Here is a 57,389-nt window from a genome sequence, read left to right on the forward strand (position 1 = left end):
AGGGCCGCGACGGCTCGCTGGGTGATTTCTTCAGGGGTGCCGGACACGTCGACCGCGACACCGGCCTCGTCCTCCCGCAGGGGCTGCAGGGTGGCGAACTGGGAGTCGAGCAGCGCGGTGGGCATGAAATGACCCGTGCGCCCCGCCATGCGCGCCTCGATCAGCGCCCGGTCGCCGGTCAGATGGAGGAAGAGGGCCCCGGGTGCCCCGGCGCGCAGCCGGTCGCGGTAGGACCGCTTCAGCGCCGAGCTGCTCACCACGCCGCCGAGCCCCGCCCGGCTGTGCGCCCAGCGGCCGATGGCGTCGAGCCAGGGCCACCGGTCCGCGTCGTCCAGCGGGATCCCGGCCGACATCTTGGCGATGTTGGCCGCCGGGTGGAAGTCGTCGCCCTCCGCGTACGGAACGCCGAGTCCGGCGGCGAGCAGGGGGCCGATCGTGGTCTTGCCGGTCCCTGCAACGCCCATCACCACGACGACGTGGGGAGTGCTCATGGGGGTGCCTCGCAGTCTTCCGCGATGTCTTCCTCGACATCGGTCCGTCGCGCTACTGAAACCCATACGTACGACTTATTCAAGATGGTGTGACGTAAACGTCGTACTTTTCGTTACCGGAGCGTGCCCCGTAGGCTTTGCCCATGACCACACAGGGCCCCGGGCTCCATACCCATGTGCTGGACACTCTGGGGCTGGAGATCGCCGCCGGTGCGCATCCGCCGGGGCAGGTCCTGCGCACCGACGAGCTGGCCCGGCGCTTCGGCGTCTCGCGCACGGTCGTGCGCGAGGTGATCCGGGTCCTGGAGTCCATGCACCTGGTCGAGTCCCGGCGCCGGGTCGGCGTGACCGTACGGCCGTCCGAGGCGTGGAACGTGTACGACCCGCAGGTCATCCGGTGGCGGCTGGCCGGGGCCGACCGCCCGCGCCAGTTGCGCTCGCTGACCGTGCTGCGTTCGGCGATCGAGCCCGTCGCGGCCGGTCTCGCCGCCCGTCATGCCACCCCGGAGCAGTGCGCGGCCCTCACCGAGCGTGCCCTCGGCATGGTCGCCACCTCGCGCGGCCAGCAGCTGGAGGGTTACCTGGAGCACGACATCGCGTTCCACCGGATCGTGCTCAACGCCTCCGGCAACGAGATGTTCGCGCGCCTCGGTGACGTGGTCGCCGAGGTGCTGGCGGGCCGCACCCACCACCAGGTCATGTTCGAGGACCCCGACCCGGCCGCCGTCACCCTCCACGTCCGGCTCGCCGAAGCGGTGCGCGAGGGCGACGCGGCGGCGGCGGAGCGGCTCACCAAGGAGATCGCCGTGGGAGCCCTGCACGAACTGGACGTCCTCGCCCCCTGAGGCCCCGAAAGACGCGACCACCCCGCTCCGGGGCCGGGGCGGGGTGGTCGCGGGGCGACGCCGGATCAGCCGCCGTGTCCCTCATGCCCGCCGCCGTGCCCGGCGCCGTGGTCGAACTTCATCGCCTCGGGCGGCATCACGACGAACGGCCGCATCATGCCCATGTCCTCGTGCTCCAGCAGATGGCAGTGGTACATGAACCTCCCGTACGCCCCGTCGAACGTCCCGAGCACCTTCACCATCTGCCCCGCGGGCACCCGGAAGACATCCTTCCAGCCCTGCTCGTTGGGGGCGGCCGGGATCTTGGTGCCGTGGTCGAACGCGACCGGGGAGCGGGTACCGCCGAGTGCCGGGTCGAAGCCGTCGAGCGTGTACGCCTCCCGGCCCATCACCTGGAAGTCGGTCAGGTGGATGTGCATCGGGTGCGTCGGGCCGCCCAGGTTGAGGAACGACCACTGCTCGAAGGTGCCCTCGCCGACCGTGAAGCCGAGACCGTCGTTGAAGGTCCGCGAGATCCTGCGGTACGTGCGCACCGCGCCGTCCTCGCCCTGGACCTGGATGATCCCGTCCGAGGGCACCGGCACCGTCGCCGGGTCCTCGACCTCCGCCATCTCCCAGATCTCCGGGTGCCCGCCGCCGCCGACCGTGCCCGGCACCGTCAGCACCACCAGCCGGTGCCCGTGCTCCACCAGGCCGTGCTCGTACCGCCGGAAGGAACCCGACAGCACCTCGGGCAGCTCGAAGGTGTCCCGCCGGCCGGTCTCCCGCACCCGGAACTCCATCACCTGCGGGAACGGCACGTTCGCCGCCGGGTCCGGGACACCGGGGGCGAGCTTGCCGCGGTTGACCAGACGGACCCGGCGCCCGGCCAGCGCCGAGAAGTCGACCAGCAGGTCCATCCGCTCGGCCGGGGCGACCGTCAGCTGCGGCAGCGACCCGTCGAAGTCGACCGGCACCGGGCGCGGCAGCAGCCCGCCGTCACTGCCGATCTGCCGGATCACCCCCGGCACCGGGTTGTTCTCGTCGTCCACCAGCACCAGGTCGTAGATCCGCGCGTTGGACGCGTTGACCAGCCGGAAGCGGTACCAGGCGTCGTCCACGTCCAGATGCGGCCAGATCCGCCCGTTGACCGTCGTGTACGGGCCGAAGAACGGGAGCGACACCGGCTTCCCGGTCTCCGGATGGGCCTTGGTGAGCACCGTCGTCTTGTGCAGCAGCCGCCCGTTGAGACGGCCGTCCTCATCGGTGTCGAGGTTGCGGTCGGCGAGGATCAGCGGCAGCTCCCGGTCGCCGGACGGCAGCCCGAGCGCGTCCTCCTCGTCGTCCCGGACCAGATACGTGCCGACCAGCCCGGCGTACACGTTCCACCGGGTGATGTTCATGGCGTGGTCGTGATACCACCACTGGGCGGCCTGGTGGTCGTTCGGGTACTCCGACAGCTGCGCGTCGCCGAAGCCGACCGCGTTGTCCGCCCAGCCGTCGTTGCCGCCGCCGGTCTGCGCGCCGTGCAGATGGGTCACCGTCCAGGCGGGCAGGGCGGCCACGTCCGGGTCCGGCTCGACGCCGTCACGGCCGGGGCTGTTGTGCGGGGCGGGCGCGCCCTGCGCGACCGGACCGACCTCCACCGCCGTGACCGGGTACTCGCTTCCCTTCGGGACGCGGTTGGTCCAGGCGATCCTGACCCGCTGCCCGCGCCGCACCTCGATGGTGGGCCCCGGCACCATGCCGTTGTACCCCCACATCAGGGTCGGCGGCAGCTGCGCGTGAAGCCGCACCCAGGCGGGTGACACGGCGATCTCGGTCTCCCGGAGCACATCGCCGCTCTGCGGGCGCAGCACCGGCGGGACGGGCAGCGCGTCGGTGTACGGCACGAGCCCGCCGACCGGCGCGCCCAGCGTGGTCACCCCGGGTGCCGGGGCGGACTCGCCGCCCGGTTGACTGATCTTCTCCGTGGCCTCGATGATCTCGGTCAAGGTACTTCCCCCATGATCAGTGATTCCCCTGTGACGGGTCGTCCGGCCCCTGCCCCCGCAGGTACCGGCCGGGCTCCCCCTGCGTATCAAAGGACCTCAGGGAGTCCGTCAAGGTTCTGCACCACGCACCATCTGACCGAAACCGGTACATCCCGCCGGGTGGGCGACGGTGGTTTCCCGCCAACGCGGCGCGCCGCCGTGACACCCTCACGGGGCGTACGGTTGTTCGCGTTCGATCTTCGTAAAAAGACGGAAACAGGAGACCACGGTATGTCGCAGCAGGTGCAAGGGGTCATCGCACCGGGGAAGAACGAGCCGGTACGGATCGAGACGATCGTGATCCCGGATCCGGGCCCCGGCGAGGCCGTGGTCAAGATCCAGGCATGCGGCGTCTGCCACACCGACCTCCACTACAAGCAGGGCGGCATCAACGACGACTTCCCCTTCCTGCTCGGCCACGAGGCCGCCGGAATCGTGGAGTCCGTCGGCGAGGGCGTCACGGACGTCGCCCCCGGTGACTTCGTCGTCCTCAACTGGCGTGCCGTGTGCGGGCAGTGCCGCGCCTGTCTGCGCGGCCGCCCCTGGTACTGCTTCGACACCCACAACGCGAAGCAGAAGATGACCCTCCTCGACGGCACCGAGCTGTCGCCCGCCCTCGGCATCGGCGCGTTCGCAGAGAAGACCCTGGTCGCCGCCGGCCAGTGCACCAAGGTCGACCCCGAGGTCTCCCCGGCCGTCGCCGGACTGCTCGGCTGCGGCGTCATGGCGGGCATCGGCGCCGCCATCAACACCGGCCAGGTCGGCCGCGGCGACTCGGTCGCGGTGATCGGCTGCGGCGGCGTCGGCGACGCGGCGATCGCCGGGGCGCGGCTGGCCGGTGCGGCGCGGATCATCGCGGTCGACATCGACGACCGGAAGCTGGAGACCGCGAAGACGATGGGCGCCACCCACACCGTCAACTCCCGCTCCACCGACCCGGTCGAGGCGATCCGTGCCCTGACCGGCGGCAACGGCGCCGACGTCGTCATCGAGGCGGTCGGCCGCCCCGAGACGTACCAGCAGGCGTTCTACGCCCGCGACCTCGCCGGCACCGTCGTCCTGGTCGGCGTCCCCACCCCGGAGATGAAGCTGGAGCTGCCGCTCATCGACGTCTTCGGACGCGGCGGCTCGCTCAAGTCCTCCTGGTACGGCGACTGCCTGCCCTCGCGCGACTTCCCGATGCTGATCGACCTGCACCAGCAGGGACGGCTCGACCTCGGCGCGTTCGTCACCGAGACGATCGGACTCGGCGACGTCGAGCAGGCCTTCGCCCGGATGCACGACGGCGATGTGCTGCGCTCGGTGGTGATCCTCTGATGACCGCCCGCATCGACCACCTGGTCACCTCCGGCACCTTCGCCCTCGACGGCGGCGAGTGGGAGGTCGACAACAACGTCTGGATCGTCGGCGACGACACCGAGGCGATCGTCATCGACGCCGCCCACGACGCCGCCGCCATCGAGGCCGCGCTCGGCGGCCGTGCGCTGCGCGCCATCGTCTGCACCCACGCGCACAACGACCACATCGACGCGGCCCCCGCCCTCGCCGACGCGACCGGCGCCCCCGTGCTGCTGCACCCCGACGACCTGCCGCTGTGGCGCCAGACCCACCCCGACCGCACGCCGGACGGCGAACTGGCCGACGGCGGGACGCTGGAGATCGCCGGAACGGCCCTCCAGGTCCTGCACACCCCCGGCCACGCCCCGGGCGCCGTCTGCCTCTACGCCCCCGGGCTGTCCACCGTCTTCACCGGGGACACGCTCTTCCGGGGCGGACCCGGCGCCACCGGACGGTCCTTCTCCCACTTCCCGACCATCGTCGACTCGATCAGGGACCGGCTCCTGACGCTCCCGCCGGACACCACCGTGCGCACCGGGCACGGCGACTCCACCACCATCGGCGCGGAAGCCCCGCACCTGGGCGAGTGGATCGCCCGCGGTCACTGAGACGCGTCGCAGTTCACCGGTCCGGCCAGGCGGAGAGCCGCAGCCCGCTCTCGAAGCGGCGCGGCTCGCCCGTGACCGGATCGGTGAACTCCAGCACCCGGGACAGCAGCTGGAGCGGGCGCGAGAAGTCGTCCGCCGCACCCTCCGCCTCGACCACCGGATAGACGGGGTCGTGGACGAGCGGAAGCCCCAGAGCGTTCATGTGGACGCGCAGCTGATGGGTCCGCCCGGTGGCGGGCAGCAGCCGGTAGCGGCCGAGCCCCGCCCGGTGCTCCAGCAGCTCGATCCGGCTCTCGCTGTTCGGCTCACCGGGCTCCTCGCGCGCGGCGATCACCCCGCGCTCCTTCACGATCCGGCTGCGCACGGTCCGCGGCAGCGCCAGCGCGGGATCGTACGCGGCCACCGCCTCGTACTCCTTGCGCACCCGGCGGTCCCGGAACATCGTCTGGTACGCGCCCCGCTCCCCGGGCCGCACCACGAACAGGACGAGCCCCGCCGTCAGCCGGTCCAGCCGGTGCGCGGGCTGGAGCTCCGGCATCCCCAGCTCGCGGCGCAGCCGGGCCACCGCCGTCTCGGTGATGTGCCGTCCGCGCGGGGTCGTCGCCAGGAAGTGCGGCTTGTCGGCGATGACGAGGTGCTCGTCGCGGTGCACCACCCCGACGGGGAACGGCACCGGCTCCTCCGGTGCGAAATCCCGGTGGAACCAGACGTACCGGCCCGCCTCGTACGGCTCGCCGGCCGCGACCGGGCCCCGCAGCGACACGAACCGGCCCTCGGCGACCATGGCGCCGACCCGCGCCGCCCCGATCGCGCCCGCGAACCGCGCCACCAGATGGTCCCGCACCGTCGGCCACGCCCCGTCCGGGTCGCCGGGCAGCCGCAGCCGGACCGGATCGATCCCGTCCCGCTGCGGCAGCGGAGCCGCCGGAGGCCTCCCGCGCCCCCTCACCGGGGCATACCGACCGCTGCCGTGCCATCCATGGTGTCCGCTCCTCGCTCCGCCGCCCGGGGTTCTTGCAGCGTAACGCCGGTCTGGCGGCCCTCAGTCCTCCGGCGCCGCCACCCGTTCCGGACCGCAGCCGATCCGCTCGGCCTCGGCGGCCACATAGCCGGGCAGCAGCGCGCCGGCGAGCCCCGAGGGAGCGCGCTCGATGCGGTCCAGCTGATCCACCACGAAGACCACCGGACCGCTCTGGCAGGCCGCCCGGTAGACGGCCCGGGAGCCGTCGATGCTGCCGGACCCCTTGGATCCCCTGACGGTCCGCCCGCTGCGCAGCGCGCGCGAGGCGAAGATCTCCGTCAGCACCGGGTCCGTCACCGTCGTCAGCCGCACCGCCGGATCGAAGGAGCCGCCGGCCTCGCAGACCCGGGCGGGCCCGCCGTCACCCCCGACCCGCGTCCGGGGCAGGTCCTTGCGGTACGCCGAGGGCACAGTGAACCCCTCGATGCCGCAGAAGGCGTCGGGCCGGGACTTCTGCCACTTCACCGGAGCAGGCATCGCACCGGGCATCCGGTACGTGCCGGAACAGCCGAAGTCGCGCATGACCCCGTTGGCGGCCTCCACCACGGTCCGGGTCAGCGCCGCGAGGTCCTCCCGGTCGTACGCGTCCGAACCGTCGAGTCCGGCCGCGCCCATCGCGGCATCCACCACCGTCGGCCCGGTGAACTCGTCCCGCCCGACACAGCTCTGCGGCAGCGCCAGCCAGGCCCGCGACGGCGAGACCAGACCGGGCAGCCCGCCACCGGGCGGCACCGCGCCCGCCGTGAGGAACTCCCCGGGCCATTCCCGCCCGTCCGTGCCCCGCAGCCCGTCCAGCCGGTGCACCCGCACCGTGAGCTGCCGACGGGCCCGGTCGTCCCGGTAGCTCGTGATCCGGCACTGCCCGTACATGTCGTCGTGGCCCCCGGGATCGGCCTGGAGCACCTGCTCCTCGGTCTCGGTCCTGCGCTCGCCGAAGAGATCCGACACCGTCGTGTCGCTCAGGGAGTCCCAGCACGGGGCGGGGCCGACCAGCGCGAGCGTGTCCGTGCGCCAGGCCACCGCGCCCGCCCCGAGGAGCGCCCCGGCCAGCCCGGCCGCGGTGACGGCTAGCCCGGTACGGCGCCGCAGCAGCCGCCGCAGCACCGTGGCCCGCGCGGGACCGCTCCCGCCGGAGACCCGCTCCGGCGCGTCCGCCGTGCCGCCGTCGTCCACCGCCGCCCCGTTCCCCTCCGGCCCGAGGTTCCCGCTCACGCGCCCTCACCGGCCCCGCACCCGATGCGCCTGCCCACCGACTCGGTGAACCGCGTGAAGACCGTCCGGTCGTCGGGCAGGCCCGCACCCTTCAGCGCCGTACCCAGATGCGCGTAGAACACCGTCCGCCGCCCCTTGCACTCGGTTCGCTTCAGCCCCTCACCGGCCCCTTCCGGTAGGCCGTCGAACAGCGCGGCCAGCCGGGGCTCGGACGTCATCACGTACTGCGCCGCGGGCTCGTCCGGCTCTCCCCGCGCACGCCACGCCACCGAACACGTCTGGAGCCGTCCGTCGACCACCCCCACCCGCTGCTGGTACCCGGAACCCCCGCCGAGCTTCACCGTCACCCCGGGTATCCGGCACAGCGGGCGCATGGCGCGATCGGCGTCCTCCGGGATCGTCACGATCGGCGACGTCGTGCGCAGTGGCTCGTCCGGGGCGCAACCGGCCTTCCGCATCCCGGTGTTGGCCAGGTCCACCAGCATCCGGGCCACCTCGGACCGGGTGCCGACCGAGAACGGCATGGTGAGCCTGCCCAGGTGGCCGTCGCCGGTACTCCCGCCGCGGATCGTCACCGCGGACGGCCTGCCGTCCACGTCGCAGGCCCTGGGCAGGACCAGCATCGCCCGGTCGGGGGAGACCAGCCCGTCGAGTCCGTCCGGCAGCCGGGTCGTCGAACCGTCGAAGTAGCGGGCGATCCAGGCGCGGCGGTCCCCGGCCGCGGACGGGACCGGGCCGTACTCGGCGGTGACCCGCTCCTCGAAGGCGAGCGGCTCACCGGAGTCGTCGTCCGGCACTGCCGAGGTCACCGTCACGGTGCAGCGGGCGAGGTGGCGTCCGGCCGAGGGCGGGGCGGATTCGGTGGTGCTCCGCCTGGAGCCGGACGTGGCGAGCCCCTCCTCCCCGAGGAAGTCCGGGCCGCTGTCCTGCTGCCACGCCCCCCAGCAGTAGCTGTCCCGGAACGGCGGACTGCCAGTGGCCCACAGCCCGGTCCCGGAGGCGATCACCGCCCCGACGGCCACTGCGGCCAGTACCGTTCTGCGCCGTCCGCGCCCGCTGCCCACCGCATGCCCCCGTCACGTACCAAGATCGCGTAAAGCGCCGATGCTACGTCGTCGCCCCCGAGCCCTCCCGGGCCGGGCGGCGGGCGGTGCTGGGCCATCTGGCCCGAAAAACAGAAAAACCCCAGATCAACTGGGGTTTCTGCTGGTGTCCGAGGGGGGACTTGAACCCCCACGCCCGATAAAGGGCACTAGCACCTCAAGCTAGCGCGTCTGCCATTCCGCCACCCGGACAAGGTGTCTGTCTCGCGGGCTCCTGCCCGCTCCGACGTGGAAAACAATAGCAAACATTCGGGGGTGCTCGATCACGTCCCGCGCTGCGGGAAAGGCGCATGGCGAGGGGTGGGTGCCCTTGGGCGTCCGGGACCGGCGCGGGAGGATGAGGGGGAGCACCACAGCGACGGTGGAAGGAAGCAGCGTGAGCGAGACCAGCAAGGTTCGGGGCGCCTCCGGCGAGGACGAGGTCGTCGACCTCTGTCGTGAGCTGATCCGGATCGACACCAGCAACTACGGGGACCACTCGGGACCGGGGGAGCGGCGCGCGGCCGAGTACGTCGCGGAGAAGCTCGCCGAGGTCGGCCTGGAGCCGCAGATCATCGAGTCCCACAAGGGCCGCGCCTCGACCGTGGCACGGATCGAGGGAGAGGACCCGTCGCGCCCCGCGCTGCTGATCCACGGCCACACCGACGTGGTCCCGGCCAACGCCCACGACTGGACGCACCACCCGTTCTCGGGTGAGGTCGCGGACGGCTGCGTGTGGGGCCGCGGCGCGGTCGACATGAAGGACATGGACGCGATGACCCTCGCGGTCGTCCGCGACCGGATGCGCAGCGGCCGCAAGCCCCCGCGCGACATCGTGCTGGCCTTCGTCGCGGACGAGGAGGCGGGCGGCACGTACGGCGCGCGGTACCTCGTCGACAAGCACCCCGGTCTCTTCGAGGGGGTCACCGAGGCGATCGGCGAGGTCGGGGGATTCTCCTTCACGGTCAACGAGAAGCTGCGGCTCTACCTCGTCGAGACGGCCCAGAAGGGCATGCACTGGATGCGGCTGACCGTGGACGGCACCGCCGGGCACGGCTCGATGACCAACGACGACAACGCCATCACCGAGCTCTGCGAGGCGGTCGGACGGCTCGGGCGGCACCAGTGGCCGGTCCGGGTGACCAAGACCGTACGGTCCTTCCTGGACGAGCTGTCCGACGCGCTCGGCACCCCGCTCGACCCGGAGGACATGGAGGCCACCCTCGCCAAGCTGGGCGGCATCGCCAAGATGGTCGGCGCCACGCTCCGCAACTCCGCCGCGCCCACCATGCTCGGCGCCGGTTACAAGGTGAACGTCATCCCCGGCCAGGCCATCGCCCATGTCGACGGCCGCTTCCTGCCCGGCTTCGAGGACGAGTTCCTGGCCGACCTGGACCGTATCCTCGGCCCGCGCGTGAAGCGTGAGGACGTGCACGGCGACAAGGCGCTGGAGACGAGCTTCGACGGGGCGCTCGTGGACGCGATGCAGATCGCCCTGAAGGCCGAGGACCCGATCGCCCGCGCGGTGCCGTACATGCTCTCCGGGGGCACCGACGCCAAGTCCTTCGACGACCTCGGAATCCGCTGCTTCGGGTTCGCCCCGCTGAAGCTGCCGCCGGAGCTGGACTTCGCGGGCATGTTCCACGGAGTGGACGAGCGCGTACCGGTGGACGGTCTGAAGTTCGGAGTGCGGGTGCTCGACCGTTTCATCGACAACTGCTGACGTCCTGCCGGATTCCGCCGACTTTGCCGTTCGGCAATCGTCAGCGTGTGCGTATCTGACCGGAACGAGTGAAAGGGGCGACGCGCTCGTAGCTCCCTTATCTCTTCCTCGTTACAGGTGATGCGGTCCGCGGCTGGGACCGCATTGCCAAACTAGGAGGAATCATGATCAAGAAGGTCGTCGCTGCTGCGGCTGTCACTGGTGGCCTGGTGCTCGCGGGCGCGGGCATGGCCGTCGCCGACTCCGGTGCCGAGGGGGGCGCTTTCGGCAGCCCCGGTGTCATCTCGGGCAACGTCATCCAGGTGCCCGTGCACGTCCCGCTGAACGTGTGCGGCAACACGATCAACGTGGTCGGGCTGCTGAACCCCACCTTCGGCAACACCTGCGTCAACGCCTGACGTTGTGCGTCAACCCGTAAGGGTCTGAGCCAGTTCGGCCCCGGAGTGCACGCCATGCGCTCCGGGGTCGCTGGTGCTCCGCCCCCGCACGATCGAGTCCGGGGGTATTCCGGAAGGCTTAGAAGGCAGGAAACACCTATGCGACAGGTCACGCGCAAGGGCCTGATCACCGTGGCGGCCGCAGGCGGCGTACTCGCGCTGAGCGGCGGCTACGCGCACGCCGACGCGGGAGCGTCCGGCGAAGCAACGAATTCCCCGGGGGTGCTGTCAGGGAATTCGGTACAGATCCCGGTTCACGTACCGGTCAACCTCTGCGGCAACTCCGTGGACGTCGTGGCGCTGCTCAACCCGGCGTTCGGCAACACCTGCGGAAACGGTTCGCAGGACTCCCCGGGCAAGCACGCCTCCGGCAGCCAGGTCTCCGGCGACCTGAGCCAGGCGAGCCGGCCGGGCAACGGCAAGCACCGCGCCCCGCTCAGCGGCGGGTCGGCGGCCCAGGCCGTCGCGGAGGGTTCGCCGGGCGTGCTGTCCGGCAACACCATCTCCGCGCCCATCGACGTACCCGTGAACGTCTGCGGGAACAGCGTCGATGTCGGTGGTCTGCTCAACCCCACCTTCGGCAACCACTGCGAGAACGGCCCGGACGTCGTCACGCCGCCGGTCAAGCCGCCGGTCACGCCGCCGGTCAAGCCTCCGGTCACCGAGCACAAGCCTCCGGCGCCGGGGAAGCCGGAAGTGCCCCAGGTGCCGGAGAAGCCGACCGTGCCGCAGCTCGCGCACACCGGGGCGGGCGGGCTCGACCTGCTGGTCCCGGTGAGCGCCGGACTGATGCTCGCGGGCGCGGGCGCGGTCCTCTACCGCCGCGGACGGCAGTCCGCCTAGCGGAGCCGGGCGGCGACGCCGGTACGACGGGAGGGGCGGGTTCCGCGGCTGCGGTGCCCGCCCCGACTCACCAGGTGGCCCGGATCTGGCGGATGATCCTCCGGCGCAGCCGCACCCTGCGGCTGCCGTCGCGACGCAGCGACAGCCGGTCCAACTCCCAGTGACCGTACTCGGCGTGGTCGGTCAGCAGGCGGGCCGTCTCCTTCCGGGAGACCCCGCGCGGCACGTACACATCGACAAATTCGTATTCCGGCATCGCATCTATTGTGCGGGCAGAGCCCGTGTACGGATAGCGTCTGCACTATGTCTGATGCTGCGCAGCCCACGGCTGCCGAGGTACGCGCCGCCGCCGAGGCGGTCAAAGCCGCGCTCGATCACCACCTCGCGGCCGTCGAACGCCGGACCGGGGACGACGACGCGGCCGTCTACGACGCGTTCAACGCACTGGCCGCTGCCGCCGAGTTCTACGACGAACTGCTCTACGACCGATATGACGAAGTCACTCCCTTCGAGATCCCGGGTGCGGACGATTCGCTGCCGCCGTACACCGGCCCCGAGGAGCCGAACGCGCTCAGTGTGATGATCCGGCGCGACTACGCGGTGGTGGAGCCGCAGCGGCTGCTCGCACAGGCGCAGCGGATCGCCGACGCGGACCGGGACGGCGGTGGAGGGACCGCCGCGGTGGTCGGCTCCAGCGTCCACGCGGCGCTCGGGGTGCTCTTCGGGGAGTACGAAGCGGACGAGATCGCCTCCCGGCACACGGAATTCGGCCTGGAGGAGGGCGATTCCACGCTCTGGGTCACGGCCGCGGAGGAACTGCCCGAGGCGGGGGAATGGCTCGGCGCGCCCTTCGACGACGCGGATCCGCAGCTGGTGGTCTGCCGCTTCGACGTCAGCGCCGTCTTCGACGAGGACGACGACGAACCGGAGGACGAACCGGCCCGCCTGGATCCCGTCTGACCCGCTCCACGACCGGGCCGGGCTCGGCGACGAGCCCGGCCCGGCGCGGGTGACATCCGTGCCCGGCCGCTCAGTGGGCCGGGGCCTCCAGCAGCGCGCGCAGCCTGGTCGTGCGGTCCAGCGCCGGTGGCTGGGCGACGGCGCGCGGGAGCGCCTGGTCCACCCCGTGCACCACCGAGAGATGCCGCTCGCCCCGGCCGAAGGCGGTGTACACCCACGAGCGGCTCAGCCCTTGCGCCGCATCGCCCGGCAGCACGACGACCACCGCGGGCCACCGCGTCCCGGCCGCCTGGTGCGCGCTGAGGGCCCAGCCGTGGCGGACGAAGGACGCCACGCGCTCCTGCGGGACGACGACAGTGGTGCCCGCGCAGTCCAGCCGCAGGCCCTCGGCGTCGGCTGAGACGACCACCGCAGGCACGATCCGGCCGGGCGCCGGGACGTGGACGACACGGTCGCCCGGGTCGAAGCCGCCGAACCGGCCGGGCCCGGGGTTGAGGCGCTGTTTCAGGGCCGCGTTCAGCGCCCGGGTGCCCGCCGCCCCGCCGTGGCCGACCGTGATCACCTGGGTGTCGGCCGACGGTACGCCGATGGCGCGGGGCACCGAGTCGGCGACCAGCTGCACGGTGCGGTGCACCGCCTCGCCCGCGTCGCGCACCGGGACGATCACCACCTCCTTGCCGGGCGCCTCGACCTGGTTCAGCTCGCCGATGCCGATGCCCGAGACCAGCTCACCGATCGGCCCCGGATCGGGCGTACGGGAGACGACCTGAGGGCAGGCGCGGGCCGCGAGGACATCCGCGAACACCCGCCCCGCCCCGGCCGAGCCCAGCACCCCGGGGTCGCCGCTGAGCACCAGACGGGTGCCGTCGGCCAGCGACTCGACGAGGATCGCCGCGCTCTCCACATCCAGCTGCGGGGCGTCCAGCACGACGAGCAGGTCGACGGCGAGCGCGCCCTCCTCGTCCCGCCCCGGGCCCTCGGTCCCGGCGAGCAGCCCGGCGAGGGTGACGGCGCTCTCGGGGACGCCGGTCGCCGAGGCGAGCCGCTGTCCGCCGTCGACGCTGTGCGTGGCGCCCAGGGCGCGCAGACCGAGCTCGCGGGCCGCGGTGATCAGGGCGGCGGGCTCGGCCCGGGCGGCCTCGCCCCCGGTGTGCGCCACGAGTCCGTGGGCCGCGGCCGCGCGGATCAGCTCGGCCGCCGAGCCGGGGTTCGTGTCCGCGGCCGCCCGCGACCAGTCGGCGTCCTTCTCGCAGGTGCTGACCAGCCGGGCGAGACCGTCGGCCAGGCTCTCCTCGGCGAGGGCGTAGCGGTCGAGGCCCAGCAGCACCCGCACCGGCTCGTCGGGCGCCGTGGCCGCCGTGGCCGCCTCGGACTCCGGAGCCTCCTGGCCGCCCCGCCCGTCCTGTTCGTCCTGCCCATCCTGTTCGTCCTGCCCATCCTGGAAGACCAGGACCACTCCCTCGGCGACGGCGTGCCGGACGGCGGCCTCGGGGTCGGACACCGAACGCCCGGCGAGCGCCTCCCGTACCTCCGCCGCGTCCAGCACCGTGTGGCCGCGCAGGGCGGCCCGCTCCAGCAGCCAGCCGACCAGAGCGGCGGTGCGCCGCTCGTCGTCCGGGCCGCAGCCGCCGCCGAGGAGGGCCCGGGCGAAGCCGTCCGCCCGCTCGGGCGTGACACCCGGCACGGCCAGCAGCTGCCAGGGGTCCGCGCGCAGGACATCGGGGGCCTGGGCCCCCAGGGCCTCGGCGGCGGCCCCGGCCAGGGCCGCCGGAGCCCCGCCCTCGGACAGCACGGCCGCGGTGGCGGCGACGGCCTCCGGCGGGGCGGCCCGCGGGGCCGCCGGCGGCGCGGGGGCCCGGGGAGGCGAGGGTGCGGGCGCGGGCGCGGCGCGGCGCGGTCCGGCGGGGGAGGGGGCGGGCGAGTCGAAGAACGCGCCAGCGGGCTGTTCACCGCTCTCCACCGCGCGCACGGCCGCCATCAGGTCGGCCGCCTTGCCGCTCAGCTTCGTCCCGGCGGCGATCGGGCCCTCCTTCTCCGCCTTGCGCTGCTCGATCCGCTGCCTCAGCTCGCGCTGGGCGGCCAGCTCGGCCTCGGCCTCGGAGAGTGGTGCGGCGGCATCCGCCCGGCCGCTCTCGCCGCCGTCGGTCACGCTCCCGGCGTCCTCAGGCCCGGCGCCCGCATCCGCGCCCGCATCCGCATCCGCGCCCGCATCCGCGCCCGCGGCCCCGTCCGCGTCACCCGTGTCGTCGTCCGTCGGCGATCCGCCGGACGCGTCGTCCGCCGACTGCCCGGCGGACGGGCCGGGCCCGTCGGCACCAGGGGTGGCGTCGGCGTCGTCGGAGGCGGCGGCCGGGGAGCCGGGGGTCTCCCCCCGGGGAAGCGCAGTCACAGCGTGCTCCAGTCCTGGTCGGGATAGCGGTGCACGGGCGCCGACACATCGTCGAGCGCCTGGCAGATCTCGTCAGGAAGACTAAGCGCCTCCACTGACAACGCCTCCGTGAGCTGCCGCGCCGTGCGCGCGCCGACGACCGGGGCCACCACCCCGGGCCGGTCCCGCACCCAGGCGAGGGCCACCTGGAGCGGCGTGGTCGCCAGGCCGTCCGCCGCCGTCGCCACCGCGTCCACGACCCGGCTCGCCGGTTCGTCGAGATACGGCTCGACGAACGGGGCCAGCAGATCAGAGGCCCCGCGCGAGTCGGCCGGGGTGCCCGTCCGGTACTTCCCGGTCAGCACGCCGCGGCCCAGCGGCGAGGACGGCAGCAGCCCGATCCCGAGGTCGAGGGCGGCGGGCAGCACCTCACGCTCCACGCCCCGCTGCAACAGCGAGTACTCCATCTGGGTGCTCGCGATCCGGGTGCGCACCCCGGGCGAGGCGAGCTGCCAGGTCGCCGCCTTGGCCAGCTGCCAGCCGCAGAAGTTCGACACCCCCGCGTACCGGGCGCGCCCGCTGGACACCGCCAGGTCCACCGCCTGGAGCGTCTCGTCCAGCGGGGTCGCCGGATCGAAGGCATGTATCTGCCACAGGTCCACGTGATCCGTGCCCAGCCGCTCCAGCGAGGCGTCCAGCGCGTCCAGCAGATGGCCGCGCGATCCGTTGAACCTGCGGTACGGATCGGCCACGCTCCCGGCCTTCGTCGCGACGACCAGATCGCTCCTCGGCACGAGGCCGCCGAGGAGCTGACCGAGCAGGTACTCGGCCTCCCCGCCGCCGTACACATCGGCCGTGTCGACCAGTGTGCCCCCCGCCTGCCAGAAGGCCTTGAGCTGTTCGGCGGCGTCGTGCTGATCGGTGTCCCGGCCCCAGGTGAGGGTGCCGAGCCCGATTCGGGACACGCGAAGGCCGGTGCGGCCGAGATGCCTCTGCTCCATGGAGGCTGAGATTACTGGCCGCGACCCCGCCGGGCGGAGGGCTGTGGACAACCCGGCGACAAGTCGCCCCTGCCGCATACCGCCAGCGCGCGCTAGAGTCCAGGACTCAGTGACGTTACTGATCGGTAAGGGGAGCGGCCATGCGGCTCGGCATCAATCTCGGCTACTGGGGTGCGGGAATGGACGGCGACAACCTCGCCGTGGCCCAGGAGGCCGACCGGCTCGGCTACGACGTCTGCTGGGCGGCCGAGGCGTACGGCTCCGACGCGCCGACGGTGCTCTCCTGGGTCGCCGCCCGGACCGAGTCCATCGACGTCGGCTCCGCGATCATGCAGATCCCGGCCCGCCAGCCCGCGATGACGGCGATGACCGCGGCCACCCTCGACTCCCTCTCCGGGGGCCGGTTCCGGCTCGGCCTCGGTGTCTCGGGACCGCAGGTCTCCGAAGGCTGGTACGGCGTCAAGTTCGACAAGCCGCTCGCCCGCACCCGCGAGTACGTCGAGATCGTCCGCCGGGCCATGACCCGCGAACGCCTCTCCTACGAGGGCCAGCACTGGACGCTGCCGCTGCCCGGCGGTCCGGGCAAGCCCATCAAGCTGACCGTGCACCCCCAGCGCGAGCACATCCCGCTCTACATCGCGGCGATCGGGCCGAAGAACCTGGAGCAGACCGGTGAGATCGCCGACGGGGCGCTGCTGATCTTCCCCTCCGCCGAGCACCTGGAGGAGACAGCGATGAAGCCCCTGCGGGCGGGCCGCGAGAAGGCGGGCCTGACCATGGAGGGCTTCGACGTCTGCCCGACGCTGCCGCTCGCGGTCGGCGACGACCCGGACGGCCTCGCCGACATCTTCCGCCCGTACACCGCCCTGTACGTCGGCGGCATGGGCAGCCGCAAGCAGAACTTCTACAACCAGCTCGCGCAGCGCATGGGCTACGAGAAGGAAGCCGCCGAGATCCAGGACAAGTACCTGTCCGGCGACAAGAACGGCGCGGCCGCCGCGGTGCCGCGGGAGCTGGTCGACCAGACCTCGCTGCTCGGCCCCGTCGAGCGGATCGCCGACCGGATGCAGGCGTACGCCGACGCGGGTGTCACCACGCTGACCCTCGCCCCGGCCGGCTTCACCCTGGAGGAGCGGCTCACCGCCCTGCGGGCCGGAACGGACGCGCTGGAGCGTGCCGGGCTCGCCTGAGCCGCACACGGGGCAGCCCGGACCCGCCCAGGCCGGTCCGGGCTGCCCCGTCCGGCGTAGCCGGGGCCCGTTCCTGTTGCCCGGGTGGGGGCGCCGCACTTGACTGTCGTGCGGAGGACGCGGCACGGAGGTGGCAGTGATGCTCTCGGCGAAGAACCTGTTCCAGGAGATCCTCGACGACGACGAGTCGTTCCGGCTGTTCTGCTCCATCGCGGCCGGCGGGGAGTCCCAGGGCGGCTGGGAGAACGGCCGGATCGCCGCCCTGGCGCCCGAGAGCCAGCGCGCCCTCGCCCCCAGGATCGCCCGGCACGGTGCCGACGAGGACAAACACGGCAGGATCTTCAACGCGCTGCTGCGCAAGCGGGGGCTGCGGCCCGTGACCGTTCCGCGCGAGACCGACTACACGATGCTGCTGGAGAAGCACGGCATCGGCCTCGCCCACGAACGGCTGCGCGGTGAGGAACGGCTCACCGAGCACGACATCATCACCTACCTCGCGCACAGCCGGGTCACCGAGCAGCGCGCCTCCGAGCAGATGGCCCTGCTCCGCAAGCACTTCGCCGACCACCCCGACCTCGGCCGCGCCGTACGGATGATCTCGCACGACGAGGACAACCACCTGGCGTACTGCCACGAGGAACTGCTGCGCTTCGCGCGGGCCGGGCACGGCCGCGCGATCCAGCGCGCCCTGCGTGCCTGCGCGCTCGCCGAGATCCGGATCTACCGCGATGTCAGCCTCGCCGTGATGGACCACATGGGCCGCATCCTGGGCTGGTCCCGGGCCAGGGCAGCGGTGCTGGCCGCCGGGATCCACGCGGTCTACGCCTACGAGCGGTTCGCCGGGTGGCGGCGCATGGTGAGCCTGGCGCAGCCGGCGCGGCGCGACGCGCTGGGCGGGCCCGCCACGGCCGAGCCCGGGATCGCCTGAACCGGCGGCAGACCGCGCGCGGCCGTGACCGGCACGACGCCCTCAGAGCCAGCCGCGCCGCTTGAACTGCCGGTACAGCGAGAACACCGCCACGGCCATCAGCCCGATCACCGCCGGATACGCCCACACCCAGCGCAGCTCCGGCATGTGCTCGAAGTTCATGCCGTAGATCCCGGCCACCATCGTCGGCACGGCGGCCATCGCCGCCCAGGCGGAGATCTTGCGCATGTCGTCGTTCTGCCGTACCCCCACCTGGGCCAGATGGGCCGACAGGATGTCGGAGAGCAGCCGGTCCAGCCCTTCCACGTACTCGGTGGCACGCGTCAGATGGTCGCTGACGTCGCGGAAGAACGGCTGCGAGTGCTCGTGGACGAACGGAACCTCCGCGCTCGCCAGCCGGGCCATCGGCTCGCTCAGCGGCCCGGCGGCCCGGCGGAACTCCAGGAGCTGCCGCTTGAACGTGTAGATCCGCGACGCGGTGCTCTTGGTGTCCCGGCCGCCGGTCGGCGCGAAGACCTCCGTCTCCAGCTCCTCCAGGTCGGACTGGAGCTCGCCCGCGACCTCGATGTAGTGGTCGACGACGGCGTCGCTGATCGCGTACAGCACCGCGGTCGGCCCGTGCTTGAGCACCTCGGGCTCCGACTCCAGCCGACGCCGTACCGCGGCCAGCGGCGCGCCCTCCCCGTGCCGGACGGTCACGACGAACGAATCACCGACGAAGGCCATCAGCTCGTCGGTGGAGACCGTGTCGTCCGAATGGTCGTACACCACCGGCTTGATGACGGCGAACAGCGAGTCGTCGTACACCTCCAGCTTGGGGCGCTGGTGCGCGCTCAGGGCGTCCTCCACCGCCAGCGGGTGCAGTCCGAACTCGCTGCTCACCAGGGAGAACTCCTTCTCCGTAGGTTCGTGCAGCCCGATCCAGAGGAAAGCGTCCCCGGCGGCCCGTGCCTCGGCGAGGGCATCGGAGAGATCGGCGGGGCCGTCCGTGCGGCGCCCGTCCCGGTAGATGGCACAGTCCACGATCACGGCGCGCATTCTTCCCTGCCCCGCTCCTCGGCGCACCTCCTCGCCGCCACCCCCTACGCTGGCCCGTATGCCCACCCTGATCCTCGTACGCCACGGACGCTCCACCGCCAACACGGCCGGGGTGCTCGCGGGCCGCACCCCCGGCGTCGCGCTCGACGAGCGCGGGGCCGCGCAGGCCGCGGCGCTGCCCAGCCGCCTCGCCGGACTGCCGCTGGCCGCGGCCGTCAGCAGCCCGCTCCAGCGCTGCCGGGAGACCCTGCGCCCGCTGCTCGACGCCCGCCCGGAACTGGAACTGCACACCGAGGAGCGGATCAGCGAGTGCGACTACGGCGACTGGTCGGGCCGCAAACTCGCCGAACTCAACGACGAACCCCTGATGGACGTCGTGCAGCGGCACCCGTCGGCCGCGGCGTTCCCCGGCGGTGAGTCGATGCGCGCCATGCAGGCCCGCGCCGTCGACGCGGTACGGGACTGGAACACCCGTATCCAGGACACGCACGGCGAGGACGCCGCCTATGTGATGTGCTCGCACGGCGACATCATCAAAGCCCTGGTCGCCGACGCGCTCGGGCTGCACCTCGACCTCTTCCAGCGCATCCACGCCGACCCCTGCTCGGTCACCGTGATCCGCTACACCCGGCTCCAGCCCTTCCTGCTCCGGCTCGGCGACACCGGGGACCTCGGAACGCTCGCGCCGGGCGAGCACCCCGGCGCGGCCGGGCCGGACGCGCGGGCGGCCGTCGGCGGCGGCGCTGGGGCACCGTGATCGCTTCGCGCAGTAGGGTGGGCGCTCCGTAGGTGCCAGGGCGACACGCCCTTGCCCCGGGGAACCTCCCGCGGCCCCGGCCGCCTCCCCGCCGCCGTCGATCTCAAGGGAGACAGGACGTGTCCCGTCAGGTGTTCCTCTACGACCCCCCGGACCGTTTCGTGGCCGGTACGGTCGGACTGCCTGGACGCCGTACGTTCTTCCTGCAGGCTTCCTCAGGCGGACGTGTCACCAGCGTGGCCCTGGAGAAGACCCAGGTCGCCGCGCTCGCCGAGCGGATCGACGAACTGCTCGACGAAGTGGTGCGGCGGACCGGCGGAAACTCCCCGGTGCCCGCCGTGGCGCCGATGGACGTCAGCGACACGGCGCCTCTGGACGTCCCCGTCGAGGAGGAGTTCCGGGTCGGCACGATGGCGCTCGCCTGGGACGGCGAGGAACAGCGCATGATCGTCGAGGCACAGGCGCTGGTCGAGCTGGACATGGACGCCGACGAGGACCCGGCGGAGGCGGAGGAGCGGCTGCTCCAGGACGAGGAGAACGGCCCGCCGATGCTGCGCGTCCGGCTCAGCGGCGCGCAGGCGCGGGCCTTCGCCAAGCGCGCCCTCGACGTCGTGAACGCGGGCCGTCCCCCGTGCCCGCTGTGCAGCCTGCCGCTCGATCCGGAAGGACACGTATGCCCGCGCCAGAACGGATACCGTCGCGGAGCCTGACCGGCGCCGACCCTCTCACCCTGCTCGCCGAGGGCGAGCTGACCGTGCTCGGACAGATCCGCGGGGCCTCCAACACGGCGCTGCACTGCACCGTCGCCCGTGACGGCCAGGAAGCGGCCTGTGTCTACAAGCCGGTGGCGGGCGAACAGCCCCTGTGGGACTTCCCGGACGGCACGCTCGCCGGGCGCGAGGTGGCCGCGTACCAGATCTCCGAGGCGACCGGCTGGGACCTGGTGCCGCCGACGGTGCTCCGCGACGGCCCGTACGGCGAGGGCATGTGCCAGCTGTGGATCGACGTGCTGCCCGAGCGCGGCGAGGACGGTGAGGACGGCGCGCCCGTGCTGCTCGCGCTCGTCGAGGACGAGGAGGCGGAGGAGGGCTGGAAGGCCGTGGTCCGCGCCGGGATCGGCGAGGGCCGCACCGCCCTGCTGGTGCACGCGGACGACGAACGGCTGCGGCGGCTGGCCGTCCTCGACGCCGTGATCAACAACGGCGACCGCAAGGGCGGCCACCTGCTGCCCGCGTCCGACGGCCGGATCTACGGCATCGACCACGGGGTGACCTTCAACACCGACGACAAGCTGCGCACACTGCTGTGGGGCTGGGCGGGAGAGCCACTGACCGCCGAGGCCGCCGAGGTCGTCGAGCGGCTCGCGGACCGGCTCGCGCCCGGAGCCCCGCTCGTCACCCGGCTGGGCGAGCTGATCACCGAGGCCGAGATAGCCGCCCTGCGGGGCCGGGTGGCGCGGCTGCGGGAGACCGGGCGGCACCCGGCGCCGAGCGGGCAGTGGCCCTCGATCCCCTGGCCGCCGGTCTGAGCGGCTCGGGAGCGGCGGACGGAACCCGAAGCACGGGGGAGGCCGAAGCGCAAGACCGCGACTTCGGACAGGATCCGGTATCCGGTTCGTATCCGGAACGTGCATCCGGTTACGCTCGTGACATGCATGCCTGGCCCGCTTCTGAGGTCCCCGCCCTGCCTGGCAAGGGCCGCGACCTTCGGATCCACGACACCGCGACCGGCGGACGGATCACCCTTGACCCCGGTCCCGTCGCCCGCATATACGTCTGCGGCATCACGCCGTACGACGCGACCCACATGGGTCATGCGGCGACCTACAACGCGTTCGACCTCGTACAGCGCGTGTGGCTCGACACCAAGCGGCAGGTTCACTACGTCCAGAACGTGACGGACGTGGACGACCCGCTGCTGGAGCGGGCCGTCCGCGACGGACAGGACTGGACCGAACTCGCCGAGCGCGAGACGGCCCTGTTCCGCGAGGACATGACCGCTCTGCGCATGCTTCCGCCGCAGCACTACATCGGTGCCGTGGAAGCGATACCGGGCATCGTCCCGCTGGTGGAACGGCTCCGCGACGCGGGCGCCGCCTACGAGCTCGACGGCGACGTGTACTTCTCGGTCGAGGCCGACCCGCACTTCGGCGAGGTCTCCCGCCTCGACGCCGAGGCGATGCGGCTGCTCTCCGCCGAGCGCGGCGGCGACCCGGAGCGCCCCGGCAAGAAGAACCCGCTCGACCCGATGCTCTGGATGGCCGCCCGAGAGGGCGAGCCGAGCTGGGACGGCGGCTCGCTCGGTGCCGGTCGCCCCGGCTGGCACATCGAGTGCGTCGCCATCGCCCTGGACCACCTCGGCATGGGCTTCGACATCCAGGGAGGCGGGTCCGACCTCGCCTTCCCGCACCACGAGATGGGCGCCTCGCACGCCCAGGTGCTGACCGGCGAGCACCCCTTCGCCCAGGCCTACGTCCACGCCGGAATGGTCGGCCTGGACGGCGAGAAGATGTCCAAGTCCCGGGGCAACCTGGTCTTCGTCTCCCAGCTGCGCCGCGACGGCGTGGACCCGGCGGCGATCCGGCTGGCCCTGCTCTCGCACCACTACCGGTCCGACTGGGAGTGGACGGACCAGGTGCTCGCCGACGCGGTGGCGCGGCTCGGGCGCTGGCGGTCCGCCGTCTCCCGGCCTGACGGGCTGCCCGCCGAGGCCCTGGTCGAGGAGGTCCGCGAGGCCCTCGCCGACGATCTGGACGCTCCGGCCGCACTGGCCGCCGTGGACCGCTGGGCCGAGCGGCAGATCGCCGAGGGCGGCACGGACGAGGGCGCGCCAGGTCTGGTCTCGCGCACCGTCGACGCACTGATGGGCGTCGCTCTGTAGCGCCCGCCGGGCGCCGCCCCGCGGCGCCGCACGTGCGAGCAACTCGCTGATTTCCTGCGGGTGTTCACATGGAACCGGTCCTGGACTCCCTACGGGGTCCGGGGCCGGTTCCGTTCGGTCCATGGCCACGTGTTCGCCGCCGCGCTCCAAGCGCTCTACGCGATCGCCAGCACGCGTCGGGGCGGCGGCAGTTGCGGCCTTGCCGGGACGGGTGGCCGTCTTCACGGGCGCCGGGGCCGAAGCCCGGCCACGGCCGCCGTGCCGGGCGCCACCACCGCCCGCCCGGATGCCACGGCGGCTGGGCGGGACACCACGGCCGGCGGTGTCACCGGCTTCATCGCCGACGGAGCCGTCCGCCGCCGCGCGGCCAAAACGGCCGAGGCCGGGTCAGCCTCGTCTCCGCCGCCACCCTCCGCATCGAACCGGCCTCCGGCGGCACGTTCACCGGCCCGGCGGGCGATGAGACCGTGCTGCCGCGGGGCACCGCGCCGCGCACCGGGCGGCAGGAGCCCGGCGACCGCGACGAGCCGTCCACCGCCGACGGCATCCGGCGCGGCCCGCACGCCGCCCCCGCGCTCCGCCCCGTACCGGGCGGCCGGCAGCCGGATCCGGTCCAGAAGGGCCCCGCCGGACAGGAAAGCGCCGGGCGGTCACGGACCGGCCCGGCGCTTCCCGCGTCCCCTCACTCCTCGGGGGAATCCTCCGACGAATCCGACGAATCCTGCGAACCGTCGCCGTCGCCGTCCTCCTGGCCGGAGGGGCGCTGCCGGGAGTCCGGTCCGCTGCCCGTGTCGGGGCGGAGCGGCTTCGGCGGGCGCGTGCGGCCGCTGGAGGTGTCACGCAGATAGGAGGAGTCGCCGCTCTCCGTCGCGTGCCCGCCCGGTCCGACGTCCCGGCGGCGCAGATAGCGCTCGAACTCCCGGGCGATGGCCTCGCCGCTCGCCTCGGGAAGCTCGGCGGTGTCCCGGGCCTCCTCCAGCGTCTGTACGTATTCGGCCACTTCGCTGTCCTCGGCGGCCAGCTGGTCGACGCCGAGCTGCCAGGCGCGCGCGTCCTCGGGCAGCTCGCCCAGCGGGATGCGTACGCCGATGAGGTCCTCCAGCCGGTTCAGCAGGGCGAGCGTGGCCTTCGGGTTGGGCGGCTGCGACACGTAGTGCGGCACCGCCGCCCACAGGCTCACCGCGGGCACGCCCGCGTGCGCGCAGGCTTCCTGGAGGATGCCGACGATCCCGGTCGGCCCCTCGTACTTCGTCTCCTCCAGGTCCATGGTCCGCGCCAGGTCGGGGTCGGAGGTGACCCCGCTGACCGGCACCGGGCGGGTGTGCGGGGTGTCGCCGAGCAGGGCGCCCAGCACCACCACCATCTCCACCCCCAGCTCATGGGCGAAGCCCAGGATCTCGTTGCAGAACGAGCGCCAGCGCATGGACGGCTCGATGCCGCGGACCAGGACGAGATCGCGGGGTTTGTCCCCGCCGACACGGACCACGGAGAGCCGGGTGGTGGGCCAGGTGATCTTGCGTACCCCGCCGTCCAGCCAGAGCGTCGGCCGGTTGACCTGGAAGTCGTAGTAGTCCTCGGCGTCCAGCGCCGCGAACACCTCGCCCTTCCACTCCCGGTCCAGGTGCGCGACCGCCGTGGAGGCGGCGTCCCCTGCGTCGTTCCATCCCTCGAACGCGGCCACCATGACCGGGTCGATCAGCTCGGGAACCCCCTCGAGCTCGATCACCCAGGCCTCCTTCCGAAGTTCCCTTGTGTACCCATCAACCTTACGGCTTCCGGCCTCTCCTGCCGCAGCCTCCGCGCACAGCCGCCCGAACCCGCACCACGAGGGTGCATCACCGGTCGAATCAGGGCAACGGACTGCGGATTCATCCGAGCTGTAGGGGGTAAGTTTCTAGAAAACCCTGGACGATGGCGCCTTCGTGAGGCTATACATCGGATGACCAGAACAGAGGTCCGATGTTATTCCCCTGGGGGGCCGCACATGAGTCAGACCGTCACGGATTTCGAGGTCCACGACATCCGTTTCCCGACCTCGGAACAACTGGACGGCTCGGACGCCATGAACCCCGATCCCGACTACTCGGCTGCCTACGTCGTCCTGCGTACCGATGTCCCCGACGCCGTGGACGGACCGGACGGCCTCAGCACCGGCATCGAGGGACATGGCTTCTGCTTCACCATCGGGCGCGGCAACGAGGTGATGGCCGCCGCCATCGAAACCCTGCGTCCCTACCTGGTGGGGCGCCCGGCGCCCCGCACCGCGGCCGATCTCGCCGCACTGCACCGCGAGCTGACCCATGACTCGCAGCTGCGCTGGCTCGGCCCGGAGAAGGGCGTGATGCACATGGCGGCCGGCGCGGTCGTCAACGCCGCCTGGGACCTGGCGGCCAAACAGGCCGGTCTGCCCGTCTGGGAGTTCCTCGCCGGGATGACCCCCGAGGAACTCGTCTCGCTGGTGGACTTCCGCTACCTCACCGACGCCCTCACCCCCGAGGAGGCCCTGGAGATCCTGCGGGCCGCCGAACCGGGCCGGGCCGGGCGGGCCGAGCGGCTGCGCGCCGAGGGCTACCCGGCGTACACCACCTCGCCCGGCTGGCTCGGATACAGCGACGACAAGCTGGTCAGGCTGGCCAAGGAGGCCGTCGCCGAGGGCTTCACCCAGATCAAGCTGAAGGTCGGTGGCAGCCTCCCGGACGATGTCCGCAGGCTCGCCCTGGCCCGTGAGGCGGTCGGCCCCGGTATCCGGATCGCCGTCGACGCCAACCAGCGCTGGGACGTCTCCGACGCGGTCGCGTGGATGACCGCGCTCGCGCCGTACGACCCGCACTGGATCGAGGAGCCGACCAGCCCCGACGACATCCTCGGCCACGCGGCCGTACGTTCCGGCCAGCCGGTCAAGGTCGCCACCGGCGAGCACGTCGCCAACCGGGTCGTGTTCAAGCAGCTGCTCCAGGCCGGGGCCGTCGACTTCGTCCAGATCGACGCGGCCCGCGTCGCGGGCGTCAACGAGAACCTGGCGATCCTGCTGCTCGCCGCGAAGTACGGCGTACCTGTCTGCCCGCACGCGGGCGGTGTCGGACTCTGCGAGCTGGTGCAGCACCTCTCGATGTTCGACTATGTGGCGGTCTCCGGAAGCCGGGACGACCGCGTGATCGAGTACGTCGACCATCTCCACGAGCACTTCGCCGACCCCACCGTGATCGAGTCGGGCCACTACACGGCACCGAGCGCCCCGGGCTTCTCCGCCAGGATGCTCCCCGAATCGATCGCCGCACACCGCTATCCGGAGGGCGCCGTATGGCGCTCCCGCCGCACCGAGGAGGCCAACCGATGACCGGCACACGCGACTTCGAGGGGATGGGGGCCCTGGTCACGGGCGGCGCCTCCGGCATCGGAGCAGCCGTGGCGACCCAGCTCCTGGCGCGCGGCGCACGCGTCGCCGTCCTGGACCGGGACACCTCGGGCGCCCCCGAGGGCACGCTGGCCGTCGAGGCGGACGTCACCGACGACGCCGCCGTACGCCGGGCGGTTGACCGGGCCGCCGCCGAACTGGGCACCCTGCACACCGTGGTGTCCAACGCGGGCATCGGCTCCGTCGGCACGGTCGAGGACAACGCCGACGAGGAGTGGAGCCGGGTCCTGGACATCAACGTCCTCGGCATGGTCCGCACCGCCCGGCACGCCCTGCCCCATCTGCGGCGCGCGGCCGCCGGGCGCCCCGGCGCCGTGTCGATCACCCAGACCTGCTCCATCGCCGCGACCGCCGGGCTGCCGCAGCGCGCCCTGTACAGCGCGAGCAAGGGCGCGGTCCTCTCGCTGACCCTGGCGATGGCCGCCGACCACGTCCGTGAGGGCATCCGGGTCAACTGCGTCAACCCCGGCACCGCGGACACGCCGTGGATCGGCCGCCTCCTCGGCCAGGCCGACGACCCGGAGGCCGAACGGGCCGCGCTCAACGCCCGCCAGCCGCTGGGACGGCTGGTGGCGGCCGACGAGGTCGCCGCCGCGATCGTCTACCTGGCGAGCCCGGCCGCCGCCTCGGTCACCGGCACGGCCCTGGCCGTCGACGGCGGCATGCAGGGACTGCGCCTGCGCCCCGCCGGGAACTGACCGCGCGGGGTACGGCCCCGAGGGGTGTCCGTCCGGCCCTGACACCGGCCGGACACCCCGGGCCGCCCGGCCGGGTCCGCGCCCCCTTCTGCACCTCCGCTCCACCGACAGAGCTCCGAGAACCGGTACTCACGAAGGACGGGACAGCAATGAGTGTGCGTACGAAGACCGCGGCGGCCTGCGCCGTACTGCTGGCAGTGACCGCCCTGGCGGGCTGCAACCGCGAGGGCGCCGACGGCGCGGGCGGCGGGAAGGCAGGGATCGACCTGCCGCGCAGTGACAGCGACTTCTGGAACTCCTACCAGAACTACGTGAAGAAGGGAGTCGCGGCGGGCGAGGTCGAGGCGCTGGCGCTGACCAACTCGCAGAACGACATCGGCAAGCTCGTCGCCAACGTCCAGACCCTCGCCGGCCAGGGCGCCAAGGCCGTCGTGATGGCGCCGCAGGACACCGGCGCGATCGCCGAAACGCTCCGCACGCTGAACGGGAAGAACATCCCGGTCGTCAGCGTCGACACCCGCCCCGACCAGGGCGACCTCTACATGGTGGTGCGCGCCGACAACAAGGCCTACGGAACAAAGGCCTGCACGTACCTCGGCGAGCGGCTGGGCGGCAGGGGCAAGGTCGTCGAACTCCAGGGCGATCTCGCCTCGATCAACGGCCGCGACCGCTCCGAGGCGTTCAAGGCGTGCATGGACCAGGACTTCCCCGGCATCGAGGTCTTCGAGCTGGCCACCGACTGGAAGGGGGACGTCGCCTCCGCCAAGCTCCAGGCCACCCTGGCGGCCCATCCCGACATCAACGGCATCTACATGCAGGCCGGTGGCGTCTTCCTCCAGCCCACCCTCGCCCTCCTGGAGCAGAAGAAGCGGCTGAAGCCGGCCGGAGCACCGGGCCACATCACGATCATCTCCAACGACGGCATCCCCGAGGAGTTCGACGCCATCAGGGCCGGGAAGATCGACGCCACGGTCTCCCAGCCCGCCGACCTGTACGCGAAGTACGCGCTGTACTACGCCAGGGCGGCCCTCGACGGCAAGACGTTCGAGCCGGGCCCCACCGACCACGGCTCCACCATCATCAGCATCCCGAACGGGCTGGAGGACCAGCTCCCCGCGCCCCTGGTGACCAAGGACAACGTGGATGACCCGAAGCTCTGGGCCAACCAGCCGGCGAAGCGGAACTAGCCGTGGACCAGGCCCCGGCCGCCGTGCAGGCGGAAGGCGTTGTCAAACGATTCGGTCCCACCGTGGCGCTGGACGGGGTCCGGCTCACCGTGCGGCCCGGTGAGTCCCACGCCCTCGTCGGGCGCAACGGCGCGGGAAAGTCGACCCTGGTCGGCGTGCTGACCGGGCTCCTCCGGGCGGACGCGGGCACCGTCACCTTCGGCGGGGAGCCCGCGCCCGCCTTCGGGGACACCGCGGCCTGGCGGTCGGCAGTCGCCTGCGTCCACCAGAAGTCCATGATCGTCCCGGACCTGAGCGTCGCGGAGAACCTCTTCCTCAACCGTTTCGGCCCGCACTCCCGCCGGATCGCCTGGGGCAGGCTCCGTCGGCGCGCCGAGCAGCTGCTGGCCGACTACGGCGTCCGGGTCGACCCGGCCACCCGGGCGCGCGATCTCACCGTGGAACAACGGCAGTTCGTCGAGATCGCCCGTGCCCTCTCGTTCGGCGCCCGGCTGATCGTGCTGGACGAGCCGACCGCCCGGCTCGACGCCCGGGGCATCGAGCGGCTCTTCGAGAAGCTGCGGGAGCTGCAGGGCCGGGGCGTGGCCTTCCTCTTCATCTCCCACCACCTCCAGGAGGTGTACGAGCTCTGCACCGCGGTCACCGTCTACCGGGACGCCCGCCATGTGCTGACTGCCCCGGTCCCGGGCCTCGCCAGAGCGGAGCTGGTGGCCGCGATGACCGGCGAGCGGCCCGCCGACGGTGCCGCCCGGCCCGCCCGCGACGACCGGGCCGCCCCGCGCGAACGGTCCGCCGAACCCGTACTGAGCACCGAAGGGCTCACCGTCCGGGGCCGGTTCGCCCCCGTGGACCTCACGGTCCGCCCCGGCGAGGTGCTCGGCCTCGCCGGTTCCGCGGCCAGCGGGAACACGGCCCTGGGTGAGACCCTGGCCGGCATGCGCAAGGCGGACGGCGGCACCGTCCGGGTGCGTGGCCGGACCGTGCGGGGCGGGAGCGTGCCGCACGCGCTGGACGCGGGGATCGGCTACGTGCCCGAGGACCGGCACGCACAGGGGCTCGTCCCGGACCGCAGCGTCGCCGAGAACGCCACCCTCACGGTCGCCGGCCAGCTCGGCCCCTGGGGCACCGTTCTGCCCTCCCGGACCAGGGAGTTCGCCCGCGCGATGATCGACTCGCTGGACATCAGGACCCAGGGGCCCGGACAACCGGTCTCCGGGCTCTCCGGCGGCAATCAGCAGAAGGTGGTGGTCGCCCGTGCGCTGGCCCGCGAGCCGAGTGTGCTGGTGGCGCTGCGGCCCACCGCGGGTGTGGACGTCAAGTCGAAGGAGGCGCTGCTCGGCGTCGTACGACGGGTCGCGGACGAGGGCAGCGCCGCCGTCATCGTCTCCGACGAGCTGGACGACCTGCGGGTCTGCGACCGGGTGATCGTCCTGTTCCACGGCCGGGTGGTCGCGGCGTTCGACGGCGGGTGGAGCGACGGGGAACTCGTCGCCGCCATGGAAGGTGTGGGGGAGAGGCAATGACCGGTACGGCACGGCCCTCGACGGCCGACGGCATCGACGGCGAACCCGCGGCGCGGCCGCTGGACCGGCTGAGACTGGTCCGCTGGAGCGACGTCTCCCTGGTGCCGGTGATCCTGGTGCTGATGGTGATCGGGTTCATCGTCTCGCCGGTCTTCCTGACCTCCGAGAACCTGATCAGCGTCGTCCAGCAGTCCTCCGAGCTCAGCCTGCTGGTGCTCGGTCAGGCGCTGATCCTGATCTGCGGGCGGATGGACCTGTCGCTGGAGTCGACCATCGGCATCGCGCCGGTCGTCGCGATGTGGCTGGTTCTGCCCCCCGACGGCGGGCGCTTCACCGGACTGGGCCTGCTGCCCGTCTGGACGGCGATCCCGCTCTGCCTGCTGGCGGGCCTCGTGATCGGCGCGGTCAACGGCTTCCTGATGCTGAGACTGCGGGTCAACGGCTTCATCGCCACGCTCGGCATGCTCACCATGCTGCGCGGCCTGCACATCGGGATCACCGAGGGCAAGTCCATCACCGACGTACCGGAGTCCTTCCGCTACCTCGGCAAGAGCGCGTGGTTCGGCGTCCCGGCCGCCGTCTGGATCTGCCTGGCCCTGTTCGCGGCCGGCGGCGCCGCGCTCGCCTGGCTGCGCCACGGCCGCGCGCTGTACGCCATCGGCGGTAACCCGGAGGCGGCCCGCGCCGCGGGCATCCGGGTGGACAGGGTCACCTGGACCGTGCTGGCCCTCGGCGGGCTGCTGGCGGCCTTCGCGGGCATCCTCTACACCGGCCACTACGGATCGGTCGCGGCCACCCAGGGCGACGGCTGGATCTTCCAGGTGTTCGCCGCCGCGGTCATCGGAGGCATCAGCCTCAGGGGCGGCCGGGGCACCCTGTTCGGCGCGCTCACCGGGGTGCTGACGCTCCAGCTGGTCGTCAACGTGATGACTCTCGGCGGCGTACCGGCGCTGTGGAACCAGTTCCTCAACGGCGCGATCATCATCGTCGCCCTGGTCATCTCCCGCTTCGCGAGCGGCGAGAAGCAGGACTGACCCGCACACGGCGGGGTGTCCCCCATGGAGGCACCCCGCCCTGCGTCACAGCGTCGAGCGCAGCCACTGCTCCACGCTCGCCACGTGCACCGTCGCCCAGGCCCGCGCCGCCTCCGCGTCCCGGTCCCGCAGCGCCGACACGATCGCCCGGTGCTCGTGGAGCGTACGGCTGACCGCGTCCTCCTGTGTCAGACCGCGCCAGACCCGCGCCCGGGTGGTCGGCCCGGACAGCCCGTCGAGCAGCGAGCAGAGCACCGAGTTCCCCGACGACTGCACGATGCCCCGGTGGAACTCCAGGTCTCCGGCGACCAGTTCCTCCACCGATGGCTGCGCCCCCAGCGCGTCCAGCTGCGCGGTGAGCGCGTCGAGCCGGTCCTCGGTGATCCGGGTCGCCGCCATCGCCGTGGCGGCCGGTTCCAGGATCCTGCGCACCGCGAGGAACTCCAGCACCGTGTCGTCGCGGTGGAAGTCCACCACGAAGCTCAGCGCCTCCAGGAGCAACTGCGGGTCGAGGCTGGTCACATACGTGCCGTCGCCCTGGCGCACATCGAGGATGCGGATCAGCGACAGGGCCCGCACCGCCTCCCGCAGCGAATTGCGCGACAGCCCCAGCTCCGCCGCGAGCTCGCTCTCCTTGGGGAGCCGGTCGCCGGGGCGCAGCGCACCCGAGACGATCATTCCCTTGATCTTCTCGATCGCCTCGTCGGTGACAGCCATGACGGTCCTCCTGCGTCCGGAGCGGAATCAGACATCCGATGTATCCCCTCATTATGCGGGTCGGCGTGAGCCGTCGGACGGGGGCCGCCCCGGTACGCGCGAAGAGGCGCCCCCACGGGAGCCGCCTCTTCGCGTACGCGTCCGGCCCGGTCAGTCCCGGTCGCCGAGCATGGAGGCGACGCCGGCCCGGATCTCGTCCGTCGCCAGGCCCCGGATCGTCAGCGTCGTCCGGCGGCGCAGCACGTCATCGGCCGTCTCGGCCCACTCGTGGTCCCGGGCGTAGGCGACCTGCGCCCAGATCTCCGGTGCGTCCGGGTGGATGCGCTCGGCCAGCGCCGGGTTCTCGTTCGCCATCCGGGCGATGTCGAAGGAGAGCGAGCCGTAGTGGGTGGCCAGGTGCCGGGCGGTGTCGGCGGCCATCCGCGGGCCCGGCGCGGTGCCGTCGATCACCAGCCGGTGCGCCACCGCGTTCGGGTTGGCGATGCCGGGCAGCGGGAGCTTCCTGGGCAGGTGCGCGATCGGCTCCATGTCCTCGGCCAGCGGGTGCCCGGGGAGCGCGGCCAGCTTGTTCATCACCGTACGGCCGATGTGGCGGAAGGTCGTCCACTTGCCGCCCGCCACCGACAGCATCCCGCCCCGGCCCTCGGTGACCACCGTCTCGCGCTTGGCCTTGGAGGTGTCGCCGGGGCCGCCGGGCAGCACCCGCAGCCCAGCGAAGGAATAGGTGATCAGATCGCGTGAGAGCTGCTGGTCGCGGACCGAGAACGCGGCCTCGTCCAGGATCTGCGCGGTGTCCTTCTCGGTGACCGCCACGTCCGCCGGATCGCCCTCGTACGCCTCGTCCGTGGTGCCGAGCAGCAGCATGTCCTCCCACGGCAGGGCGAAGGTGATGCGGTACTTGTCGATCGGGGTGGCCAGCGCGGCCTTCCACGGGCGCGTGCGCTTCAGCACCAGGTGCGCGCCCTTGGACAGGCGTATGGAGGGTGCCGCGCCCGGGTCCTCCATCTTCCGCAGGTGGTCGACCCACGGCCCGGTGGCGTTCAGTACGAGACGGGCGTCGACGCCGAACTCCGTACCGTCCAGGCGGTCCGCCAGCTCGGCGCCGGTGACCCGGCCCCGGGTGAACCGCAGCCCGGTCACCGCCGCGTGGTTGAGGACGACGGCCCCCGCCTCGACGGCCGCGCGGACGGTCATCAGCGCCATCCGGGCGTCGTTCATCTGGTCGTCGCCGTAGACCGCGACGGCCCTCAGGTTCTCCGTCCGCAGCTCGGGCACGTCGCGCCGGGCCCGTGCCGGGCTGATCACGTGCCCGACGCCGTCACCGAAGGCGGAGAGCGCCGAGTACGCGAACACGCCCGCGCCGAGCTTGGCCGCGCCGTGCGGGCCGCCCTTGTAGACGGGCAGGTAGAAGGTGAGCGGATTGGCGAGGTGCGGGGCGACCTGACGGGACACCGCGCGCCGCTCGAAGTGGTTCTCCGCGACCAGCTTCACCGCGCCGGTCTGCAGGTAGCGCAGACCGCCGTGGAGCAGCTTGGAGGAGGCGGAGGAGGTGGCGCCGGCGAAGTCGCCGGCGTCCACCAGGGCCACCCGCAGCCCGGACTGTGCGGCATGCCAGGCGGTGGAGATGCCCAGAATGCCGCCACCGATCACCAGGAGGTCGTACGCCGCCTTGGACAGCTGTTCCCTGGTTTCGGCACGGCTCGGAAGGGAACCGGGGGCCGGGTGGGCCCCGAGGGCCGGGACGCTCTGCAGGGTGGTCATGTCGATTACTCCTCGGCAGTGTTCTCGTCGAGCCAGCCCATGGAACGCTCCACGGCCTTGAGCCAGCTCTTGTACTCGCGGTCGCGGGTGTCCGCGTCCATGCGGGGGGTCCACTCGGCGGCCCGGCGCCAGTTGGCGCGCAGGGCGTCGGTGTCCGGCCAGAAGCCGACGGCCAGACCGGCGGCGTAGGCGGCGCCGAGGCAGGTCGTCTCGGCGACCATGGGCCGCACCACGGGCGCGTCCAGGAAGTCGGCGAGCGTCTGCATCAGCAGGTTGTTGGAGGTCATGCCGCCGTCGACCTTGAGGGCGGTCAGTTCCACCCCCGAGTCCTTGGTCATCGCGTCGGTGATCTCGCGGGTCTGCCAGGCGGTGGCCTCCAGCACGGCACGGGCGATGTGCGCCTTGGTGACGTACCGGGTCAGGCCGGCGATGACGCCGCGGGCGTCGGAGCGCCAGTACGGGGCGAACAGGCCCGAGAACGCGGGCACGAAGTAGGCGCCGCCGTTGTCCTCGACCGACAGGGCCAGGGTCTCGATCTCGGCCGCCGACTTGATCAGCCCCATCTGGTCGCGCATCCACTGCACCAGCGAACCGGTGACGGCGATGGAGCCCTCCAGGGCGTAGACCGGCTTCTGCTCGCCGATCCGGTAGCCGACAGTCGTCAGCAGCCCGTTGTACGAGTTGACCGGCGTCTCACCGGTGTTCATGAGCATGAAGGTGCCGGTGCCGTACGTGGACTTGGCCTCGCCCTGGGAGAAGCAGGTCTGGCCGAAGAGGGCCGCCTGCTGGTCCCCGAGCGCGGACGCCACCGGAACGCCGTCGAGCACGCCGCCCCTGGCGGTGCCGTACACCTCCGCGGAGGAGCGGATCTCCGGAAGCACCGCGGCCGGGATGTCCATCGAGTGCAGGATGCGCTCGTCCCACTGCATCTCGTGGAGGTTCATCAGGAGCGTGCGTGAGGCGTTGGTGACGTCGGTGACGTGGACGCCGCCGTCGGTGCCGCCGGTCAGGTTCCAGATGACCCAGGAGTCCATGGTGCCGAAGAGGATGTCGCCGCGTTCGGCGCGCTCGCGCAGCCCCTCGACGTTGTCCAGCAGCCAGCGGACCTTGGGCCCGGCGAAGTACGAGGCGAGCGGCAGACCGGTCTCGCGGCGGAAGCGGTCCTGGCCGACGTTGCGGCCGAGCTCCTTGCAGAGCGCGTCGGTCCGGGTGTCCTGCCAGACCAGCGCGTTGTGGACCGGCTCGCCGGTGTTCTTGTCCCAGAGCAGCGTGGTCTCGCGCTGGTTGGTGATGCCGATGGCCTTCACGTCGGCGGCGGTGATGCCCGCCTTGGCGATGGCACCGGCCACCACCTCCTGGACGTTCGCCCAGATCTCGGTCGCGTCGTGCTCGACCCAGCCCGGCTTCGGGAAGATCTGTTCGTGCTCCTTCTGGTCGACGGAGACGATCCGGCCGTCCCGGTCGAAGACGATGCAGCGGCTGGAGGTGGTGCCCTGGTCGATGGCCGCGATGAAGGGGCCGGCGGTGTGTGCGTCGGTCACGGTGTGCTCCCGGAAGTCTGTGTGGTCGTGAGGGGTGCGGCGGTGGGGTGCCGCGGCTCAGGCGAAGGCGACGTTGTAGAGCCCGCCGGCTATCGCGCCGCCGGCGAGCGGTCCGACGATCGGGATCCAGGCGTAGCCCCAGTCGGATCCGCCCTTGTTCGGCAGCGGCAGCAGTGCGTGCACGATACGCGGACCGAGGTCGCGGACCGGGTTGATCGCGTACCCCGTCGGACCGCCGAGGGAGAGACCGATGCCGACGACGACCAGCGAGGTGATCAGGGCGCCGAGGGTGCCCAGACCGTCGCCGTCATTGTTGAGGCCCTGGGTCAGGATGGCCAGGACCAGCACGACGGTGGCGATGATCTCCGTGACCAGGTTCTGCGCGGCGTGGCGGATCTCCGGGCCGGTGGAGAAGATGCCGAGGACCGGTCCCGCGGCCGGTGCGGCGGCCTGGTCGACCATGCCGTCCTCACCCGTCCGGGTGCCCACGATCTCCGGGTCGGTCAGATGGGCCCGGAACTGCCCGTAGTACGTCAGCCAGACCAGCACCGCGCCGATCATCGCGCCGAGCAGCTGGGAGCCGAGGTAGACCGGTACGTCGCCCCACTTCGTGCCGCCCTCGATGGCGAGGCCGATCGTGACCGCCGGGTTGAGGTGCGCGCCCGACACGCCGCCTGCGAGGTACGCGCCGGTCAGTACCGCGAAACCCCACCCGAAGGTGATGGCCAGCCAGCCGGCGTTGCGTGCCTTGGAGCGCTTGAGCGTGACGGCGGCACAGACACCACCGCCGAGCAGGATGAGTACGGCGGTACCGATGGTCTCGCCGATGAAGATGTCGGAGCTGGACACCCGCGACTCCTTTGTCCTTCGTCCAGGGAAGCCGAACCACGGGTCACTCCGGTGGTCCGCGCCCTCGTGGGAGGGCGTTTCCGGCCCTGGGCACCGTCACACCCTAGCGCTAGTTTCCGTCAGGTGTTCGACAATGCCGACCGATGAACGGCAATGCTTCCCCCCGGTGAATCGGGCGTCAAGAGTTGTGGGGCCCCATGACCCGATCGTTACCGGCGGTGCCGCCGAGGGGCCGCCCCGCGTGCGGGCCGGATCAGAACCGGCCGGCGCCCAGGTCCCGGGAGACCGCGCGGGCGCAGTCGCGCACCGCCGCGACCAGCTCGGGGCGCAGCTCTCCGGTCGCGCAGACCCGCTCCACGGCACCGGTCACGGCCACCGCGCCGACCGGCATCCGGCGGCGGTCGTGGATCGGGGCGGCCACCGCGGCCACCCCCTCCCAGGTCTCCTCCACGTCGGCCGCCCAGCCCCGCGCCCGGATCAGGTCGAGCATCGCCTCGAACTCCTCCGCGCCGGTCACTGTGCGCGGGGTGAAGGGCTGCCGCTCCGCCTCCATGGCCTCGGTGTGCGCCACCGGGTCGTACGCCGCGAGCACCTTGCCCAGGGCTGTGGAGTGCAGTGGCTGCATGGCGCCGACCTCCAGCACCTGACGGCTGTCGTCGGGGCGGAACACGTGGTGGACGATGAGGACGCCCTGCTGGTGCAGGACGCCCAGGTGGGCGCTCTCGCCGCTGGAGCGGGCCAGGTCGTCCGTCCACACCAGCGCGCGGGCCCGCAGCTCGTGCACGTCCAGATAGCTGTTGCCCAGGCGCAGCAGCTCGGCGCCCAGCTGGTAGCGGCCGGACGCCGCGTCCTGCTCGACGAAGCCCTCGTGCTGGAGGGTGCGCAGGATGCCGTGCGCGGTGCCCTTGGCCAGGCCGAGCGAAGAGGCGATGTCGGACAGCCCCAGCCGACGCTCGCCGCCTGCCAGCAGGCGTAGCATCGCCGCCGCCCGCTCCAGCGACTGGATGTTCTTGGCCATCGCGCCGTACTCCTCCACCTTGGTTCGACAATGCTGAACACTATCGGTCGATGCCGACCCGCGCTCGGCTGTGCGGCGAAACCGCGCCACCGCATGGATCCGGACATCCCCCCGCACAGCATGCAGTCCGCTTCGTGGGACGGAATGACGGCCCAGGCCGCCGCCCGGCTACGCTGGCCTGGTGCGTCTTCCACCGAAGTGCGCAAAGCCGACAGCCGTCGCATCCCAGGGAGTACATCCATGGCCTCGTCGCCGACCCCTTCCGCCGACAGCCGGAACCGAGCCGAAGCCCTCCGCGAGGCGCTTGCCACCCGTGTCGTGGTGGCCGACGGCGCCATGGGCACCATGCTCCAGGCGCAGGACCCGTCCCTCGACGACTTCCAGGACCTTGAGGGCTGCAACGAGATCCTGAACGTCACCCGCCCGGACATCGTGCGCTCGGTGCACCAGGAGTACTTCGCCGCCGGCGTGGACTGCGTCGAGACCAACACCTTCGGCGCCAACCTGTCGGCCCTGGGCGAGTACGACATCCCGGAGCGGATCTTCGAGCTCTCCGAGTCCGGCGCGAGCATCGCCCGCCGGGTCGCCGACGAGTTCACCGCGGAGACCGGCCAGCAGCGCTGGGTGCTCGGCTCGATCGGCCCCGGTACGAAGCTGCCGACCCTGGGCCACGCCCCGTACACCAAGCTCCGCGACGCCTACCAGCAGAACGCCGAGGGGCTGATCACGGGCGGCGCCGACGCCCTGCTGATCGAGACCACCCAGGACCTGCTCCAGACCAAGGCGTCCGTCATCGGCGCCCGCCGCGCCCTGGCGGCCACCGGCACCTCGCTGCCGGTGATCTGCTCCGTCACCGTCGAGACGACCGGCACCATGCTGCTCGGCTCCGAGATCGGCGCGGCGCTCACCGCGCTGGAACCGCTCGGCATCGACCTCATCGGCCTGAACTGCGCCACCGGCCCCGCCGAGATGAGCGAGCACCTGCGCTACCTGGCCCGGCACTCGCGCATCCCGCTCTCCTGCATGCCCAACGCCGGTCTCCCCGTGCTCGGCAAGGACGGCGCGCACTACCCGCTCTCCCCGTCCGAGCTGGCCGACGCCCAGGAGACGTTCGTCCGGGAGTACGGACTCTCCCTGGTCGGCGGCTGCTGCGGCACGACCCCCGAGCACCTGCGCCAGGTCGTCGAGCGGGTCCGCGGCACCGCCGTCGTTCCCCGCACCCCGCACCCCGAGCCGGGCGCCGCCTCCCTCTACCAGAGCGTCCCCTTCCGTCAGGACACCTCGTACCTGGCGATCGGCGAGCGGACGAACGCCAACGGCTCGAAGAAGTTCCGCGAGGCGATGCTCGAAGCCCGCTGGGACGACTGTGTGGAGATGGCCCGCGACCAGATCCGCGAGGGCGCGCACATGCTCGACCTCTGCGTCGACTACGTGGGCCGCGACGGAGTGGCCGACATGGAGGAACTGGCAGGCCGCTTCGCGACCGCGTCCACGCTCCCGATCGTGCTCGACTCCACGGAGCTTCCGGTGCTCCGCGCGGGCCTGGAGAAGCTGGGCGGCCGCGCCGTCCTGAACTCGGTCAACTACGAGGACGGCGACGGGCCCGAATCGCGGTTCGCCAAGGTCACCGAACTGGCCGCCGAGCACGGTGCCGCGCTGATCGCGCTGACCATCGACGAGGAGGGCCAGGCCCGCACCGTCGAGCACAAGGTCGCCATCGCCGAGCGCCTGATCGCCGACCTGACCGGCAACTGGGGCATCCACGAGTCGGACATCCTCATCGACACCCTGACCTTCACCATCTGCACCGGCCAGGAGGAGTCGCGCGGCGACGGCGTCGCGACCATCGGCGCGATCCGCGAGCTCAAGAAGCGCCACCCCGAGGTGCAGACCACGCTCGGCCTGTCCAACATCTCCTTCGGCCTCAACCCGGCCGCCCGCGTCGTGCTGAACTCCGTCTTCCTCGACGAGTGCGTCAAGGCCGGGCTGGACTCCGCGATCGTGCACGCCTCCAAGATCCTGCCGATCGCCCGCCTGGAGGAGGAGCAGGTCAAGGTCGCCCTCGACCTCATCTACGACCGGCGCGCCGAGGGCTACGACCCGCTCCAGAGGCTCATGGAGCTCTTCGAGGGCGTCAGCACCAAGTCGATGAAGGCGGGCAAGGCCGAGGAACTCCTCGCCCTGCCCCTGGAGGAGCGGCTCCAGCGCCGCATCATCGACGGCGAGAAGAACGGCCTGGCGGCCGACCTCGACGAGGCCCTCCGCTCCCGCCCGGCCCTCGACATCGTCAACGACACCCTCCTGGAGGGCATGAAGGTCGTCGGCGAGCTCTTCGGTTCCGGCCAGATGCAGCTGCCCTTCGTGCTCCAGTCCGCCGAGGTCATGAAGAGCGCGGTGGCCCATCTGGAACCGCACATGGAGAAGTCCGACGCCGAGGGCAAGGGCACCATCGTGCTCGCCACCGTCCGTGGCGACGTCCACGACATCGGCAAGAACCTCGTCGACATCATCCTGTCGAACAACGGCTACAACGTCGTCAACCTCGGCATCAAGCAGCCCGTCGCCGCCATCCTGGAGGCCGCCGAGGAGCACCGGGCCGACGTCATCGGCATGTCCGGCCTCCTGGTCAAGTCCACCGTGATCATGAAGGAGAACCTGGAGGAGCTGAACCAGCGCAAGCTGGCCGCCGACTTCCCGGTCATCCTCGGCGGCGCTGCCCTCACCCGCGCCTACGTCGAACAGGACCTCCACGAGATCTACGAGGGCGAGGTCCGCTACGCCCGCGACGCCTTCGAGGGACTGCGCCTGATGGACGCGCTGATCGCGGTCAAGCGCGGCGTCCCCGGCGCCACGCTGCCCGAGCTGAAGCAGCGCCGGGTGCCCAGGCGCGACGCCCCGGTCCTGGAGGCCGACGAGCCGGAGGAGGGCGTGCGTTCCGACGTCGCCGTCGACAACCCGGTCCCCGAGCCGCCCTTCTGGGGTACCCGGGTCGTCAAGGGCATCCAGCTCAAGGAGTACGCCTCCTGGCTCGACGAAGGCGCCCTGTTCAAGGGACAGTGGGGCCTGAAGCAGGCCCGCGCCGGGGACGGACCCACCTACGAGGAGCTGGTGGAGACCGAGGGCCGCCCGCACCTGCGCGGCTGGCTCGACAAGCTCCACACCGAGAACCTCCTGGAAGCCGCCGTCGTCTACGGCTACTTCCCGTGCGTGTCCAAGGGCGACGACCTGATCCTGCTCCACGAGGACGGTTCCGAGCGGACCCGCTTCACCTTCCCGCGCCAGCGCCGCGGCCGTCGGCTGTGCCTGGCGGACTTCTTCCGCCCCGAGGAGTCCGGCGAGACCGACGTGATCGGCCTCCAGGTCGTCACCGTCGGCTCGAAGATCGGCACCGAGACCGCGAAGCTCTTCGAGGCCAACTCCTACCGCGACTACCTGGAGCTGCACGGCCTGTCCGTACAGCTGGCCGAGGCCCTCGCCGAGTACTGGCACGCCCGGGTCCGCTCGGAGCTGGGATTCGGCGGCGAGGACCCGGCCGAGGTCGAGGACATGTTCGCGCTGAAGTACCGGGGGGCGCGCTTCTCCCTCGGTTACGGGGCCTGCCCCGACCTGGAGGACCGGGCGAAGATCGCCGAGCTGCTCCAGCCGGAGCGGATCGGGGTGCACCTCTCCGAGGAGTTCCAGCTGCACCCGGAGCAGTCCACCGACGCGATCGTCATCCACCACCCGGAAGCCAAGTACTTCAACGCCCGGTAAGGCTCCGTTCCGCGCGCGGCAGCACCACGAGTCGTACACTTATCGGTCCAGTGCAGGCCGGTCGCCCTCCCACGGGAGTGGCGGCCGGCCTTCTCGTCCCCTACGGAAGGTGTGCCGGATGACCAGCACGGTCCCCGCGTCCTTGACCCGCACGGCCGAAGGCGCCGCGCTCCAGGCAGTCCTCCTCGACATGGACGGCACCCTGGTCGACACCGAGGGCTTCTGGTGGGAAGCCGAGGTGGAGGTCTTCGGCGACCTCGGGCACCGGCTCGACGAAGCGTGGCGGGACGTGGTGGTCGGCGGTCCGATGACGCGCAGCGCCGGGTACCTCATCGAGGTCACCGGAGCGGACGTCACCCTCGACGAAGTCACCGTGCTCCTCAACGACCGCTTCGAGAAGCGCATCGCCCGCGGTGTCCCGCTGATGCCCGGCGCCGGGCGACTGCTGGCCGAGCTGGCCAGGCACGGGATCCCCACGGCCCTGGTCTCCGCCTCGCACCGGCGGATCATCGACCAGGTGCTGGAATCGCTGGGCCCCCACCACTTCGCCCTGACCGTCGCGGGCGACGAGGTCTCCCGCACCAAGCCGCATCCCGAGCCCTACCTCACCGCCGCGGCCGGCTTCGGCGCCGACCCCGAGCGCTGCGCGGTGATCGAGGACACCGCGACCGGTGTCGCGGCCGCCGAGGCGGCGGGCTGCCGGGTGGTCGCCGTGCCGTCCGTCGCGCCCATCGCCCCCGCGGCGGGCCGCCTGGTCGTGGGCTCGCTCGAAGAGGTCGACCTCGCCTTCCTGCGGAGCCTGGTCGCGGAACGGTACTGACCCGGACGGCCCGGTGCACGAGAACACCGCCAGGCCCGCCCCTCACCGCCCGGCCACGTACCGGAACCCCGTGTTCCTGTATGGCCGACGGCACCCACTAGGGTCGCTCTGTCCATGCCCGGATGAGGGAGAGCGTCCACGATGAACCGCAAGAACCTGGTGCTGCCGGCCGTCGCCGGCCTCCTGGCACCCGTACTCGCCGCCTGCGGCGCGTCGGGGGACCGGGCCGACCGGGGGGCGGCCGTCGTGGTCGGCGCCACGGACCGGCTCGTCGCCTCGAAGGACAGCCCCGCACCGCTCGACCCCGCCGTCGGCTACGAGGCGGGCGCGTGGAACGTGCTGCGGCAGACCGTGCAGACCCTGACCCGGATACCGGTCGGCGGCGGCCCGCCGGTTCCCGAAGCGGCCGAGAGCTGCCGGTTCACGGACAAGCAGAACGAGAGCTACCGCTGTACGCTCCGCTCCGGCCTCACCTTCGCCGACGGAACCCCGCTCACCGCCGACGACGTCACGTACTCCATCGACCGGGTTCTCGCCCTCCACACCCCCAACGGCCCGGCCGCCCTGCTCGACACCCTCGACACGGTCGAGGCCCAGAACGAACGCGAGGTCGTCTTCCACCTCCGCACCCCGGACGCCACCTTCCCGTACAAGCTCGCCACCCCCGTCGCGGGCATCGTGCCCCGGAGCGCGTACCCGGCGAAGACGGCGCGCGACGGCTTCGAGGTGGACGGCTCGGGCCCGTACACCATGAAGGCGCAGACCGGGCACCAGCGGGTCGTCAAGATCCGCTTCACCCGCAACCCCCGCTACAAGGGCAGCCTGAAGATACGCAACGAACGCGTCGACCTGGACCTCTTCCGCTCCGCCGAGGCGATGGAGCAGGCGCTCCGCGACCAGAAGATCGACATGATGACCCGCACCATGACGCCCGCCCAGGTCCAGCGGCTGCGGGAGAAGCCCGCGGACGGCGTCGAACTCATCGAGATGCCCGGCCTCGCCATCCACTTCCTCGGCTTCGACACCACGGACCCGGCCGTGAAGAACCGGGCGGTCCGCCAGGCCATGGCCCAGATCATCGACCGGGACGAGATCACGGCCACCGCGTACCGCGCCACCGCCGATCCGCTCTACTCGCTGATCCCCTCCGGCATCGCCGCGCACACCAACTCGTTCTACGACCGGTACGGCGAGCCCAGCCCCGCGAAGGCCGCGGCACTGCTGCGCTCCGCACACGTCCGCACCCCGGTGAAACTCACCCTGGACTACACCACCGACCACTTCGGCTCCGCCACGGCCGACGAGTTCGCCCTGCTGAAGAAGCAGCTCAACGACACCGGGCTGTTCGACGTCACCGTCCGCGGCACCGCCTGGGACGCGTTCGGACCCGCGCAGCTCGGCGGTGACTACGCCGTCTACGGCATGGGCTGGTTCCCCGACTTCCCCGACCCGGACAACTTCACCGCACCGTTCCTCGGCCGGGACAACGTCCTGGGCTCGGCCTACACCTCGGCCCCGGCCCAGCGCACACTCATCCCGCAGTCCCGCCGCGAGACCGACCGCACCGCGACCGCCGCCGCCTTCCGGCGCGTCCAGGCCATCGTCGCCAGGGACGTACCGGTGCTGCCGGTCTGGCAGGGCAAGGAGTACGCCGCCGCGCGCCAGGGCCTCACCGGCGTCGAACGGGCGGTCAGCACCTCCGCGGGCCTCCGGCTCGGCGAACTGGCCCGCGACCCCCGCTGAGGGGCCGCGGCCCGCCCGGCCGCCCCGCACCCGCTCCGGCTACTGGGCGCCGGGGCGCACCAGCCCGCTCTCGTACGCGTACACCGCGGCCTGCACCCGGTCGCGCAGGCCCAGCTTGGTCAGCACATGGCCGACATGCGTCTTGACCGTCGTCTCGCTGACGAAGAGGTCCGCGGCGATCTCCGCGTTCGACAGACCGCGCGCCACCAGCTTCAGCACCTCGACCTCGCGGTCGGTCAGCGTGTGCAGGGTGTTGGGCACCGGTTCCTCACCGGAGGGCAGATGGTCCGCGTACTTGTCCAGAAGCCTGCGGGTGATGCTCGGCGCGAGCATCGCCTCGCCCGCGGCGACGACCCGGATGGCCTGGACCAGCTCATTGGCCGGAGCGTCCTTCAGCAGGAAGCCACTGGCACCGGCGCGCAGCGCCTCCACCACGTACTCGTCGAGATCGAACGTGGTCAGCACCAGCACCTTCGCCGGACCGTCACGGCCCGGACCGGTGATCTGGCGCGTCGCCTCCACCCCGTCCATCCGGGGCATACGGATGTCCATCAGCACCACATCGGGCTGGAGCGCCCGCACCTGGTCGATGGCCTGGAGACCGTCACCGGCCTCGCCCACCACCGCGAGGTCGCCCTCCGCCTCCAGAATCATCCGGAAGCCGGTACGCAGCAGTGGTTGGTCGTCGACCAGCAGGACGCGGATAGCCACAGGGTCTCCTTGTCTCCCTCAGGGTCCTTCGGGGGCCGCGGGCCGGCCTGCCTCAGCTCGGACCGGATCCATTCTGCCCTGCGCGTCCCGCTCCGGCTCCGCCGGGCGTACCGCCAGCGGATAGACCGGGGGAGTGCCGCCGAACTCCGGGCAGACCGCGCGGTGGTCGCACCAGCCGCAGAGCTTCGTCGGCCGGGGCCGCCACTCGCCCGTCTCCGTGGCCTGCGCGATCGCCTCCCACAGGGTCAGCAGCTTGCGCTCCACCCGCTCCAGATCACCCATCACCGGGTCGTACGTCAGGATGTCGCCACTGCCCAGGTAGACGAGCTGGAGGCGGCGCGGCACCACACCCTTCAGCCGCCAGATCACCAGGGCGTAGAACTTCATCTGGAAGAGCGCGCCCTCCGCGTACTGGGGGCGCGGGGCCTTGCCCGTCTTGTAGTCGACGATCCGGACCTCGCCGGTCGGCGCCACATCGATCCGGTCGATCACCCCGCGCAGCCGCAGACCCGACTCCAGCTCCGTCTCGACGAAGAGCTCCCGCTCGGCGGGCTCCAGGCGCGTCGGATCCTCCAGCGAGAACCACCGCTCCACCAGGCCCTCAGCCTCCGACAGCCAGCGCGCGAGCCGCTCGCCCCCGGCGTCCTCGGCGAACAGCTCCGACAGCTCCGGCCGGGACTCCAGCAGCCGGTCCCACTGGGCGGGGACCAGCGCCGTGGCCCGGCCCGCGGTGCGCTCCGCCGCGGGATTGTCGAAGAGCCGTTCCAGCACCGCGTGGACCAGCGTGCCCCTGGTCGCCGCCTCGCTGGGCTTCTCCGGCAGCCGGTCGATGACCCGGAAGCGATACAGCAGCGGACACTGCATGAAATCGCTCGCCCGCGACGGTGACAGGGACGAGGGCGGCTGTACGGGCGTCGGCAGGGAGGTCATGCGGAAGACCCTACGGCCCGCCACTGACAGCGGGCGACATACCATCGACCCCACAAGCTCCTCACACCGCATCACCGCGCCGTGGCGCACCGACCGAAGGGATCTCGTGGACAAGAGCGGCGACAGCGGGCGCCCGCAGTCCGGTACGGGGGCGACACCCCCCGGCACCGGCTCCGACAAGGGCGGACCGCAGCGCCCCGAAGAGCCCGGCGGCGGCATCCTCATGGGCCGCCCCTTCGGCGTGCCGGTGTACGTCGCCCCCAGCTGGTTCCTGGTGGCCGCCCTGATCACCTGGGTCTTCGGCGGCCAGCTCGAGAGAGTGCTCCCCGAACTCGGCGCGGCGCGCTACCTGGTCTCGCTGTTCTTCGCGATCGCCTTCTACGCCTCCGTGCTCGTCCACGAACTCGCGCACACCATCGTGGCGCTGCGCTACAAGCTGCCGGTGCGCCGCATCCAGCTCCAGTTCTTCGGCGGAGTCTCCGAGATCGAGAAGGAGTCCGAGACCCCGGGCCGCGAGTTCCTCCTCGCCTTCGTGGGCCCGCTGCTCTCCCTGGTGCTCGCGGGCGTGTTCTACGCGGGGGCGAAGTTCGTCGAGCCGGGCACCGTCCCCGGTGTCCTGCTCGCCGGACTGATGATCTCCAACCTCCTGGTCGCCGCCTTCAACCTCCTCCCCGGCCTCCCGCTGGACGGAGGGCGCATGCTCCGCGCCGTCGTATGGAAGATCACCGGCCGCCCGATGAGCGGCACGGTCGCCGCCGCCTGGGTCGGCCGCGCCCTCGCCGTCGTCACCCTGATCGGCCTGCCGCTGCTCACCCGCACCGGCGCCCTCGGCAACGACCCGGCCGACCTCAGCAGCATGGACACGCTCACCGACGCGCTGCTCGCCGCCATCCTCGCCGCCATCATCTGGACCGGGGCGGGCAACAGCCTGCGCATGGCCCGGCTGCGCGAACACCTCCCCGAACTGCGCGCCCGCACCCTCACCCGCCGTGCCGTCCCGGTGGAGACCGCCACTCCTCTCTCCGAGGCGCTGCGCCGCGCCAACGAGGCGGGCGCCCGCGCCCTGGTCGTCGTCGACGGACAGGGCGAGCCGACGGGCATCGTGCGGGAGACGGCCATCGTCGCCGTACCGGAGCACCGCCGCCCCTGGGTCGAGGTCGGCGGCCTCGCCCAGGACCTCACCGACGGCATGAAGGTCTCCGCCGAACTGTCCGGCGAGGCGCTCCTGGAACGGCTCAAGGCCAGCCCGGCCACCGAGTACCTGGTCCTGGAGGAGACCGGAGAGATCTACGGTGTCCTCTCCACCGCCGACGTCGAGCGCGCCTTCGTCGCCGCCCTGGCCCGGCCCGCCTCCTGAGGGCCCCGCCGCGAGCCCGGGGCTCGCGGCGGGCGCCCCGGAAATCACCGGTACGCTGGTCACATGTCTGAACCCACCGGTGCCGCCCGCCGACGCGGGCCCTTCAAGGTCGGGGACCAGGTCCAGCTCACCGATCCCAAGGGACGCCACTACACCTTCACGCTCGAAGCAGGAAAGAACTTCCACACCCACAAGGGTTCTTTCCCGCACGACGAGCTGATCGGCGCCCCCGAGGGCAGTGTGGTCCGGACCACGGGAAACGTCGCCTATCTCGCGCTGCGCCCCCTGCTCCCCGATTACGTCCTGTCCATGCCCCGCGGCGCCGCCGTGGTCTACCCCAAGGACGCGGGGCAGATCCTGGCCTTCGCCGACATCTTTCCCGGCGCCCGCGTCGTGGAGGCAGGAGTCGGCTCCGGATCGCTGTCCACCTTCCTGCTGCGCGCCATCGGCGACCAGGGCATGCTGCACTCCTACGAGCGCCGCGAGGACTTCGCCGAGATCGCCCAGCAGAACGTGGAGCGCTACTTCGGCGAGCCGCACCCGGCCTGGCAGCTCACCGTCGGCGACCTCCAGGACAACCTCTCGGACACCGACGTCGACCGCGTCATCCTGGACATGCTCGCCCCCTGGGAGTGCCTGGAGGCCGTCTCCAAGGCCCTGGTGCCCGGCGGCATCCTCTGCGCGTACGTCGCCACCACCACCCAGCTCGCCCGGACCGTCGAGTCCATCCGCGAGATCGGCTGCTTCGCCGAACCGCAGCCCTGGGAATCGATGATCCGGAACTGGCACGTCGAGGGCCTGGCGGTCCGCCCGGACCACCGCATGATCGGCCACACCGGCTTCCTCGTCACCGCCCGCCGCCTGGCCGACGGAGTGGAGGCTCCGCTGCGCCGCCGCCGCCCCGCCAAGGGTGCCTACGGCGAGGACTACGACGGTCCCGGCAGCCAGAGCGGCTCCTCCCGAGGCTGACCGCGCGACGCACCGGCGCCGCCGCCGAACGACCGGGCCATTCCGGGAACTCGGCGGCGGCGCCCCTTCGTTGCCGGTGGGGACGCTGTCCTCGCCGGTCCGGAATCACATACCGACCCCACCGTTCCGCCGTTCAACGGGGTGTGGCACGATGCTGGCCACCCCACGCCACCGGGCACCGCCCGCCCAGGGCATCCTCGGACCTCAGGAACCACAGGAGACATCGCGCGTGCAGACCTCCGAGCTCCCGGACCTCGCGCACACCGACACCACGCCGCTGCACTGGCTCGGCACCGCCGCGGCCATGGCCGCCGTCATCGCGGCCGCCGGCCTGCTCCAGCCGGACCCCACGGCCTCGGCCTCCACCCCTCACCGCGCCACCACGCAGCACGGCACCGCGCCCGCCGCCGCTCCCGATCCGGCCCGCGCGTCCTTCCCGCTGGACTGCGGCGGGCTCAGGAGCACCGTGGCCAAGCGGGCCGCCGGTGACCTCGACGGCGACGCCCGCCCCGAGACTGTCGCGGTGGTCCACTGCGACGCGGGCTCCGGCACCCCGCCCAGCGGCGTCTACGTCCTCACACAGGGGAGCGGGGCCGCACCCCGGGTCGTGGCGACCCTGGTCGACCCCGCTCAGGGGATGAGCATCAGCGACTTCGCGGTGCGTGACGGCATCGTCTCGGCCACCCTGCTCGGCTACTCCTCCGACGCGGTGGCGCGCTGCTGCCCCGATCAGCGGGAGCGGGTCACCTGGCAGTGGAAGGGCGGTGCGTTCGTCCGCGCCACCCAGGCCGATCCCACCGGCGTCTGAAGGGACACCGGGCCGGTCACGGCCGGATCACCGGCGGCCCGCAGGCCGCCGGATCAGGCGGCCTCGGGGCCGTACACCTCGACGCTGTCCGAAACGCGACGCACATGGATGCAGTCGCCGGGGCACTCCTTGGCCGAGTCGACCACGTCCTGAAGCAGCGGCAGCGGTACCGGCGTCGTCGCGCCCGGGTCCTGGAGCAGCTCGTCGTCCGCGCTCTTCACGTACGCCAGACCATCGATGTCCAGCTCGAACACCTCGGGGGCGTACTGGACGCAGATGCCGTCTCCCGTGCAGAGGTCCTGGTCGATCCAGACCTCCAGATCCTGCGCGTCGCCACCGTTGGGAGCGTCCTGCTGCACGGTCATTTCTCCTGCCGTTTCCTGCGTATCCGAACCAAAAGAAGCCAGCCCTGACGGGTGTTGAACGGTTCGACGATACAACCGGCCGCTTTCCGATGTTGAAGGGTGGGTATTCCCCTGACACGAGGGGGAACGCAAGGGTGAAGATCGGACACGCACCGCAGTCTTTGTGATCTAGGGGTTTCAATCATCACCCACGCAGGTAGGGTCAGGAAGCGTCCAGCTCCCCTTGGAGGAGGTGAGGACCGTGGCAGCCCACGACGACGACATCAACCGCGGCATCCGGCCCGGACGGGGGTCCGAAGACCCGGCCGGCCAGGTTGCCTATCTCGAGCAGGAAATCGCCGTCCTGCGACGTAAGCTCGCCGACTCTCCGCGCCATACGAGGATTCTCGAAGAGCGGATCGTCGAGTTGCAGACCAACCTGTCAGGCGTCTCCGCACAGAATGAGCGGCTCGCCGGCACATTGCGCGAGGCCCGCGACCAGATCGTGGCCCTCAAGGAAGAAGTCGACCGGCTCGCGCAGCCACCGGCCGGTTTCGGGGTGTTTCTGCAGAGCAACGAGGACGGCACCTGCGACATCTTCACCGGGGGCCGCAAGCTCCGGGTGAACGTCAGTCCCAGCGTTGAGCCCGACGGCCTGCGGCGCGGCCAGGAAGTCATGCTCAACGAAGCGCTCAACGTGGTCGAAGCCATGGAATTCGAGCGGGCCGGTGACATCGTCACCCTCAAGGAAATCCTTGAGGACGGCGAGCGGGCCCTGGTCATCGGGCACACCGACGAGGAACGGGTGGTGCGGCTCGCCGAGCCGCTGCTGGACATGACCATCCGTCCCGGCGACGCCCTCCTGCTCGAACCCAGGTCCGGCTACGTCTACGAAGTGGTTCCCAAGAGCGAGGTCGAGGAGCTCGTCCTCGAAGAGGTCCCGGACATCGACTACAACAAGATCGGCGGTCTGGGCGACCAGATCGAGCTGATCCGCGACGCGGTCGAGCTGCCCTACCTGCACCCCGACCTCTTCAAGGAACACGAGCTGCGTCCCCCGAAGGGCATCCTGCTCTACGGGCCGCCCGGCTGCGGCAAGACGCTCATCGCCAAGGCCGTCGCCAACTCGCTTGCCAAGAAGGTCGCAGAGGTCACCGGCCAGCCGGCCGGGAAGAGCTACTTCCTCAACATCAAGGGTCCTGAGCTGCTCAACAAGTACGTCGGTGAGACCGAGCGGCACATCCGCCTGGTCTTCCAGCGGGCTCGCGAGAAGGCCAGTGAGGGCACTCCGGTCATCGTCTTCTTCGACGAGATGGAGTCCCTCTTCCGCACCCGCGGATCCGGTGTCAGCTCGGACGTGGAGAACACCATCGTCCCCCAGCTGCTCGCCGAGATCGACGGTGTCGAGGGCCTGGAGAACGTCATCGTCATCGGCGCCTCCAACCGCGAGGACATGATCGACCCCGCGATCCTGCGGCCCGGCCGTCTCGACGTGAAGATCAAGATCGAGCGCCCGGACGCGGAGGCCGCGAAGGACATCTTCGCGAAGTACCTCACGCCTTCGCTGCCACTGCACGCGGACGACCTCGCGGAGCACACCGGCTCCAAGGAGGCCGCTACCCAGGCCATGATCCAGTCGGTCGTCGAGCGGATGTACACCGAGTCCGAGGAGAACCGCTTCCTCGAGGTCACGTACGCCAACGGCGACAAGGAAGTCCTCTACTTCAAGGACTTCAACTCCGGCGCGATGATCCAGAACATCGTCGACCGGGCCAAGAAGATGGCCATCAAGGCCTTCCTCGACCAGGGGCAGAAGGGCCTGCGCGTCTCCCACCTCCTCCAGGCCTGCGTGGACGAGTTCAAGGAGAACGAGGACCTCCCGAACACCACCAACCCGGACGACTGGGCCCGGATCTCCGGCAAGAAGGGCGAGCGGATCGTCTTCATCCGCACCCTTGTCACCGGAAAGCAGGGCGCGGACACCGGCCGCTCCATCGACACGGTGGCGAACACCGGGCAGTACCTGTAGAAACGCCAACCGGCTGCGGATGCCCGGCCGGGCATCCGCAGCCGGTTGCTTTCGGTACGTCCCACGCGACACCGCGGCAATGGCGCAATTGATCTCCCCTGCCGGGGCAGCGGCGCTCTAGGCTCTTGCGTACCGCCCGGTCGCGCAACGCGTGGACGGGCCGTGCACGCGCACCGACAAGCAGCGGTACTTGAGCGCCGCCCCTCAAGGGAGCGCCGCCGGGCAAGGAGGGCCGCATGACCGTACGGCGAGTAATGGGCATCGAGACGGAGTACGGGATCTCCGTCCCCGGCCACCCCAACGCCAATGCCATGCTCACCTCGTCCCAGATCGTCAACGCCTACGCGGCGGCGATGCACCGGGCGCGCCGCGCCCGCTGGGACTTCGAGGAGGAGAATCCGCTGCGGGACGCGCGGGGTTTCGACCTCGCCCGCGAGACCGCGGACGCCAGCCAGCTCACCGACGAGGACATCGGCCTCGCCAACGTCATCCTCACCAACGGGGCCCGTCTCTACGTCGACCACGCGCACCCCGAGTACAGCTCCCCCGAGGTCACCAATCCGCGGGACGCGGTCCTCTGGGACAAGGCAGGGGAGCGCATCATGGCCGAGGCCGCCGAGCGCGCGGCCCAGCTGCCCGGCGCCCAGCCGATCCATCTGTACAAGAACAACACCGACAACAAGGGCGCCTCGTACGGCACGCACGAGAACTACCTGATGAAGCGGGAGACCGCGTTCTCCGACATCGTGCGCCACCTGACCCCGTTCTTCGTCTCCCGCCAGGTGGTCACCGGCGCGGGGCGGGTGGGAATCGGCCAGGACGGCCACGAGCACGGCTTCCAGATCAGCCAGCGCGCCGACTACTTCGAGGTCGAGGTCGGCCTGGAGACCACGCTCAAGCGCCCCATCATCAACACCCGGGACGAGCCCCACTCCGACGCCGAGAAGTACCGCCGCCTCCATGTGATCATCGGGGACGCGAACCTCTCGGAGATCTCCACCTATCTCAAGCTCGGCACCACCTCGCTGGTCCTGTCCATGATCGAGGACGGTTTCATCAACGTCGATCTCGCGGTCGACCAGCCGGTGCGCACGCTTCACCAGGTCTCCCACGATCCGGAGCTCGCCCACCTCATCACGCTGCGCAGCGGCCGCACCCTCACCGCGGTACAACTGCAGATGGAGTACTTCGAGCTGGGCCGCAAGTACGTGGAAGAGCGGTACGGGGCCGACGCCGACGAGCAGACCAAGGACATCCTGATCCGCTGGGAGGACACGCTCAACCGGCTGGAGAACGATCCGATGAGCCTGTCGGGCGAGCTGGACTGGATCGCCAAGCGGGAGCTGATGGAGGGCTACCGCCGCCGCGACGGCCTGGACTGGGACGCGGCCCGTCTGCACCTGGTGGATCTCCAGTACGCCGACGTGCGGGCCGAGAAGGGCCTGTACAACCGCCTGGCGGCCCGCGGGAAGATGCAGCGGCTGCTGGACGAGAACGAGGTCGACCAGGCCCGTACGAAGCCTCCGGAGGACACCAGGGCCTATTTCCGGGGCCGCTGCCTGGAGCAGTACGCCGACGACGTGGCCGCGGCCTCCTGGGACTCGGTCATCTTCGACCTTCCGGGTCACGACTCGTTGCAGCGGGTGCCCACCCTGGAGCCGCTGCGCGGCACCCGTAGCCACGTCAAGGAGCTCCTGGACCGCTGCCGCACGGCCGAAGAGCTGGTCCAGGTCCTGTCGGGCGGCTGAAAGGGCCGGGAACGGGGAATCATCGGGATGACCCCCGGACGTTGAGGGAAAGTACCGGGCCGATGTCGGAGCCCGTGGGTAGGGTCTCAGTCAAGTGCTTCGAACCGAGCGGGGTGAGCTAGATGGCGACCAAGGACACCGGCGGCGGACAGCAGAAGGCGACGCGCTCCACCGAGGAGGTCGAGGAGCAGGCGCAGGAAGCGCAGGGCTCGGCGGACCTCAAGGACCGCCAGGAGAAGCTGAGCGACGATGTCGACTCGGTCCTCGACGAGATCGACGATGTGCTCGAGGAGAACGCGGAGGACTTCGTGAGGTCCTTCGTCCAGAAGGGCGGACAGTAATTCGCGTATGTGAACGCGAGGGATCGGGGGGCGGTATGCGCGGTACGGGCCGGGGTGGCCCGTACCGCGCGGTCGCAAACGGCGGCGCGAGCCGCGCAACCGCCCCCGCGGTCCGGGTGGATCACCGCCGCGGGACGGGTAGGGTCCGTGGCGTAACCGCATCAACTGCAACTCGGCCATCGGCAAGTTGGGAGACGATCCTGACGCCTTGCGCAGGGCCGTCGCTTACCTGGAGGGAAACGCGTGGAAGCCAACACTCGTAGCACCGGGCGTCTACCAGCTGCCTTCCTGACGCCGGGATCCTCTTCGTTCATGGATTTCCTGTCCGACCAGGCGCCCGGAATGCTCCCGGGCAACCGGAACCTGCCGCCGCTGCAGGGTGCCGTCGAGGCGCCGCACGGGACGACCATCGTCGCGGCGACGTTCCCCGGCGGCGTGGTCCTCGCCGGTGACCGGCGCGCGACCATGGGCAACATGATCGCGCAGCGCGACATCGAGAAGGTCTTCCCGGCCGACGAGTACTCGGCGGTGGGCATCGCCGGCACCGCGGGGCTGGCCGTGGAGATGGTCAAGCTCTTCCAGCTGGAGCTGGAGCACTTCGAGAAGGTCGAGGGCGCCCAGCTCTCCCTGGAGGGCAAGGCCAACCGGCTCTCCACGATGATCCGCAGCAATCTGGCCATGGCCATGCAGGGCCTCGCCGTCGTGCCGCTCTTCGCGGGCTTCGACGTCGACCGCGAGCAGGGCCGCATCTTCTCGTACGACGTCACCGGCGGCCGTTCCGAGGAACACGGGTACGCGGCCACCGGCTCCGGCTCGATCTTCGCCCGCAACTCGATGAAGAAGCTCTACCGCCGGGACCTGACGGAGCAGGACGCCCTCACCCTGATCGTGCAGGCGCTGTACGACGCCGCGGACGACGACTCGGCGACCGGCGGTCCGGACGTGGCCCGGCGCATCTATCCGATCGTCACCGTCATCACCGACGAGGGTTTCCGGAGGCTGGACGAGGCGGAATCCTCCGAGATCGCCCGCGCCGTCCTGGAACACCGGCTGGAGCAGCCCGACGGCCCGCGCGCCGCGCTGCTCTGACCCTCCGTTCCACAGCTTCCCCGACGCTCTCGTCACTGACAGAAAGGGACGGATAACCGGTGTCGACGCCGTTCTATGTCTCTCCTCAGCAGGCCATGGCCGACCGGGCGGAATACGCCCGGAAGGGCATCGCCCGTGGTCGCAGCCTGGTCGTGCTGCAGTACGCCGACGGCATTGTGTTCGTCGGCGAGAACCCGTCCCGCGCGCTGCACAAGTTCAGCGAGATCTACGACCGGATCGGTTTCGCCGCAGCCGGGAAGTACAACGAGTACGAGAACCTCCGCATCGGCGGCGTGCGCTACGCCGATCTGCGCGGCTACACCTACGACCGCGACGATGTGACCGCCCGTGGGCTCGCCAACGTCTACGCGCAGACGCTCGGCACGATCTTCTCCAGCGCGGCCGAGAAGCCGTACGAGGTCGAGCTGGTGGTCGCCGAGGTCGGCGCCGATCCGGAGGGCGACCAGATCTACCGGCTGCCGCACGACGGATCGATCGTGGACGAGCACGGCTCGGTCGCGGTCGGCGGCAACGCCGAGCAGATCAGCACCTTCCTGGACCAGCGGCACCGCGACGGGATGACGCTCGCCGAGGCGCTGAAGCTTGCGGTGCAGGCGCTGTCGCGCGACCCCAACGGCAGCGAGCGGGAGATTCCCGCCGAACGGCTGGAGGTCGCGGTCCTGGACCGGACGCGACCGCAGCAGCGGAAGTTCAAGCGCATCGTCGGCGCGCAGCTCGCCCGGCTGCTGGAGGCGGACGGCGGCCCGGCGCCGACGGACGCCGCCTCCGACACCGAGGAGGGCGGCGAGTCCGCCGCGCCGAAGACGCCCGATTCCGGCGGGGACGTGGAGTAGCCCGCCCGGAGCGATCCGCACCGTGCCCCGGTCCGCCCCTCCCGGCGGGCCGGGGCACGGTCATGCCCGCGGCGGTGCCGACGAGCCGCGGGCCACCAGACGTACGGGGAGACTGCCCGGCGCGGCCGTACGGTCGTCCAGGACCGCCAGCAGGGCGGCCATCCCGCGCTCCCCGACCTGCTCGGCGGGCAGCTGCACGGTGGTCAGCTCCGGCTCCACGGCCACGGCCAGCGCCAGGTCGTCGAAGCCGGTGACCGACAGGTCGTCGGGGACGCGCAGACCGAGCCTGCGGGCGGCCTTGCAGGCACCCGCGGCGAGGATGTCGTCGTCGCAGACGAGCGCGGTGGGCGCGGGCTCCGGGGCGGCCAGCGCACGCTCCGCCGCGGCCCGGGCCGCGTGCACGTCGAGCGCCGCCGTGACCGTCCGCAGCGAGGTGCCCGGCACCGTGCTCAGGCTGTCGTGCAGGGCCCGGCCGCGCACCGCGAAGGTCCAGGAGTCGACCGCCGAGGCCAGGTGGACGAAGCGGCGGTGGCCCAGGGCGAGCAGGTGCTCCGCCACCTGCCGCATCCCGTCGGCGATGTCCAGATTGATCCGGGCCGCGACACCGGTGTCCGCCGGATCGCTGTCGAGCATGACCAGCGGAAGCCCGGCGCCGCGCAGCGCGCCGAGCGCCCCGGCCGCCATAGAGGAGGCGATCACGCCGTCCAGGGCGGAGCTGGCCGAGGCGAACGGGTCCTTGGCCGGGCCGGTCCCGTCGGGCGACGGATAGAGGACGACGCCGAAGCCGTGCTCGGCGGCGACCGCCGCGGCGCCGGTGTAGACGCGGGCGAAGAACTCGTTGGTGAGCGCGGGGACGACCAGCAGCGCGGTCCTGGTACGGCCCAGGCGCAGATTGCGGGCGGCGAGATTCGGCCGGTAGCCCAGGCCCCGGGCGGCGCCGCGGACGCGCTCGGCGGTGGCATCGGAGACCCGTCCGCGCCATTTGCCGCCGAGCACCAGGGAGACGGTGGCCTGTGAGACACCGGCGGCCCTCGCCACATCGCGGCTGGTGGGCCGGGGCGGGGCGGGCTGTGGTGCGCTGGTCACTCGGGCCTCCGGGCCGGTCGGGGCAGGCGCCGTGCGGTGGACCTGCGGACTGGCCACATGGTACGTATGAACCTCGAAGTTATACGTAAAACCTCGGGGTCGCCGGACCGCCGGGGGAGAGGGGCGAGGCTCATGGCCGCGGGCTATCTGGACATCCTCCGGGCGCGGCACGCCGCCAGGCTGCTGACGGGAACCCTGGTGGGACGGCTGCCGAACGGCACCGCCCCGATCGCGATCGTGCTGTTCACCCGCGCCGAGGGCGGCAGCTACTCCCTGGCCGGAGCGCTCGCCGCCGTCTACGGACTGGCCACCGCGGTCGGCCAGCCGCTGCTGGGGCGCGCCGTGGACCTGTACGGGCAGCCCCGCGTCCAGCTCCCCGCCGCCGTGGTGTCGGCGCTGGGCATGGTCCTGCTGGCACTGACGGGCCTGGGGTCGCTGCCGCTGGCCTACGGGGCGGTGGCGGTGGCCGGGCTCTTCACGCCGCCGCTGGAAGGCGGACTGCGGGCTCTGTGGCCGAGCGTCCTGGGCCGGGAGGACCGGGTGCACCGCGCGTACGCCATGGACGCGGTTGCCCAGGAGATCATGTTCACCGTGGGCCCGCTGCTGGTGACCGCGCTGGTCGCGTTCTGGTCGCCGTCCGCCGCGCTGCTCGTCATCAACGTGATAGGCGTCCTCGGGGCGCTCTCGGTCGTCCTCTGTGAGCCCTCCCGGGCCTGGCGCTCCGCACCCCGTGAGGCGCACTGGCTGGGCGCGCTGCGCTCGCCGGGGCTGCTGGCCCTGCTCGGGTCGTTCTTCTTCGTCGGGCTCGCGCTGGGCTCGATCACGGTGGCCGGGGTCGCCTACGCCGACGACCACGGCCGGGACTCGGTGTACGGCTGGCTGATGGCGGCGCTCGGGCTGGGCGCGCTGCTCGGTGGCGCGGTCTACGGGGCACGGCAGTGGGCCGGGGCGCCCGAACGCCGCCTCCGGGTCATCGTCGCCCTGCTGGCGCTCGGCTACCTGCCCCTGACGCTGACCCCCTCGGTGCCCGTCATGACCGCGCTGGCGGCCCTCGCGGGGGTCTTCCTGGCACCCGCGATCGCCTGCTCCTTCATCGTCGTCGACCGGCACGCCCCGCGGGGCACCGTGACCGAGGCGTTCTCGTGGCTGGTGACGACGTTCGGGGTCGGCGCGGCGGCCGGAACGGCTGTGGCGGGGCCGGCCGTCGAGGCGGGCGGCACGGCGTGGAGTTTCGCCGTCGCGGGGGCCGGAGGGGTGGCGGCACTGCTCGTTCTGCTGGCCACGGGAAAGGCGCTGGAGGTTCCCGGACGTACCGCAGTTGCCGTACGGGGATCGGAAAATGATCGAAACGGTGCTGTCGAACCCGGTTTCAGCTCAGGCCATCAGGCGTAATGTTCAGTCATGGACCGCCGCATTTTCGGGCTGGAGAACGAGTACGGCGTCACGTGCACGTTCAGGGGACAGCGCCGACTGTCCCCTGATGAAGTGGCGCGCTACCTCTTCCGCCGTGTTGTGTCATGGGGCCGCAGCAGCAATGTCTTTCTGCGGAACGGCGCCCGCCTCTACCTCGACGTGGGATCGCATCCGGAATATGCAACCCCCGAATGCGACAACCTGACCGAGCTGGTCACCCACGACAAGGCCGGTGAGCGCATTCTCGAAGGCCTGCTCGTCGATGCCGAACGCCGCCTGCACGAGGAGGGAATCGCGGGCGACGTCTACCTCTTCAAGAACAACACCGACTCGGCGGGAAACTCCTACGGATGTCATGAGAACTACCTCGTGGCCCGGCACGGAGAATTCTCCCGGCTCGCGGACATCCTCATTCCCTTCCTCGTCACGAGACAACTGATCTGCGGAGCGGGCAAGGTACTGCAGACCCCCCGGGGCGCGGTCTACTGCGTCAGCCAGCGTGCCGAGCACATCTGGGAGGGCGTCAGTTCCGCGACCACGCGTTCCCGCCCGATCATCAATACGCGTGACGAACCGCACGCGGACGCGGAGCGGTACCGCCGCCTCCACGTCATCGTCGGTGACTCCAACATGTCCGAGACGACCATGCTGCTCAAGGTCGGCGCGACCGACCTGGTGCTCCGCATGATCGAAGCGGGCACGGTGATGCGGGACCTGACGCTGGAGAACCCGATCCGGGCGATCCGCGAGGTCAGCCACGACACCACCGGGCAGCGCAAGGTACGTCTGGCCAGCGGCCGCGAGGCCTCCGCCATCGAGGTGCAGCGCGAGTACTACGAGAAGGCCGTCGACTTCGTCGACCGCCGCGGCATCCGCACCGGGACGGTCGCCCAGGTCCTGGAGCTCTGGGGCCGCAC

50 protein-coding genes, 1 tRNA gene and 1 pseudogene (2 of these 52 cut by a window edge) are annotated in these 57,389 nt (G+C 71.7%); 32 read left to right on the top strand and 20 right to left on the bottom strand.

All coding sequences use genetic code 11. The annotated features are described in order from the left end of the window. Positions 1–491, bottom strand: partial view of a gluconokinase gene (locus ACFVWY_RS06640; RefSeq protein ID WP_389867970.1) — the 5' portion only. It extends 19 nt beyond the left edge of the window; 491 of the gene's 510 nt are visible here — the first part of the coding sequence; the start codon lies at positions 489–491; the stop codon falls past the left edge of the window. 143 nt (positions 492–634) lie between these two features. Between ACFVWY_RS06640 and ACFVWY_RS06645 the strand changes: the two genes are divergently transcribed. Beyond that, positions 635–1,336 carry a FadR/GntR family transcriptional regulator gene (locus ACFVWY_RS06645; RefSeq protein ID WP_389867972.1) on the top strand — a complete coding sequence of 234 codons (702 nt, stop codon included), beginning with the start codon at positions 635–637 and terminating at the stop codon, positions 1,334–1,336. A 65-nt stretch (positions 1,337–1,401) separates the two neighbouring features. On the opposite strand, the gene phsA is transcribed toward ACFVWY_RS06645, so the two are convergent. Next, the gene (gene phsA / locus ACFVWY_RS06650; protein WP_389867974.1) at positions 1,402–3,309 is read right to left on the bottom strand and encodes an O-aminophenol oxidase PhsA; all 1,908 of its coding nucleotides are present in this window, start codon (positions 3,307–3,309) and stop codon (positions 1,402–1,404) included. Positions 3,310–3,579: 270 nt separating this feature from the next. Between phsA and ACFVWY_RS06655 the strand changes: the two genes are divergently transcribed. Further along, entirely contained in the window at positions 3,580–4,665 is a 1,086-nt protein-coding gene (locus ACFVWY_RS06655) for an S-(hydroxymethyl)mycothiol dehydrogenase (RefSeq protein WP_389867976.1), read from the top strand. Next, the gene (locus ACFVWY_RS06660; RefSeq protein ID WP_389867977.1) at positions 4,665–5,294 is read left to right on the top strand and encodes an MBL fold metallo-hydrolase; all 630 of its coding nucleotides are present in this window, start codon (positions 4,665–4,667) and stop codon (positions 5,292–5,294) included. Before ACFVWY_RS06655 ends, ACFVWY_RS06660 begins: the two co-directional genes overlap by 1 nt. 13 nt (positions 5,295–5,307) lie before the next feature. Here the strand turns inward: ACFVWY_RS06660 and ACFVWY_RS06665 are convergent, their stop codons facing one another. The 4 genes from ACFVWY_RS06665 to ACFVWY_RS06680 form a co-directional block, all read right to left on the bottom strand. Next, on the bottom strand, positions 5,308–6,243 hold the full coding sequence (locus ACFVWY_RS06665) for an RluA family pseudouridine synthase (protein WP_389867978.1): 936 nt from the start codon (positions 6,241–6,243) through the stop codon (positions 5,308–5,310). Between the two features lie 93 nt (positions 6,244–6,336). Continuing rightward, positions 6,337–7,527 carry a hypothetical protein gene (locus ACFVWY_RS06670; protein ID WP_389867980.1) on the bottom strand — a complete coding sequence of 397 codons (1,191 nt, stop codon included), beginning with the start codon at positions 7,525–7,527 and terminating at the stop codon, positions 6,337–6,339. Further along, positions 7,524–8,591, bottom strand: a complete 1,068-nt coding sequence (locus ACFVWY_RS06675) for a hypothetical protein (RefSeq protein WP_389867982.1) — start codon at positions 8,589–8,591, stop codon at positions 7,524–7,526. The genes ACFVWY_RS06670 and ACFVWY_RS06675 overlap by 4 nt, the downstream gene beginning before the upstream one ends. 143 nt (positions 8,592–8,734) lie before the next feature. Next, a tRNA-Leu gene (locus ACFVWY_RS06680) sits at positions 8,735–8,822 on the bottom strand. A gap of 145 nt (positions 8,823–8,967) precedes the next feature. Between ACFVWY_RS06680 and ACFVWY_RS06685 the strand changes: the two genes are divergently transcribed. From ACFVWY_RS06685 to ACFVWY_RS06695, 3 genes are all read left to right on the top strand, one after another. Further along, positions 8,968–10,332 carry a M20/M25/M40 family metallo-hydrolase gene (locus ACFVWY_RS06685; RefSeq protein WP_389867984.1) on the top strand — a complete coding sequence of 455 codons (1,365 nt, stop codon included), beginning with the start codon at positions 8,968–8,970 and terminating at the stop codon, positions 10,330–10,332. A 164-nt stretch (positions 10,333–10,496) separates the two neighbouring features. Next, positions 10,497–10,730 (top strand): chaplin, encoded by a 234-nt coding sequence (locus ACFVWY_RS06690; RefSeq protein WP_389867985.1) that lies wholly within the window; start codon positions 10,497–10,499, stop codon positions 10,728–10,730. A gap of 138 nt (positions 10,731–10,868) precedes the next feature. Further along, positions 10,869–11,612 (top strand): chaplin, encoded by a 744-nt coding sequence (locus ACFVWY_RS06695; RefSeq protein WP_389867987.1) that lies wholly within the window; start codon positions 10,869–10,871, stop codon positions 11,610–11,612. Positions 11,613–11,679: 67 nt separating this feature from the next. Here ACFVWY_RS06695 and ACFVWY_RS06700 read toward each other — a convergent pair whose 3' ends face one another. Continuing rightward, entirely contained in the window at positions 11,680–11,868 is a 189-nt protein-coding gene (locus ACFVWY_RS06700; protein ID WP_389867989.1) for a DUF5703 family protein, read from the bottom strand. 47 nt (positions 11,869–11,915) lie between these two features. Here ACFVWY_RS06700 and ACFVWY_RS06705 point away from each other — a divergent pair, with 47 nt between their 5' ends. Further along, positions 11,916–12,572, top strand: a complete 657-nt coding sequence (locus ACFVWY_RS06705) for a hypothetical protein (protein ID WP_389867990.1) — start codon at positions 11,916–11,918, stop codon at positions 12,570–12,572. A gap of 70 nt (positions 12,573–12,642) precedes the next feature. Here ACFVWY_RS06705 and ACFVWY_RS06710 read toward each other — a convergent pair whose 3' ends face one another. Continuing rightward, positions 12,643–14,961, bottom strand: a complete 2,319-nt coding sequence (locus tag ACFVWY_RS06710) for an ATP-dependent RecD-like DNA helicase (protein ID WP_389867992.1) — start codon at positions 14,959–14,961, stop codon at positions 12,643–12,645. Further along, complete coding sequence (locus ACFVWY_RS06715) at positions 14,958–15,941, bottom strand: aldo/keto reductase (RefSeq protein WP_389867994.1); 984 nt, start codon at positions 15,939–15,941, stop codon at positions 14,958–14,960. The genes ACFVWY_RS06710 and ACFVWY_RS06715 overlap by 4 nt, the downstream gene beginning before the upstream one ends. Before the next feature lie 140 nt (positions 15,942–16,081). Here ACFVWY_RS06715 and ACFVWY_RS06720 point away from each other — a divergent pair, with 140 nt between their 5' ends. Together ACFVWY_RS06720 and ACFVWY_RS06725 are read left to right on the top strand one after the other, a co-directional pair. Continuing rightward, positions 16,082–17,131: an LLM class F420-dependent oxidoreductase gene (locus ACFVWY_RS06720; protein ID WP_389867996.1), complete on the top strand. Its 1,050-nt coding sequence runs from the start codon at positions 16,082–16,084 to the stop codon at positions 17,129–17,131. Positions 17,132–17,270: 139 nt separating this feature from the next. Further along, positions 17,271–18,059 (top strand): ferritin-like domain-containing protein, encoded by a 789-nt coding sequence (locus ACFVWY_RS06725; RefSeq protein WP_389868344.1) that lies wholly within the window; start codon positions 17,271–17,273, stop codon positions 18,057–18,059. A gap of 42 nt (positions 18,060–18,101) precedes the next feature. Here ACFVWY_RS06725 and corA read toward each other — a convergent pair whose 3' ends face one another. Beyond that, the gene (gene corA / locus ACFVWY_RS06730; RefSeq protein WP_389867998.1) at positions 18,102–19,097 is read right to left on the bottom strand and encodes a magnesium/cobalt transporter CorA; all 996 of its coding nucleotides are present in this window, start codon (positions 19,095–19,097) and stop codon (positions 18,102–18,104) included. Between the two features lie 58 nt (positions 19,098–19,155). Here corA and ACFVWY_RS06735 point away from each other — a divergent pair, with 58 nt between their 5' ends. The 4 genes from ACFVWY_RS06735 (at position 19,156) to mshC (ending at position 22,734) form a co-directional block, all read left to right on the top strand. After that, positions 19,156–19,854, top strand: coding sequence for a histidine phosphatase family protein (locus tag ACFVWY_RS06735; protein WP_389868000.1), 699 nt, complete (start codon positions 19,156–19,158; stop codon positions 19,852–19,854). A 119-nt stretch (positions 19,855–19,973) separates the two neighbouring features. After that, a complete protein-coding gene (locus ACFVWY_RS06740) occupies positions 19,974–20,564 on the top strand; it encodes a DUF3090 domain-containing protein (protein ID WP_389868002.1) in 591 nt (196 codons plus the stop codon). Next, the gene (locus ACFVWY_RS06745) at positions 20,528–21,382 is read left to right on the top strand and encodes an SCO1664 family protein (protein ID WP_389868004.1); all 855 of its coding nucleotides are present in this window, start codon (positions 20,528–20,530) and stop codon (positions 21,380–21,382) included. The genes ACFVWY_RS06740 and ACFVWY_RS06745 overlap by 37 nt, the downstream gene beginning before the upstream one ends. Before the next feature lie 122 nt (positions 21,383–21,504). Then, entirely contained in the window at positions 21,505–22,734 is a 1,230-nt protein-coding gene (gene mshC / locus ACFVWY_RS06750; protein WP_389868005.1) for a cysteine--1-D-myo-inosityl 2-amino-2-deoxy-alpha-D-glucopyranoside ligase, read from the top strand. A 682-nt stretch (positions 22,735–23,416) separates the two neighbouring features. Here mshC and ACFVWY_RS06755 read toward each other — a convergent pair. Then, the gene (locus ACFVWY_RS06755) at positions 23,417–24,460 is read right to left on the bottom strand and encodes a PAC2 family protein (RefSeq protein ID WP_389868007.1); all 1,044 of its coding nucleotides are present in this window, start codon (positions 24,458–24,460) and stop codon (positions 23,417–23,419) included. 258 nt (positions 24,461–24,718) lie between these two features. Here ACFVWY_RS06755 and ACFVWY_RS06760 point away from each other — a divergent pair, with 258 nt between their 5' ends. The 5 genes from ACFVWY_RS06760 to ACFVWY_RS06780 all read left to right on the top strand — a co-directional run bounded on the left by ACFVWY_RS06760 (position 24,719) and on the right by ACFVWY_RS06780 (position 30,591). Continuing rightward, a complete protein-coding gene (locus ACFVWY_RS06760; RefSeq protein WP_389868009.1) occupies positions 24,719–26,071 on the top strand; it encodes an L-fuconate dehydratase in 1,353 nt (450 codons plus the stop codon). Continuing rightward, on the top strand, positions 26,068–26,847 hold the full coding sequence (locus tag ACFVWY_RS06765; RefSeq protein ID WP_389868010.1) for an SDR family NAD(P)-dependent oxidoreductase: 780 nt from the start codon (positions 26,068–26,070) through the stop codon (positions 26,845–26,847). Before ACFVWY_RS06760 ends, ACFVWY_RS06765 begins: the two co-directional genes overlap by 4 nt. Positions 26,848–26,996: 149 nt before the next feature. Beyond that, the gene (locus tag ACFVWY_RS06770) at positions 26,997–28,034 is read left to right on the top strand and encodes a sugar ABC transporter substrate-binding protein (protein ID WP_389868012.1); all 1,038 of its coding nucleotides are present in this window, start codon (positions 26,997–26,999) and stop codon (positions 28,032–28,034) included. A 2-nt stretch (positions 28,035–28,036) separates the two neighbouring features. Continuing rightward, complete coding sequence (locus tag ACFVWY_RS06775; RefSeq protein WP_389868014.1) at positions 28,037–29,557, top strand: sugar ABC transporter ATP-binding protein; 1,521 nt, start codon at positions 28,037–28,039, stop codon at positions 29,555–29,557. Further along, positions 29,554–30,591, top strand: a complete 1,038-nt coding sequence (locus ACFVWY_RS06780) for an ABC transporter permease (RefSeq protein WP_389868015.1) — start codon at positions 29,554–29,556, stop codon at positions 30,589–30,591. The genes ACFVWY_RS06775 and ACFVWY_RS06780 overlap by 4 nt, the downstream gene beginning before the upstream one ends. Positions 30,592–30,636: 45 nt before the next feature. Here the strand turns inward: ACFVWY_RS06780 and ACFVWY_RS06785 are convergent, their stop codons facing one another. The 5 genes from ACFVWY_RS06785 to ACFVWY_RS06805 form a co-directional block, all read right to left on the bottom strand. Continuing rightward, positions 30,637–31,308: a FadR/GntR family transcriptional regulator gene (locus ACFVWY_RS06785; protein WP_376688099.1), complete on the bottom strand. Its 672-nt coding sequence runs from the start codon at positions 31,306–31,308 to the stop codon at positions 30,637–30,639. Positions 31,309–31,458: 150 nt separating this feature from the next. Beyond that, positions 31,459–33,069 (bottom strand): FAD-dependent oxidoreductase, encoded by a 1,611-nt coding sequence (locus ACFVWY_RS06790; RefSeq protein WP_389868017.1) that lies wholly within the window; start codon positions 33,067–33,069, stop codon positions 31,459–31,461. Between the two features lie 5 nt (positions 33,070–33,074). Beyond that, positions 33,075–34,610 (bottom strand): glycerol kinase GlpK, encoded by a 1,536-nt coding sequence (gene glpK, locus ACFVWY_RS06795; protein WP_389868019.1) that lies wholly within the window; start codon positions 34,608–34,610, stop codon positions 33,075–33,077. Positions 34,611–34,667: 57 nt separating this feature from the next. Further along, complete coding sequence (locus ACFVWY_RS06800; RefSeq protein ID WP_389868020.1) at positions 34,668–35,459, bottom strand: MIP/aquaporin family protein; 792 nt, start codon at positions 35,457–35,459, stop codon at positions 34,668–34,670. 253 nt (positions 35,460–35,712) lie between these two features. Beyond that, positions 35,713–36,477, bottom strand: a complete 765-nt coding sequence (locus ACFVWY_RS06805; RefSeq protein ID WP_389868022.1) for an IclR family transcriptional regulator — start codon at positions 36,475–36,477, stop codon at positions 35,713–35,715. Positions 36,478–36,717: 240 nt separating this feature from the next. Between ACFVWY_RS06805 and metH the strand changes: the two genes are divergently transcribed. The 3 genes from metH to ACFVWY_RS06820 all read left to right on the top strand — a co-directional run bounded on the left by metH (position 36,718) and on the right by ACFVWY_RS06820 (position 42,793). Next, positions 36,718–40,230 carry a methionine synthase gene (gene metH, locus ACFVWY_RS06810; protein ID WP_389868024.1) on the top strand — a complete coding sequence of 1,171 codons (3,513 nt, stop codon included), beginning with the start codon at positions 36,718–36,720 and terminating at the stop codon, positions 40,228–40,230. Positions 40,231–40,348: 118 nt separating this feature from the next. After that, complete coding sequence (locus ACFVWY_RS06815; protein WP_389868026.1) at positions 40,349–41,050, top strand: HAD family hydrolase; 702 nt, start codon at positions 40,349–40,351, stop codon at positions 41,048–41,050. Positions 41,051–41,191: 141 nt separating this feature from the next. Further along, positions 41,192–42,793, top strand: a complete 1,602-nt coding sequence (locus ACFVWY_RS06820; RefSeq protein ID WP_389868028.1) for an ABC transporter substrate-binding protein — start codon at positions 41,192–41,194, stop codon at positions 42,791–42,793. Positions 42,794–42,832: 39 nt separating this feature from the next. On the opposite strand, the gene ACFVWY_RS06825 is transcribed toward ACFVWY_RS06820, so the two are convergent. Then, complete coding sequence (locus ACFVWY_RS06825) at positions 42,833–43,504, bottom strand: response regulator (RefSeq protein ID WP_376688107.1); 672 nt, start codon at positions 43,502–43,504, stop codon at positions 42,833–42,835. Between the two features lie 18 nt (positions 43,505–43,522). Next, complete coding sequence (locus tag ACFVWY_RS06830; protein WP_389868346.1) at positions 43,523–44,368, bottom strand: RecB family exonuclease; 846 nt, start codon at positions 44,366–44,368, stop codon at positions 43,523–43,525. Positions 44,369–44,540: 172 nt separating this feature from the next. Here ACFVWY_RS06830 and ACFVWY_RS06835 point away from each other — a divergent pair, with 172 nt between their 5' ends. From ACFVWY_RS06835 to ACFVWY_RS06845, 3 genes are all read left to right on the top strand, one after another. Then, complete coding sequence (locus ACFVWY_RS06835; protein WP_389868030.1) at positions 44,541–45,791, top strand: site-2 protease family protein; 1,251 nt, start codon at positions 44,541–44,543, stop codon at positions 45,789–45,791. 63 nt (positions 45,792–45,854) lie between these two features. Continuing rightward, a complete protein-coding gene (locus tag ACFVWY_RS06840; RefSeq protein WP_093541283.1) occupies positions 45,855–46,760 on the top strand; it encodes a tRNA (adenine-N1)-methyltransferase in 906 nt (301 codons plus the stop codon). Between the two features lie 229 nt (positions 46,761–46,989). After that, positions 46,990–47,568: a hypothetical protein gene (locus ACFVWY_RS06845; RefSeq protein WP_389868032.1), complete on the top strand. Its 579-nt coding sequence runs from the start codon at positions 46,990–46,992 to the stop codon at positions 47,566–47,568. Positions 47,569–47,621: 53 nt separating this feature from the next. Here ACFVWY_RS06845 and ACFVWY_RS06850 read toward each other — a convergent pair whose 3' ends face one another. Further along, positions 47,622–47,933 carry a ferredoxin gene (locus ACFVWY_RS06850; protein WP_385825639.1) on the bottom strand — a complete coding sequence of 104 codons (312 nt, stop codon included), beginning with the start codon at positions 47,931–47,933 and terminating at the stop codon, positions 47,622–47,624. A gap of 241 nt (positions 47,934–48,174) precedes the next feature. Here ACFVWY_RS06850 and arc point away from each other — a divergent pair, with 241 nt between their 5' ends. From arc to prcA, 6 genes and pseudogenes are all read left to right on the top strand, one after another. Beyond that, entirely contained in the window at positions 48,175–49,941 is a 1,767-nt protein-coding gene (arc, locus tag ACFVWY_RS06855; RefSeq protein ID WP_389868034.1) for a proteasome ATPase, read from the top strand. A gap of 236 nt (positions 49,942–50,177) precedes the next feature. Further along, positions 50,178–51,689 carry a depupylase/deamidase Dop gene (gene dop, locus ACFVWY_RS06860; protein ID WP_389868036.1) on the top strand — a complete coding sequence of 504 codons (1,512 nt, stop codon included), beginning with the start codon at positions 50,178–50,180 and terminating at the stop codon, positions 51,687–51,689. Positions 51,690–51,811: 122 nt separating this feature from the next. Next, on the top strand, positions 51,812–52,030 hold the full coding sequence (locus ACFVWY_RS06865) for a ubiquitin-like protein Pup (protein WP_389868038.1): 219 nt from the start codon (positions 51,812–51,814) through the stop codon (positions 52,028–52,030). A gap of 101 nt (positions 52,031–52,131) precedes the next feature. Continuing rightward, positions 52,132–52,322 (top strand): annotated as a pseudogene (locus ACFVWY_RS06870) (endonuclease domain-containing protein); the annotation flags it as partial. Then, a complete protein-coding gene (gene prcB, locus ACFVWY_RS06875) occupies positions 52,274–53,119 on the top strand; it encodes a proteasome subunit beta (protein ID WP_389868040.1) in 846 nt (281 codons plus the stop codon). The pseudogene ACFVWY_RS06870 and the gene prcB, both read left to right, overlap by 49 nt. Positions 53,120–53,178: 59 nt before the next feature. After that, positions 53,179–53,973: a proteasome subunit alpha gene (gene prcA, locus ACFVWY_RS06880; protein ID WP_389868042.1), complete on the top strand. Its 795-nt coding sequence runs from the start codon at positions 53,179–53,181 to the stop codon at positions 53,971–53,973. 60 nt (positions 53,974–54,033) lie between these two features. Here prcA and ACFVWY_RS06885 read toward each other — a convergent pair whose 3' ends face one another. Then, positions 54,034–55,059: a LacI family DNA-binding transcriptional regulator gene (locus ACFVWY_RS06885; RefSeq protein WP_389868044.1), complete on the bottom strand. Its 1,026-nt coding sequence runs from the start codon at positions 55,057–55,059 to the stop codon at positions 54,034–54,036. 132 nt (positions 55,060–55,191) lie between these two features. Between ACFVWY_RS06885 and ACFVWY_RS06890 the strand changes: the two genes are divergently transcribed. Continuing rightward, positions 55,192–56,451, top strand: a complete 1,260-nt coding sequence (locus ACFVWY_RS06890) for an MFS transporter (RefSeq protein WP_389868046.1) — start codon at positions 55,192–55,194, stop codon at positions 56,449–56,451. Between the two features lie 9 nt (positions 56,452–56,460). Further along, on the top strand, positions 56,461–57,389 hold the 5' portion of the coding sequence (gene pafA, locus ACFVWY_RS06895) for a Pup--protein ligase (RefSeq protein ID WP_389868048.1). 433 nt of this gene lie beyond the right edge of the window; 929 of the gene's 1,362 nt are visible here — the first part of the coding sequence; the start codon lies at positions 56,461–56,463; its stop codon lies off the right edge, out of view.

The sequence above is a fragment of the Streptomyces sp. NPDC058195 genome, from assembly GCF_042883525.1.
GTDB lineage: Bacteria > Actinomycetota > Actinomycetes > Streptomycetales > Streptomycetaceae > Streptomyces.

Bases quoted from the DNA above. Each gene is read 5' to 3' on its own strand.
- ACFVWY_RS06645 (WP_389867972.1), top strand. From the start codon at position 635: ATGACCACACAGGGCCCCGGGCTCCATACCCATGTGCTGGACACTCTG.
- ACFVWY_RS06655 (WP_389867976.1), top strand. From the start codon at position 3,580: ATGTCGCAGCAGGTGCAAGGGGTCATCGCACCGGGGAAGAACGAGCCG.
- ACFVWY_RS06660 (WP_389867977.1), top strand. From the start codon at position 4,665: ATGACCGCCCGCATCGACCACCTGGTCACCTCCGGCACCTTCGCCCTC.
- ACFVWY_RS06685 (WP_389867984.1), top strand. From the start codon at position 8,968: ATGAGGGGGAGCACCACAGCGACGGTGGAAGGAAGCAGCGTGAGCGAG.
- ACFVWY_RS06690 (WP_389867985.1), top strand. From the start codon at position 10,497: ATGATCAAGAAGGTCGTCGCTGCTGCGGCTGTCACTGGTGGCCTGGTG.
- ACFVWY_RS06695 (WP_389867987.1), top strand. From the start codon at position 10,869: ATGCGACAGGTCACGCGCAAGGGCCTGATCACCGTGGCGGCCGCAGGC.
- ACFVWY_RS06700 (WP_389867989.1), bottom strand. From the start codon at position 11,868: ATGCCGGAATACGAATTTGTCGATGTGTACGTGCCGCGCGGGGTCTCC.
- ACFVWY_RS06705 (WP_389867990.1), top strand. From the start codon at position 11,916: ATGTCTGATGCTGCGCAGCCCACGGCTGCCGAGGTACGCGCCGCCGCC.
- ACFVWY_RS06715 (WP_389867994.1), bottom strand. From the start codon at position 15,941: ATGGAGCAGAGGCATCTCGGCCGCACCGGCCTTCGCGTGTCCCGAATC.
- ACFVWY_RS06720 (WP_389867996.1), top strand. From the start codon at position 16,082: ATGCGGCTCGGCATCAATCTCGGCTACTGGGGTGCGGGAATGGACGGC.
- ACFVWY_RS06725 (WP_389868344.1), top strand. From the start codon at position 17,271: ATGCTCTCGGCGAAGAACCTGTTCCAGGAGATCCTCGACGACGACGAG.
- corA (WP_389867998.1), bottom strand. From the start codon at position 19,097: ATGCGCGCCGTGATCGTGGACTGTGCCATCTACCGGGACGGGCGCCGC.
- ACFVWY_RS06735 (WP_389868000.1), top strand. From the start codon at position 19,156: ATGCCCACCCTGATCCTCGTACGCCACGGACGCTCCACCGCCAACACG.
- ACFVWY_RS06745 (WP_389868004.1), top strand. From the start codon at position 20,528: ATGCCCGCGCCAGAACGGATACCGTCGCGGAGCCTGACCGGCGCCGAC.
- mshC (WP_389868005.1), top strand. From the start codon at position 21,505: ATGCATGCCTGGCCCGCTTCTGAGGTCCCCGCCCTGCCTGGCAAGGGC.
- ACFVWY_RS06760 (WP_389868009.1), top strand. From the start codon at position 24,719: ATGAGTCAGACCGTCACGGATTTCGAGGTCCACGACATCCGTTTCCCG.
- ACFVWY_RS06765 (WP_389868010.1), top strand. From the start codon at position 26,068: ATGACCGGCACACGCGACTTCGAGGGGATGGGGGCCCTGGTCACGGGC.
- ACFVWY_RS06770 (WP_389868012.1), top strand. From the start codon at position 26,997: ATGAGTGTGCGTACGAAGACCGCGGCGGCCTGCGCCGTACTGCTGGCA.
- ACFVWY_RS06780 (WP_389868015.1), top strand. From the start codon at position 29,554: ATGACCGGTACGGCACGGCCCTCGACGGCCGACGGCATCGACGGCGAA.
- ACFVWY_RS06785 (WP_376688099.1), bottom strand. From the start codon at position 31,308: ATGGCTGTCACCGACGAGGCGATCGAGAAGATCAAGGGAATGATCGTC.
- ACFVWY_RS06790 (WP_389868017.1), bottom strand. From the start codon at position 33,069: ATGACCACCCTGCAGAGCGTCCCGGCCCTCGGGGCCCACCCGGCCCCC.
- ACFVWY_RS06805 (WP_389868022.1), bottom strand. From the start codon at position 36,477: ATGGCCAAGAACATCCAGTCGCTGGAGCGGGCGGCGGCGATGCTACGC.
- metH (WP_389868024.1), top strand. From the start codon at position 36,718: ATGGCCTCGTCGCCGACCCCTTCCGCCGACAGCCGGAACCGAGCCGAA.
- ACFVWY_RS06815 (WP_389868026.1), top strand. From the start codon at position 40,349: ATGACCAGCACGGTCCCCGCGTCCTTGACCCGCACGGCCGAAGGCGCC.
- ACFVWY_RS06820 (WP_389868028.1), top strand. From the start codon at position 41,192: ATGAACCGCAAGAACCTGGTGCTGCCGGCCGTCGCCGGCCTCCTGGCA.
- ACFVWY_RS06830 (WP_389868346.1), bottom strand. From the start codon at position 44,368: ATGCAGTGTCCGCTGCTGTATCGCTTCCGGGTCATCGACCGGCTGCCG.
- ACFVWY_RS06840 (WP_093541283.1), top strand. From the start codon at position 45,855: ATGTCTGAACCCACCGGTGCCGCCCGCCGACGCGGGCCCTTCAAGGTC.
- ACFVWY_RS06850 (WP_385825639.1), bottom strand. From the start codon at position 47,933: ATGACCGTGCAGCAGGACGCTCCCAACGGTGGCGACGCGCAGGATCTG.
- dop (WP_389868036.1), top strand. From the start codon at position 50,178: ATGACCGTACGGCGAGTAATGGGCATCGAGACGGAGTACGGGATCTCC.
- ACFVWY_RS06865 (WP_389868038.1), top strand. From the start codon at position 51,812: ATGGCGACCAAGGACACCGGCGGCGGACAGCAGAAGGCGACGCGCTCC.
- ACFVWY_RS06890 (WP_389868046.1), top strand. From the start codon at position 55,192: ATGGCCGCGGGCTATCTGGACATCCTCCGGGCGCGGCACGCCGCCAGG.